Here is a 56,019-nt window from a genome sequence, read left to right as displayed (position 1 = left end):
CGTGCGCACGCTCCTGCGCAGCCTCGGCCAGATCGTCCTGCAGCGGCACGCCGGCACCGGCGTCTGCCTGCTCGCGGCGCTCGCGCTGTGCGACCCGTGGCTCGCCTGCGCGGCGCTGATTGGCGCGGCAACGGCCAATCTCTGCGCGCGGCGGGCCGGCCACCCGTGCGCGGAAGTCCGCGACGGCCTCGTGGGCTTCAATGGCGCGCTGGCCGGACTGGCAGCCGTCACCTTTGCCGGAGAAAACTTCACGGCGGCGGTGCTCGCCGTGCTCGCGGCGGCGGCCACCGCATGGATCGGCGCGCCGCTCGTGCGCTGGCTGCGCCGCGCGGGCCTCTGTGTCTATTCGGCGCCCTGCCTCCTCGCGACCTGGTCCTGGATGGCGCTGGGCTTCGGCAACCCGCGCACCACCGTGACCAGCGCAATCGCGCCGGCCCATCTGGCCCCGTCCTGGCTCGACGCGGCGGCGGGCGTCCTGAGCGGCGTCGCGCAAACCACCTTCGCCACCGGCGCGCTACCGGGCCTCGTGCTGCTCGCGGGGCTCGCCTGGTCGTCGCGCCGGGCCGCGGCCTATGCGCTCGGCGGCGCGGCGCTCGCGACCGTCATCGAATACGCCATCGGCGTGCCGCCCGCGAGTTTCGCGGCGGGCCTGTGCGGTTTCAACGGCGCGCTCGCGGCGCTCGCGGCCAGTTCGCTCGGCCCGCGCGCCGCAATTTGTGCGACGATGCTTGCCGCGGCGCTGCATCTGGCCGCCATGCGCCTGGGGCTACCCGGCATGACTGCGCCGTTCGCGCTCGCCGGATGGACTGTCCACAGCGCATGGCGCCTGATCGCGCCGTACCGGACGCGGCCGAGCCAGCAGCCCGCCCCGAATTCCGCCGATGTTCATTGAAGTCCACTGAAGTTCGCTGAAGGAGAGCCGTCCATGTCATTCGCCCATCGTCCGGCCAGCATCGCCGCCGACGCCGCGCCGCCCTCCGCTGCCGAGCAGCAGATGCGCGTGGACCTTGCCGCCGCCTATCGGCTCATCGCGCTCTACGGCTGGGACGACCTGATCTACACGCATGTCTCCGCCGCCGTGCCCGGCGAGCCCGGCCGCTTCCTGATCAACCCGTTCGGTCTAGCCTTCGACGAAGTGCGCGCCTCCAATCTCGTGAAGATCGACACCGAAGGGCGCATCGTCGGCAACAGCGAGCATCCGGTCAACGCAACCGGCTTCGCGCTGCACGCGGCCGTGCACCTCGCCCGCCCCGACGCCGTGTGCGTGATGCATCTGCACAATACGGCGGGGATCGCCGTCTCGATCCAGCGCGACGGCCTGTTGCCCGCCTCGCAGCATGCGCTGCGCTTTTATGGCCAGCTCGGCTGGCACGATTACGAAGGACTGTCGTTCTCGCCTGCCGAAGGTACACGCCTCACCGCGAGCCTGGGCGCGCATCCCGCGATGCTGTTGCGCAACCACGGCACCCTCACCACGGGCCGCACCGTCGCCGAGGCATTTGTGCTGATGGCGACGCTCATCAAGGCTTGCGAAATCCAGTTGCAGGCCCAGGCCGGCGGCGTGCCGCTCGTGCTGCCCACGCCAGAGGTCTGCGCGCACACGGCCGAGCAGCTGCGCGACGGCGGCGCGATCGAAGGCGTGCTCGAATGGCCCGCGCTGCTGCGCAAGCTCGACCGCATCGACACGTCATATCGTGACTGACTGCGGCTGGTCGCGACCCAACCCGTTTTATTACCCCCGCAAACAAGGAGATCCGTATGCCGACTTTCCACATCGAGATGTTCGAGGGCCGCAGCGTCGAGAAAAAGCGCGAGCTCGCCGCCGCGCTCACCGAGACCACCTGCAAGGTTCTGGGCGTGGATGCCCAATCGGTCGACATCATCTTCACCGACGTGAAGACCGAAAACTGGGCGACCGGCGGCAAGCTGTGGAGCGATCCGCGCTGAGCCCGCCCAATTAGATCGTCGTCCTGATGATCTGACGAGAGGCCGCGGCGCGGCCTCGCCAACTGCCCCCCGCCCACCCGATTCGAACATCTCGAATTCCCGCACCTGGACGAATTGACGCACCGCATACATCCACTACACGAATCGCGCCCAATTTGACGCAAATTGACGCAGTGCGCACTCCATGCGCCAAATCAATTCGCAGTGAACGTTTTAATCCAAACAGATTAACGTCAATGATTTAGCGCACAAACTAGTCGTTTGATGATTGACTACTGCGACACGCTGGCACATGTCGCAGCGCAGCAAGAACTCGCCTGTTCGCCTACGCTTACGTCCATTCGCACGCCGCATCACGCGCGCGAAAACGCTTTCCGCTACGCAAGCATCTAGCAGGCACGCACATGCAATCGTCACTCTCGGCATTCGATCTGGCCCGGCTGCAATTCGCCTTCACCGTCTCCTTTCATATCGTCTTTCCGGCGCTCTCCATCGGCCTCGCGAGCTTTATCGCAGTGCTCGAAGCCTGCTGGCTCAAGACCCGCAAACCGTTCTACAAGGACCTGTGCCTGTTTTGGTCGAAGATCTTCGCCGTGGCCTTCGGCATGGGCGTCGTCTCGGGCGTGGTCATGAGCTACCAGTTCGGCACCAACTGGTCCGGCTTCTCGTCGTTCGCGGGCCCGGTCACGGGGCCGCTCCTCATGTACGAGGTGATGACCGCGTTCTTTCTCGAAGCGGGCTTCCTCGGCATCATGCTGTTCGGCTGGAACCGCGTGAGCCCGCGCGCGCACTTTGGCGCGACGCTGATGGTCGCCATCGGCACGCTCATTTCCACCTTCTGGATTCTCGCTTCGAATAGCTGGATGCAGACGCCGCAAGGCTTCAAGGTGCTGGACGGCCACGTCGTCCCCACCGACTGGTTCAAGATCATCTTTAACCCGTCGTTTCCGTACCGCCTTGCGCACATGGCAATTGCCGCCTTCATCGTGGCCGCGCTCGTGGTAGCCGCAACCGGCGCGTGGCACCTGCTCAAGGGCCGGCGCGACGCGGCTGTGAAAAAGATGTTCGCGATGGCGCTGGGCCTGCTGCTCGTGCTCGCGCCGCTGCAGGCACTCGTGGGCGACGCCCACGGACTGAACACGCGCGAATACCAGCCCGCCAAGATCGCCGCGATCGAAGGCATCTGGGACACCGAGCAGGGCGGCACTGCGCTCAACCTGTTCGGCCTGCCCGACATGGAAGCGGAAACCACGCGCTACGCCGTGAAGATTCCGCATCTGGGCAGCCTGATCCTCACGCATAGCTGGGACGGCGAAATCAAGGGCCTCAAATCGTTCCCCGCCGAGGAGCGCCCGAACTCGACGCTGCTGTTCTGGACCTTCCGCGTGATGGTTGGCTTGGGCATCCTGATGATCGTGCTGGGCGTGGCCGGATGGTGGCTGCACCGGCGCGGCACGCTCTACGAATCGCGCGCGTTCCAGCGCTTCGCGCTGGCGATGGGCCCCACCGGTTTCGTCACGCTGCTCGCAGGCTGGATCACAACCGAAGCGGGCCGCCAGCCGTGGGTGGTCTATGGCGTGATGCGCACCTCGCAGGCCGTTTCGCCGCTCACGGCGCAGCAGGTCAGCGTCTCGCTGATGACCTTTGTCGTCGTGTACTTTCTCGTATTCGGCACGGGCATCTACTACATGCTCAAGCTCATGCGCGCCGGCCCCGCGCTGCCCGACGAGCGCGCGCGAAGCACGCCTGCGGCACCCGCCGCCCCCATCATTCCCGCCACGCGTGTCACGGGCCAACCCGCGCGCCGCCCGACGCGCGCCGCCGATCAGCTGATCGACGCGTGACACCGGAACCCGCACGAACTCCACGATCCGCAATCGAAACGAGGCAAAACAAGCATGGATGTCACCATCATCTGGGCCGCGATCATCGCGCTCGGCCTTTTACTCTACGTGGTGCTGGACGGTTTCGATCTGGGCATCGGCATCGTGTTTCCGCTGTTCCCCGACGAAGATGAGCGCGACCTCATGATGAACACGGTCGCGCCCGTCTGGGACGGCAACGAGACCTGGCTCGTGCTCGGCGGCGCGGGGCTGTTCGCCGTGTTCCCCATCGTCTATTCGACGGTGCTCTCCGCGCTCTATCTGCCGCTCGTGTTCATGCTCGTGTGCCTGATTTTCCGCGGCGTGGCCTTCGAGATTCGCGCGAAGGCCAAGCGCACGAAGCATCTTTGGGATCTCGCGTTCATCGGCGGCTCGACGGGCGCGGCATTCTTTCAGGGCATCGCACTGGGCGCCTTCCTGCAGGGCATTCCGATGAGCGATGGGCGCTTCGCCGGCGACGCTTTCGGCTGGCTCACGCCGTTCAGCCTCCTCTCGGGCTTCGGGCTCGTGGCGACCTACGCGCTGCTCGGCAGCTGCTGGCTCGTCGCCAAGACCGAGGGCGACCTGCAGCGCCGCCTGCACAAGCTAGTGTGGCCGCTCACGGTCATGCTGCTCGGCTTCATCGCGCTCGTGAGCGTATGGACGCCGCTGCAAGACCCGGTCATTGCGCAACGCTGGTTCGGCTCGGGTCTGTTCTGGCGGCTCGCGCCGGTGCCGCTGCTGGTGCTCGCGAGCGCCATCTGGATGCGCTGGGCCGTGCAGTCGCGCCGTCACAAGACGCCGTTCGCCGCCGCGCTCGCACTCGTTCTGCTCGGCTACCTGGGACTGCTCGTGAGCCTGTGGCCCTATGCGATTCCGCAGCAGCTCACGCTCTGGCAAGCGGCCGCGCCGCGCGAGAGCCAGACCTTCACGCTGATTGGCGCGTCGTTCATCCTGCCCATCATCGTCGCATACACGGCGATGAGCTACTGGGTCTTCCGAGGCAAGCTCCGTCATGGCGACATCCATCACTACCATTAAGGCGCGAACACGCGCGCTGCCCGGCTGGCTCTGGTTCGTGCTGCTCTGGTGCGGCGGCGTGGGCGCGGCGGTCTCGCTCGGCTTCGCGTTCAAGGTCTTCATGAACCTCACGCTCTTCGCCGTCAAATAGCGCACGCCGCGTCAGGGCATGCCCTAAACTGTTGGCCATCTGTAACTTCAACGATAAAAACCATGCAGCAGATGACCTTCATGGAATGCGTGAAACACGCGTGGGCAAGCGCACGGGAAGCGTTCACGCGCATGCCGGCGCTCGTGCTCGGCACCTTCGTCGCCTACGCGGTGCTCGGCGGGCTCGCACTGGCCGGCCGGCCCTTGCCGGGCGAAGGCGCGGGGCCGTCCACCGGCCTCGTGCTGCTCGCCAACCTGGCCTCGCTGCTCAATGCGCTCATCTATATCTGGTTCACGCTGAAGGTCTACCGCTTCGTGCTGCTCGGCGAGCCCGCCACGCCGCTCATCGCGTCCGGTGCGAAGCCGCTCTTGCGCATCGTGATGCTGGGCCTCGTCATGATGCTCGCGCTGGTGGGCATCGCGGCGGCCTTCTGGCTGGTGCTGCGCCCGCGCCACGAGGGCGGCGTGGCCTTTCTTTCGCTGGTCGTCGGCGCGATCTGGGTGTTCGTCGGCGTGCGGCTCAGCCTGCTCTATCCGTCACTCGCCATCGGCGGACGCTTCGCGCTGGGCGCCGCATGGCGCGACAGCCGTGGACACTTTTGGAGCGTGCTGGGCGTCTCGTGCGTCGCGGCGCTGCCGCTGCTCGTCTGCGGCGTGCTCGCGCTGATTGGCCTCGGCGTCGCCGGCGTCACGCCCGAGGACGTGGAAACGCCCGCGTGGATCACCGTGCTCGCCATCGGGCAAAGCGTCGTCAATGTCACCTTCGCACTACTCACGAGCACGGCGCTGGCCTGGCTTTATCGACGCTATGCGAACGAACTGGAGAGCGGCGACGGCGCGAATGACGTCCGCGGCCGCTGATGGTGCCGGGCGCGCCGCGCCCTGGCGGCGCTGACGCGCGCAGCCCGCGCGGCATTCACCAGACGCCGGGCACGAACCGGTACTTCACCCGCTCCAGATAGGCGCGATAGCCCGGCAGTTCCGTGGCGAGCACACGCTCCTCGCGCACCGCGCGCCAGCCGATCCCCGCCACCATCAACGGCACGCAAGCGAGGCCCCACCACGAGCCGAGCATGAGCGGCGTGCCCGCCAGCAGCGGGATCGCGAACGCATACATGGGATGGCGCACGTAGGCATAGGGGCCGCTATCGGTCACCGTGTGGCCGCGTTCGCGCTGAATCTTCACCACCGGCGCGGCGTAGCGGTTGGCCGCGAAGACCGCGCGCATGGCATACAGGCTGGCGAAGATCCCCAGCGCGCCGCATACGCCGAGCCAGAACGGCACATGCGACCAGCGAAAGCGCATGGCGTCGACGCCGATCAGGCACAGCCACGCACACCAGCCCACCGAGACCGCCATCATGAAGATGCGGTCCCAGCCCGCCTGCTCGCGCTGGGCGAAAGGCGCGAGGCGTTCCGCAAGCAGGCCGGGGTCGGTGCGCGCGAGCCACAGGCCGATCCACGAGCCCAGCGCGGCCCATTCGAGCAGCCAGAGCCATGCGGCGGCCCAGGCCAGCGTGCCAGCCGCGACGAACAGCAGCGCGCCCTGGAACACCAGCCAGACGAACGTCTGGACGAGCAGACGCTTGACGAGAGCGTTATCCAACGCGTCCTCCTGTGTCGTCCTGATGCGCCTCGACGCATACCTCAGCGAGCCGCACCCCGCCCTTGCACACGCGCGAACAGCGCGCTCGTGTCGAAGCCCGCAGTATCCAGGCCGAACTGCTCGTTCAGGCAGCCCGCGAGTTCCGCTGCATTCGCGATCGTACGCTCGATCGTGCGCTGCCCCTTCGCGTCGCGCTCCGTATAGCGGTCGTTGAAAAGAATCGCGCGGCTGTCTTCGCGCGCGATGCAGGCAATCAGACTCTCCGTAAAGAACGATTGTGGCGACGCCGAGGTGAACCAGTTCGCCATTTCGTAATCGACCCATTGCGCGGGCGCATCGTCGAAGCGATAGACGTCGATCCAGTCATTGCCGTCGTACTGCTCGAGCTTCCACTCGCGCTCGCCGAGCGGCGTGAGCCGCGCGGGCTCGAGCAGCGTCTCTTGTGCGCCGCGCTCAGCGAACGCCAGCGGCGCACACAGCGACGCGCTGCCGAAGCCCACATCGGCAAGCCAGGCCGCACCGTCCACATGCACGCGCAGCAGCATGTGCGTGCGCGGCGTGATCGTGCCGGGCGGACGGCCGAACAGCACGCGCGCGGCCAGCGGCTCGATGCGAAAGCCCAGTTGCATGAGCGCATGCGCGAGCACGGTGTTGTGCTCGAAACAATAGCCGCCGCGCCGCGACGCCACGAGCTTGGCGAACACGTCGGGCGGCGCGACCGACACGCGGCGCGCGGCAAACGGATCGAGGTTCTCGAATGCAATCGCACGCGGATGCAGGCGGTGCAGCGCGCGCAGCACGTCGAGCGACGCGCGTCGTTCTCCGTTGTAGCCGATGCGCGCGAAATAACGATCGAGGTCGAAATGGAAATCGTGGTCGGACATGGCGGCGACTCGCTATTCGAAGGAATCGAAATGGCTCGAAAAAATAGCCGGAAGTTGCGATGATATTATGCCCGTGGACGACGCACCGAAAGATCCTGAACCATCTGCTGTACGAAATAATCGCAGGTGGGCCGGTTCGATTTGACACTGCGCGCAACAACGATGTCGAGCGGCTCTATCTTGGGCAGCCCCTGCGCCTCGCCCAGAATGTCGAAGCGCGGCGGCACGCTGCAACGCGTGAGCGCCACTACCGCGATGCCCGCCTCCACGGTCGCCATCAACCCCATCAGGCTCGCGCTGCTATAGGCCGCGCGATAGCGGATATGCGCCGCATCGAGCGCGGCCACCGTATGCGCGCGCGCCACGCTGCCGTGCTCGTACAGGCCCACCGGCAGTGGCGACATCGCGAGCGGCGCGGGATCGTCGGGTGAGCCGACCCACACCATGTCCTCGCTGCGCACGAATTCGCCGCGCAGCTTTTTATCGCGCGTCACGAAGGCGATGTCGATCTTGTTGTCCGCCAGCATCGGGCCGAGCGCGACGCTCTGCGCGCACACGATCTCGATTTCCACATGCGGATAGAGCGTCGAAAAGCGCCTGAGCACCGGCGAGAGCAGTGCGGCCATGTAGTCGTCGGGCGCGCCCAGCACGACCCTTCCCGTCACCTCGGGCCGCACCAGCGCCGACCACGCCTCTTCCTGCAGATCGAGCGCGCGCCGCGCATATTCGAGCAGCGTATTGCCAGGCCGCGTGAGCGCGAGATTGCGCGTATCGCGCGTGAACAGCGTGGTGCCGAGCATCTGCTCCAGCCGCTTGATCTGCATGCTCACCGCCGCCTGCGAGCGATGCACGGTCACGGCCGCCTTCGTGAAGCTGCCGGCATCCGCGACGGCCGCAAAGGTGCGCAACAGGTCGAGATCAAACTCGGGATTCATGATTCATAAGTCCCGTTGATGGAATTCTTCAATTTAATTCGTTTGCCGACACCCCGCAACTGGCGAATACTGACCCGGTTTTCAACTCGCTTCCCATTTGCACGTTCCAGCCATGCAATCCGGACCCCACACCGGCCGCCGCGAAGGCATCGTCATGCTCGCGGGCGGCGGGCTCCTGATGGGCACGATCGGCATCTTCGTCGAAGAGGCGCACCTTGGCGCGCTCACACTCGTGTTCTTCCGCTGCTTCTTCGGCATGCTCGCGCTCGCCGCGTATTGCGCGTGCAAGGGCTGGCTGACCCGAGGCCAGATCAAGCGCCAGTTCACGCGCCGCATGTTCGCGCTCGCGTTCGCCTCCGGCGTGCTGATGGTCACGCAGTGGGTGGGCTTCTTCGATTCGATTCATCGCACGAGCATCGCGGTCGCGACGGTCGTGTTTCACGTGCAGCCATTCTGGGTCGTGCTGATGGGCGCGGCGCTTTTTCACGAGCGACTGGGCGCGGACCGGCTCGGCTGGATCGCGATTGCCTTCGCGGGACTCGTGCTCGCCTCGGGCGTGCTAGCGGAAAGCCAGGTCGCCGACCATCCGCGCTATCTGATTGGCCTCGCCGAAGCGCTGGGCGGCTCCGTGCTCTACGCGAGCGTCACGCTGATCGCGAAGAGCCTGCGCGAGCTCCGCCCGCATCTGCTCACGCTGATCCAATGCGCGGTAGGAACGATCTGCCTGCCGCTCATCGCGCCCTTCATCGCACCGCTCGAATTCGCGCATATCGCGCCCGCGCAATGGGGCTGGCTCATCGGCATGGGCGTGCTGCACACGGGGCTGTCCTATGTGCTGATCTACGGCGCGCTGCCCAAGCTCACCACGCCCGTGATCGCGGTGCTGCTGTTCGTCTATCCGCTCACGGCCATCGCCGTCGACGCCATCGTCTATGGCCGCGCGCTGAGCGCGCTGCAACTCGCGGGCATGGTGCTGATCGTGCTGGCGAGCCTCGGCGTGAATCTCGGTTGGCGCCTGCTGCCACCGGGGCTCGCGCTCAGGCGGCGCTGAAGCGCGCCGCCCTTGCGGGTCTAACGGCGATTCGCTGCCCGCTTCACGAGGGCAGCGTCTCGCCCTTCGTCTCCGGCGCGAACGGAATGATGAGCAGACCGAGCACGAACGCGAGCGCGGTGAGCGCGACCGGCACGCCCAGCGTGTGCATATGCAGCACCGCCGCGCCCAGCAGGAAATTCACGCCCGCCCCCACGAAACGCCCGAACGACGTGCAGAACGCAAACGCCGTGGCGCGCACACGCGTTTCGAACTGCTCGGGCAGCCACAGGCTGAACAGCGCGAAGTTGCCGCCGAAAAAGCCCAGCACGAACAGCAGCGCGATGAACGGCACGAGTCCGTTCTCGAGGTAATAGGCCCAGCCGAAGCTCGCCGCAACCGTCACGGCCATGCCCGAGAAATACACCGCGAGCGTCCACTTGCGGCCGATGCGCTCGGCCATCGGGGGCAGCGCGAGGCAACCGAGAATCGTGCCGATGGAGAGAATGCCGGTGGCGATGGACGCCGTGCGGATGGCCTCGGCCTTGTTCGCGCCCGCGCGCGTCGCGAGCTGGATCACGGCGGAAGGCTCGTACACGGCACCGGCCCACAAGCCGATGATCGCGATGGTCAGGAGCGCGCAAGCCACCACGGTACGCACGCGATAAGCACTGCCGAAGATCTCGCGCAGCGGGTGGCCGCGATGCACGTGGCTGGCTTCGGAGCGCTTCCATGTCTGCGGCTCTTCCACGCGCGTGAGCACGAGAATGGCGACCACCACGGGAAGCGCGCCAGTGAGGAACATCGCGCGCCAGCCGAAGTGCACGCCCACCGTGTAATTGAGCGCGGCAGCAATAAAGAAGCCCGCGTAATAGCCAGTCTGCAAATAACCCGCGCCCATCTTGCGACGATCCTCGGGCCACGACTCGGCCACATAAGTGCCAGCCAGCGCCCATTCGCCGCCGATGCCCACGCCCGCGAGAAAGCGGAAGATGCCGAGCGCCCAGACGCTTTGCGCAGTGGCCGAGAGTCCCGTGAAGATCGCGAACATGAAAATCGTGCCGGCCAGCACGCGCGTGCGGCCGAAGCGGTCCGCCATCGGTCCCCAAATGAACGAGAGGCCCCAACCCACCAGGAACAGCGCGAACAGGATCGAGCCCGCAAGGCCGATGTTTGCGGGTGTGGCCGCATAACCCGAGCGCGGCAGCAACTCGGTGAGCGCCGGCGTGAGCACCAACGCGTAGATGAAAGAGTCCATGCCATCGAGCGTCCAGCCTGCCCAGGCACCCCAGAAGCCCACGATCTGCGAGCGATTGAGGGGCGTTTTCCGGGCACGCTGCGCGGCCCCGGTTATCGAGTTCATACGCGTCTCTCTCCATGAGGTTTCTGCACGCGCCGCACTACCATGACGCATGCGCCAGCGACCCGCCTGGCTGCGGATTTCGGGTTTCCGAGACTTTCAAAGTCATCGTTTTATATATAATATTTGATCTCATGAGCCACGCAACGGATGGTTTTCCCTTGGAAGGTAGCGCCGAGGCTGCCCCACAGCCCCCCATGCAGCCCGCCCCGCAAGGATTGCCGGGCCTGCCGGGAGCAGCGGCGCCGCGCACCAGCACGTCGCGCATGATCGCGGATGCCTTGCGCACCGCCATCGTCGAGGGCACGCTCGCGCCCGACGCACCGCTGCGTCAGGACGCGATCGCGCGCCACTTTTCGGTGAGCGCCATTCCCGTGCGCGAGGCGCTGCGCCAACTCGCGAGCGAGGGCTGGGCAAGAATCGAGGTCAACAAGGGCGCATGCGTCGCCTCGCTCTCACGCGACGAAGCGCGCGAGATCTACGAGATCCGCTCGGCGCTCGAGAGCCTCGCGCTCGGGCTCGCGATTCCGCATCACACCGAGGCCACGCTGCGCGAAGTGAGCGCGCTGGCCGCCGCGGCCTCGCGCGAGCGCGATCCGTCGCTCTACGTGGCGCGCAACGAGGCCTTCCATATGAGCCTCTACGCGCCCGCCGGCCGCCCTCAACTGATGGAGATGCTCGCCACCCTGCATCGCCGCGGCGAGCGCTATTTACGCCTGAAATTCGGCTTTCCCGCCTACAAGGGCGAATCGGATGCCGAGCACACCGAGATCCTCGACGCCGTGCAGCGCCGCGACATCCCCGCCGCGCAGGCGCTGGTGGCCGCGCATCTGCTCGGCACGGGCGAATTGATCTACCGTTTCCTCACCGAGCGCGCAGCGGCGCAGCCGGCCGCCAAAAAACGGCGCGCCCGCGCTTCTTCTGCCTCTCCCGCAACACCCCGCTCACGGAGCCGAACTCCCGATGAAGCCTCAAGCTGAAACGCTCACATCGCCCGATCTTGCCAATGCGGCGCCGCGCTCGTGGACCACGCGCCGCGATGAAAAGGCTCGCCGCCTCGCCGCCATTGCGGGCTGGCTCGAAGACGGCATCCTGCCCGCCGCGCGAACGACCGAAGCGCTGGAACTGCTGATCCGCCCCGGCGACCGCGTCGCCCTCGAAGGCGATAACCAGAAGCAGGCCGACTTTCTCTCGCGCTCGTTCGCCAAAGCCGATCCCGAGAAACTCAACAACGTGCATCTGCTGATTTCGAGCATCAGCCGCCCGGAACACCTGACGCTGTTCGAGCGCGGCATCGCGCACCGCGTGGACTTCTCGTTCGCGGGTCCGCAGAGCCTGCGCGTCGCGCAGCTGCTCGAAGACGGCCGGCTCGAAGTGGGCGCGATCCATACCTACGTGGAGCTTTACGCGCGCATGTTCGTCGACCTGATTCCGCAGGTCGCGCTGCTGTGCGCGGAAAAGGCCGACCGCCACGGCAACCTGTACACGGGCCCGAACACCGAGGACACGCCCACGATTGCCGAGGCCGCCGCGTTCAGCCAGGGCATCGTGATCGTTCAGGTGAACGAAATCGTCGATGAGCTGCCGCGCGTGGACATTCCCGGCTCGTGGGTGGACGTGGTCGTGCAAGCCGACCGGCCCTTCGCGGTCGAGCCGCTGTTCACGCGCGATCCGCGCCATATCGGCGACTTGCAGGTGCTCACCGCGATGATGGCCATCAAGGGCATCTACGCGCCGTACAACATCACCTCGCTCAATCACGGCATTGGCTTCGACACTGCCGCGATCGAACTGCTGCTGCCCACCTATGGCGAGTCGCTGGGCCTGAAGGGCAAGATCTGCCGCAACTGGACGCTCAATCCGCATCCCACGCTGATTCCCGCCATCGAGTCGGGCTGGGTCGAGAGCATTCATTGCTTCGGCAGCGAGGTGGGCATGGAGGCGTACATCGCCGCGCGCCCCGACGTATTCTTCACCGGCAGCGACGGCAGCCTGCGCTCGAACCGCGTGCTGTGCCAGCTCGCGGGCCAGTATGGCGTCGACCTCTTCATCGGCTCGACGCTGCAGATCGACGCCGACGCGAACTCGTCCACCGTCACGCGCGGGCGGCTGGCCGGCTTCGGCGGCGCGCCGAACATGGGCCACGATCCGCGCGGGCGCCGCCACGCGAGCGACGCGTGGCTCAAGCTGCTCAAATCGGACGGCCCGCAGGCATCGATTGCGCGGGGCCACAAGCTGGTCGTGCAACTCGTGGAAACGTGGAAGAAAGGCGGCGAGCCGACCTTCGTGGACGAACTCGACGCCATCGCCGTGGGCGAGAAAAGCGGCATGCCGATCGCGCCCGTGATGATCTACGGCGACGACGTGAGCCATGTCGTGACCGAGGAAGGCATCGTGCATTTGCATCGCGCGGAAGGCATCGACGAGCGGCGCGCCGCGCTCGCGGCGGTTGCGGGCGTGACGCCCATCGGCCTGCGCGCGCAGCCGCAGAAGACCGAGGAACTGCGCCGCCGCGGCATCGTTCAGTTTCCCGAAGATCTCGGCATCCGTCGCGGCGACGCGAAACGCTCGCTGCTCGCGGCGCGCAGCATCGACGATCTCGTGACGTGGTCGGGTGGGCTCTATACGCCGCCCGCACGCTTTCGCAGCTGGTGAGCGCGATGCGCACGCTCTTACTGGACCGGCTGGCCGAAGGCGCTGCGGCCTCGTATGGCGCGACGCCGCGCAGCGCGTGCTCGGCCGCGCTCACGCCCGACGCGCAACTCGCGCGCTTCGCACGCGATGCGCTGATCGAGGAAGCGCGCCTCACGCCCAAGCCCGCGCTCGTGGACGCGCGCGGCAGCGGCGCACACATCGATCTCGATCTCGCGACGATGCTGCGTTCCGCGCATGCGCTCGAACCCACCTTCGAGGCGCTCGCGCGCGCTGCGCGCGGCGCGACGCCAGGCCACGCGCTGCGCACCGAACTCGCACGCATTGGCCGGGCCGGCGAAGCCGCAATGATGCGCGCGACCGGCGGCAGCAATGCGCATCGAGGCGCAATCTGGATCGTTGGCTTGCTGGTTGCTGGCGCAACTATTTCGCATACGCCGCAGAACGACATGGACGCGTTCGCACCGCATGCTGCGCAGATTGCCGAAGCGGCGGCACGCATCGCGCGTTTCGACGACCTGCTCGCGCCCACCGTGCGGCAGCCCACGCAAAGCAACGGCGAACGCGTGCGCCAGCGCTACCACGTAGGCGGCGCGCGGCGCGAGGCTCAAGACGGCTTTCCGCACGTGATTCGCGTGGGTCTGCCTGCGCTCCACGCGGCGCGCGCACAAGGGCGCGACGAAGCGGCGGCGCGCGTGGATGCCCTGCTCGCCATCATGGCTTCGCTCGACGACACCTGCGTGCTGCACCGCGCCGGCCTCGCGGGCCGTGAGGCCGCGCAGGCGGGCGCGCAGCGCGTGCGCGACGCGGGCGGCATCGCCACGCGCGCGGGCCGCGCCGCGTTCGACGCGCTCGAACGCGCGCTGCTCGCGCTCAATGCATCACCGGGCGGCGCGGCCGATCTGCTCGCCGCGACGCTCTTCATCGACAGACTGGTTCACCACCGCATCGGCGGGAGGACGGTTTCATGGAACAACTGACATTCGACTATCCGGCGCAGCGCGCCGTGACGACGCGCGCCCACGTGGGCGTGGTGGGCTCGGGCGATCTCGAAGTGTTGCTGCAGCCCGCCGGCGACATGCAGGCGCGCGTGGTCGTGCATACGAGCGTGGACGGCTACGGCCATATCTGGAAGAGCGTGCTCGATCGGTTCTTCACGCGCTACGACGGCGCGGCGCTCATCGAGATCAACGACTTCGGCGCGACGCCCGGCGTCGTGGCGCTGCGTCTCGCCGAAGCCGTGGAAGCCGCGCAGGACAGCACGCAAGGAGGCAAGGCATGAGCGCAGGCATCCAGACCCTGCTGCGCGAGAGCTTCATCGAACTCTCCGCGCGCGAGCGCGCCGCCGCCGTGCTCGACAAAGGCAGCTTCCGCGAACTGCTCGGCCCGTTCGACCGCATCGAGTCGCCCTGGCTCCCGCTGCAGGGCATCGTCTGCCAGGCCGACGATGGCGCCGTGATCGCGCGCGGCACGCTCGACGGCGAGCCCGCCGTGGTCTGCGCGATCGAATCGGCGTTCCAGGGCGGCAGCATCGGCGAGGTGTCGGGCAGCAAGATCGCCGCTGCGCTCGAGCTCGCACTCGCCGACTGCGAACGCGGCAAGATCGTGCGCCCCGTCGTGCTGTTCGAGACCGGCGGCGTGCGTTTGCAGGAGGCCAATCTCGGCCTCGCCGTGATCGCCGAGATCCAGTCGGCGATCGTCGCGCTGCGCCGCCATGTGCCCGTGGTCGGCGTGATCGCGGGCATGGTCGGCTGCTTCGGCGGCATGTCGCTCGCGGCGGCACTGTGCTCGTCTCTCGTGATGACGAAGCAAGGACGCCTCGGCATGAACGGCCCCGAAGTGATCGAGCAGGAAGCCGGCATCGAGGAACTCGATTCGAGCGATCGCCGCCACGTGTGGCAGTTGATCGGCGGCGAGCAGCGCGCGCGCACCGGTTATGCCGATGCGCTCGTGGACGACGCCGTCGACGACGTGCGCGCCGCCGTGCGCGCCGCGTTCGCACGCGGCATACCGCAAGCGCACCGCACCGTGCAGATCGACGCCACGCTCGCGAAGCTCGCGCGGATCGATCCCGCCAGCATCGCGCCCGACACCATGGGCGCGATGTTCGAAACGCCATCGTCCCAAACACATGGAGAGCCCGCATGAGCGATACGAACTTGAGCCGGGGCGCGCTGTGGCTGCGCGCACTCGCAGGTGCGCCGAACGATGCGAGTGCGCACTGCGTGCCCTATGCCGATGCACCGCTCGATGGCGAGACGGCGCGCTTCATCACCGTCGCGCCCGACCCCGACAACCGTTTTCCCCGCGCGCGCGACAACGTGGTGGGCCTCGAACAGGGCTGGCGTCTCGCACAGGCCGTGCGTGGCGCGATCGACGAAGACGCCGCCAGCGGTATGCGCCGCCCGATCGTCGCGATCGTCGATGTGAAGAGCCAGGCGTATGGCTATCGCGAAGAGATGCTCGGCATCCACCTCGCCTGCGCGGCCGCCGTGGACGCCTATGCGAGCGCGCGCCTCGCGGGGCATCCCGTGGTGGCGCTGATCGTCGGTCCCGCCATGTCGGGCGCGTTCCTCGCGCACGGCTATCAGGCCAATCGCATCGTCGCACTCGATGCGCCCGGCACGATGGTGCACGCGATGGGCAAGGAGGCCGCGGCGCGCGTCACGCGGCGCAGCGTCGAAGACCTCGACGCACTCGGCGAGAAGATCGTGCCGATGTCGTACTCGATGGCCTCGTTCGCGAAGCTCGGGCTACTGGACGAATTGATCGCGGGCGTCGACGCCAACGCGCCGGACGACGCCCAAATCGCGCGCGTGCGCGAAGTGCTTGCGCGCAGGGTGCGCGAAGCCCGCAACGACCGCAGTGGTCTCGCGCATCGTCTTCAGGGCGAAGCGGCGCAACGCACGCGCGCGGCATCGATCGAAGTGCGCAAGCGGCTCGCGCAACAGTGGGACGCCAGCTGATGCGACTGTGCGCCGCACCGCCGTTCGCGCCCGACACGCCATGCACGGACGAATCGCGCTGGCGCCCGCACGATCTGCTGCGGCTCGCGCGCCTCGCACCCGTGCCAGACGAGCCCACCTGGGTGCCGGAAGCCTTCGCGCGCGCGCCGTTCGCCGTCGTGCGCCGCGCTCGGGCGGCACCGGGCTTCGTGGCGGCGGGCTTGCGCGGCGGCACGCGTGCGGAGCGCTTCGGCACATGGGTCAATGCTGACGATATCGAATCGTCTGTATCGCCCGAATCGCTGCTCGCAATAGCCCCCTCGCCGGAACGCGCGGCGTTAGCGGCATTCGTGGCCCTTGCGTCGCTGCGCGAGGCCCCAGGCCCGCTGCGGGATTTCGTCTGGGGACCGACCGGCAGCGCGGGGTTCGAATTGGCCACGCAGGTCCACACACCTACGGAATCCAGCGATCTTGACCTGCTGATCCGCATGCCCCGACGCAGCGATGCAGCAACGATCGCAGCGCTCGCCGCTACACTCGCACGCGCCGCGCAGCACGCCGGCACACGCGTGGACGCTCAGCTGGAAACGCCGGCGGGTGGCGTCGCGCTCGCCGAACTCGCGCAGTGGACGTCTGGCAAGGCGCGCGTGCTCGCGCGCGCGAGCGACGGCGCGCGCCTCGTTGCCGATCCGTGGTAAACATCATGAGTCTCGCCTGCCTCTTTCCCGGCCAGGGCGCGCAAAGTCCCGGTTACCTGCACCGGCTGCCCGAGCACGAGGTCGTGCGCGCCACGCTCGACGAAGCCTCCGCGACGCTCGGCCTCGACATCCTCGCGCTCGATAGCGCGCAGGCCTTGCAATCCACGGTGGCGGTGCAAATCGGTCTCGTGGTGGCTGGCGTGGCGCACGCCCGCGCACTCGCCCAAGCGGGATTGACGCCGCAGTTCAGCGCCGGCCTCTCGGTGGGCGCGTATCCGGCTGCCGTGTGCTGCGGCGCGCTCGACTTCGCCGACGCGCTGCGCATGGTGCAAAAGCGCGCCGAGCTGATGGAGTCCGCCTGGCCGGCGGGCTATGGCCTTGCGGCAGTCTCGGGGCTCGGCGAGACGCAGGTGGAGGCGCTCGCTAACACAACCGCACCCACGCAGGACAGCGCCGCGCGGGCCAGCGACGCGCACGTCTATGTGGCCAACGTCAACGCGCCGCGCCAGATCGTCGTGGCCGGGGCCGACGCCGCGCTCGAAGCGTTCGCCACGCGCGCGCTCGCGGCGGGCGCACGCAAAGTTCAGCGGTTGGCCGTTTCCGTCCCTTCGCATTGCGAACTATTGGCCGACGCCACGGAACGGCTCGTGGCGTGGTCGCGCGACATTCCGGTTCGCTCGCCCGAAGGCGTCTACGTCGACAATCGCGGCGGCCGCCCGCTCCGGGACGGCGATGCGATTCGCACCGACCTCGCCACCAACATGCGTTATACGGTGCGCTGGTACGACGCGCTCACGGTCATGATCGAATCGGGGGCGACCGTGCTGGTCGAAGCGCCGCCCGGCCAGGTGCTCACCGACATCGCCCGTGAGCATTACCCGGAAGTTGCGGCATTGAGCGCGGCGACGCTACCGCTCGACCGGCTCGCGGCCACGGTGCGGCGGCGCCTGGGCGTGGATTGAGGATGTGCAGGCTATCGCTGTAAATCCGCGAATAATATGTTTATGCGCATAAAGTCGAATTTTATTTTTAGCGCGATATTTTCTGACAGCGCAAATTCCTGCCAAACCGCGCCGAATTCACGGCAACAGACATCAAATCCCCTACCTTTTAAGCAATTCCGGCATCACCACACGGAACGTCAGATTCACCCGCTCGCCGCCGATCGCAGGTTCCTTGGGCACCCGGTGACGCCACTGCGCCTGCGTCTTGCCGCGCATCACGAGCAGACTGCCGCCCGCAAGCTGGAACGAGCGTGTCACACCGGTCGCGTTGTGGCGCAAGTCGAAGCGCCGCGTTGCGCCGAGGCTCAGCGAGGCAATCACGGGCTGCGGGCCGAGCTCGGGTTCGTGGTCGGCGTGCCAGCCCATGCTGTCGGTGCCGCTGCGGTAGCGGTTGAGCAGCACGCTGTTGAAGCGCACGCCGCAAAGCTCGGCAATCGCGTCGCGCAGTTCGGCCACGGCCGGCGTCCACGGCTGCGGCACATTGCGGATTCCTGAATAGATATAGATGGCGCCGGGGTCGCCCTGCCATGCGGTCAAACGCGGCTGGTCGACCCAGCCGCCTGGCGTACGGATGCGCTCCTGGCGCCAATCCGTTTCGGCGACGACGCGCGCAAGCCACTCGGCCGCCGCCGTGGGCGCGAGCCACGCGGGATGCCAGTCGACGTCGGGTTGCGGGGTATCGTCGAAGAGATCGAACATCAGCCTCAGGTCAACAACGCGATATAGAACACCACCGCGCCAATGAGCGCGCCGGCGAAACAAAAGCCTTCGGGCGGTTCATCGGTCGTGCGCGAGCGCAACCACGCCCCCACCACGCCGAAGAACCCCGCGATGCCCAGCGCGACGAACACCATCACGATGTCGAATAGCGCGCTGCGGCCGAGTTCGAGGATGTCGACGCGCCGCACCGCGAAGTACAGCGCCACGGCCATGATCGACAGCACGACCATTGGCAGCATGACGTGGCTACCCTCGTAACTCACATGACGACCATGAAGCCCTTGCACGTTCGGCCTGGTAATTTTCATGACCCGTCTCCCCCAGAGCGCCCGAAACCGCACGGGCCTCGATTCGAGCATAGTCCATCGGCCAGGCCGCTTCAATGAACGTTTAATAGCGTTCACGGGCCCTCGAGAAAATAGTGCGACGGCGGCCCGAGGTTGGCAATCCAGGGTTATGCCGCAGCGCCACACTCGACTCGCCGGACCGCCGTGCGTACATGGGGCGTGCGTTGCTGCAATGCGCCGAAGCCGCGCCCCGCAACGCCCCGGCACGAACCCTTCACTGCCGGTAAAATGCGACGAATGCGCGAGCGGCGCATCCGCACAAACGGTGTAGCGGGCCATGCGGAGCGCGCGGCCAGTCGCGCACTGCGGCGCAGCCGGTTTCCGCGCTTCCCGCTCCGTGGGACTGAGTTGTCCAACCTCGTTACCTGCGCAGGTTATCTGCACCGGTTGCCTGCGCCACCCAGCGGCCCGACATGCCCCGACTTTCGTTTCTGCTCCGCTTCATTTCCATAGGCGTGCTATTGCACGTCTATGTCGGCTTCCGGCTGATTCCCGACCTGCCTGTGCCCGCCACGGGCAAGTGGCTCGCCACGCTGTGGCTCGTGCTCTCCGTGGCGGCGATTCCGCCCGGCATGCTCGCGCGCCGTTTCAAGCGTCAGCCGCTCGGCGACCGTCTCGCATGGACCGGCATGCTCGCGATGGGATTTTTCTCGTCGCTGCTCATGCTGACGATCGCGCGCGATCTCGTGCTCGCTTCGCTCATGACCATCGATTCGATCTGGCCTCACAGCATCGACCTCGCGCACTGGCGCACGGGCAGCGCCGCTGTTGTCGTCGCGCTCGCGTTCTGCTCGAGCGCATTTGGCTTTTTCAATGCGCGGCGTCGCGCGCGCGTGCGCGACGTCGAGGTGCCGATCCGCGGGCTGCCCGCCGCGCTCGACGGCTTCACGATCGTGCAGTTGAGCGACATCCACGTCGGGCCCACCATCAAGCACGACTATGTGGATGCAATCGTGCGCGCGGTGAACCAGCTCGACGCCGACGTGGTGGCCATCACGGGCGATGTCGTGGACGGCAGCGTGCAGCACCTCTCGAATCACACCGCGCCGCTCGGACGGCTTGTGGCGAATTACGGCGTCTATCTCGTCACGGGCAATCACGAGTACTACTCGGGAGCCGATGCGTGGGTCGCCGAGTTCCGGCGCATCGGCCTCACGGTGCTGATGAACCAGCACGTGGTGATCGAGCACGGCGGCGCGCAGCTCGTGCTCGCGGGCGTGACCGACTACACCGGAGGCAACTTCGATCCCGCGCATCGCAGCGATCCGCAGGGCGCCTTGCGCGGCGCGCCGGCCGACGTGAACACGCGCGTCCTGCTCGCCCATCAGCCGCGCACCGCGCATGCCGCCGCCGATGCGGGCTACACGCTGCAGTTGTCGGGCCATACGCACGGCGGGCAGATTTTCCCGTGGAATTTTCTCGTGCGGCTGCAGCAGCCATTCACGGCCGGCCTCGAAAAGCTCGGCGGCCTGTGGGTCTACACGAGCCGCGGCACGGGCTACTGGGGGCCGCCCAAGCGGCTCGGCGCACCTTCGGAAATCACGCGCGTGCGGCTCGTCGGCGTTCGCTGAGCCTGACCGGAACACAAAGGAATTCACTGCTCATGGATGGCAACAAGCACCTCCACCAGACCGCGTTCTACCTGCTGCTCTTCGTCGTCTCGATTGCGCTGTGCTTCGTGCTCGCGCCGTTTTTCAGCACCGTGCTGTGGGGCGCGATACTCGCGCTGATCTTCCAGCCCGTGCAGCGCCGCATCGTGGCGCGCCTCGGGCGGCGGCGCAATCTCGCCGCGCTCATCACGCTGACGATCTGTCTCGTCATCGTGATCTTCCCGCTCACGCTCGTGGCGGGCACGCTGATCCAGCAGGTGAGCTACGCCTATGCGCAGGTGCGCTCGGGCAATCTCGACTTCGGTGCGTACTTCAGCCAGATCGTGCATGCGCTGCCGCAGTCGCTGCAAGGGTTGCTCGCACGCTACGACCTGATGGATCTGCCTGGCCTTCAGCAGCGCCTTTCCGCGGGCGCCGCGCAAATCAGCCAGTTCATCGCCACGCGCGCGCTGAGCGTCGGGCAAATCACGGTGCAGTTCATGGTGAGCTTTTGCGTGATGCTCTACATGTTCTTCTTTCTCGTGCGTGACGGCCGCGAGATTTCCCGGCTCGTGCGCGACGCAATTCCGCTCGACGAATCGCACAAGCAGCATCTGATCCGCAAGTTCACGACCGTGATTCGCGCGACCGTGAAGGGCAATGTGGCCGTGGCGTTCGTGCAGGGCACGCTGGGCGGCATCGCCCTCTGGGTGCTGGGGATTCAGGGCGCGCTGCTGTGGGGCTTCGTGATGATGCTGCTGTCGCTGCTGCCGGCCGTAGGCGCGGCGCTCGTGTGGGTGCCCATTGCGCTCTACTTCATCTCGACCGGCGCGCTCGCCAAAGGCATCGGCCTCACGCTGTTCGGCGTGCTCGTGATCGGCACCGTGGACAATGTGCTGCGGCCGGTGCTGGTGGGCAAGGACACGCGCCTGCCCGACTGGGTCGTGCTGATTTCCACGCTGGGCGGCATCTCGCTCATGGGCATCAACGGCTTCGTGATCGGACCGCTGATTGCCGCGCTCTTCATCAGTTGCTGGGACCTGCTGCGCCGCGACCAGCACCACCACGACGGCGTTGTCAGCCAGCCGGCGGATGACGATCCGGTCTAGCGCCAGACGTCTAACATCTAACGTCTGGCGGCGCGAAGCGCACGCGCCGCTGGCTCACGAAGACACGTGCAACGGCACCCCCGCGCGCCCCTGGCGCGCGGCATCCGATGCATCGGATGCACTACCCGCCGCATCGCCCATCGCTGCGCCCGCATGCGCGGCCACCGAGAAACCAAACGTATTGACACCATTCGCACTGCGCACGAATACCGCGCCGCCGTGCATCTCGGCTACCGCCTTGACGATGGAAAGCCCGAGACCGTGGTTCTCGTGGCTATTCGAGCGCGCTTCCTGAATGCGATAGAAGCGGTCGAAAATATGTTCGCGCACTACCGGGTCGAGCGGCTCGCCAGGATTCGATACGGCGATTTCGACGTGACCGTCCTGCGGCGCGATAGTCGACTGCAGCACGGTTCCGCGCGGCGAGTGCTGGATCGCGTTCACGAACAGATTGCTCATTGCGCGGCCTATCAGCGAGGTATTGACCCACGCGCGCGCATCGCCCCTGACCTGCACGCTCAACTGCGCCTCTTCCAGCGGAATCTCCAGGAACTCCAGCATGCGCTCGACTTCGGCCCGCAGCGAAACCTCCGTGAGCTCGGTCGCGCGCTCGCCACGATCGCTGCGCGAAAGGAACAGCATGTCGTTGACGATCACACGCAATCGCTCGAATTCCTCAAGATTTGATTGCAGCGTATGCTGCAACTGCGCAACCGAGCGGTCGCGCGTGAGCGCCACCTGGGTCTGGCCAATCAGGATGCTCACGGGCGTGCGCAGTTCGTGTGCGACGTCGGCGTTGAACGATTCGAGTCGCTCGTAGGCCTTGTCGAGCCGCTCCAGCGCGCCATTGAACGAGGTGGCCAGTTCATGCAGTTCCTCGGGCAGCTCGCCGGCATGCAGCCGCTGGCGACGGTTCGAGGGACTCAGTTGCGCCGCCTCGTGGGAGAGCCGCGTAAGCGGCGCAAGACCGAAGCGCGTGACGGCGCGGCTCAACAGCGCCACCGCGATGGTCGAAAGCACGATCAGCACGCCGAGCGCCATGCCGAAGCGCCGCAACATGCTTTCCGTGCGCATGCAATCGCTCGCCACCACCAGTTTCACTTCGGGGCGCTCGCCGTTCGCGGGCACCGTCATGCTCGTGACGATCAGGTCGTAGTTGTAGCCCGCCGGCCGCACGAGCCGATAATCCGGACCGACATCTCCGGTGACTTTGCCCGCGATGGGTGCGCCGAAGCGAAAGCGCGGATCGGCGGCGTCTACGTAGTAGTGCATGCGACTGTCCACAGGCGAAAGGTCGTGCAGTTTCTCCTGCACAAACGCCCATTTCTTCACATCCGATGCGTGCGCAACGATCAGGCCCGCGATGCGCGCCCGCGCGTCTAGCGTTTCGCGCAACTCGTTGAAGAGCTGATGCTGCATCAGCAAAAACAGCCCCGTGCCGGTGAGCGTGAATACGATCAGCGAGACCGCCGCGAACATCGCCGAAAGCCGCAGCGAGATCGAGCGCTTCATGACACCGGGCCTCCGTCTTCGCGTGCCTCGCGCATTTCGAGCACGTAACCCATGCCGCGTATCGTATGCAGCAGCTTGGACGCGTGCGGGCCGTCGAGTTTTGCGCGCAACCGCTTGATGGCGGTTTCCACCACATTGGCATTGCTCTCGAAATTCACGTCCCACACGAGCTCGGTGATGAGCGTCTTCGAGAGAATCTCGCCGTGCCGCCGCGCGAGCACCGAGAGCAGTTGAAACTCCTTCGCGGTGAGATCGAGCCGCACACCGTCGCGCGTCGCGCGGCGGCTGATGAGGTCCACCTGAAGATCGCCCACGGCGACGAGCGTGGACTCCTGGACCCGCGCGCGGCGCGTGAGCGCGCGCAGACGCTCGACGAGTTCGAGAAACGAGAACGGCTTGGTCAGATAGTCGTCGGCGCCGTCGCGCAAACCATGCACACGGTCGTCCACGCGGTCGCGCGCGGTCAGCATGATCACCGGCGTGTCCTTCTTCGCGCGCACCGCGCGCAGCACGCCGAAACCGTCGAGCTTCGGCAGCATCACGTCGAGCACGATCACGTCGAAGTCGTACTCGGTCGCCATCCACGCGCCCTCTTCGCCATCCATCGCCACGTCGACAACCCAGCCCTGCTCGCTCAATCCGCTGCGCAGGTAATCCACGACCTTGCGCTCATCCTCGATCACCAATACTTTCATCGTCATCCTCCTCTTCGCGGCGCGCCGGACGGCGTTTCGCGGCAAGGGCCCGCGCTACAGGCGCCGCCGGGCACCCGCGCCAGATAAACCGTCGTAGCAGGCTGCAGACCATGAATCTGCGCCTCCTTGCGCTCGCTGGCAAGCGGATGCTGCTGCGTGAGGCTGGCCGGATGGCGCGCATTCATCACGTCGATCACGTTCGCGACGATCGTGCGTGTCGCGCCGACGCACAGCATCACGGCGACGACGATCGCCGCGACGCACGCACGCTCGCCGACCCGCGCACGCCCGGGTAGATCGATGTCGTGCCCGCTGCTCGCTGCTATGGCGGAAGACGATTGCTGCTCCGATTGGCTCATGTCTTCGATGGGTGACGCATGCTGCTCAGTTCACGAGCCGCAAGTGCTCGACTTCATGCATGTCGCGCGCCTGGCGCGCCTCGCGCAAACGCGCGCGCGCCGTAGCGCGCTGACGTTGCGGCACATCGCAGGCCGCAAGCGATGTTTCCTGCTCGGCCAGCACTGCCGGCACCTTCTCGCGCAGGAACTCTACGAACGTGCGGATCTTCGCGTCCAGATAGCGGCGCGAGGCATAGAGCGCGTAGATGTTGAGCTTTTGCAGACGATGCGTGGGCAGCACGCGCACGAGCGAGCCGTCGGCGAGACCCGGCAGCGCCACCGGCACCGGCAGCGGACCAATGCCCATGCCTTCGCGTATGGCAAGCGCGAGCGCTTCGGGATTGTTCACCTGGAAAGGCGTCACTCCGGTATGGCGGAACGTTTCTCCGTGCGGCCCCTCCGAGACCCATTGGCCCGCAGGCAGGCTCGCATCGGTCAGATGCAGGCAGGTGTGCGCGCCGAGATCGTCGAACGAGCGCGGCTCGCCGCGCATATCCAGATATGCAGGCGACGCGCACAGAATGGCCGCGGTGCTGCCCAGTTGCTGCGAAATCAGCGCCGAATCCCCGAGCTCGGCTGCCACCACCACCGCTACGTCGAAGCCTTCCTCGATGATATCGGGCATCTGCTGCGCGATGGTCAAATCAACGGCGACATCGGGCAAATGCTGCTGGTAGCGCGCGATCAACGGCATTACATAATGCTGACCGAAACTCGTGCCGCCATAGACGCGCAGCTTGCCCGCCGGATTCCCCTGCGCGTCCGCCGCTTCGGATTCCGCCTGTTCGATATCGGCGAGAATGCGCCTGCAACTTTGCAGATAGCGCTCACCCGCCTCGGTCAGCGACATGCGCCGCGTGGTGCGGTTCAACAGACGCGCGCGCAGCCGCGACTCCAGGTCCGTGACCGCGCGCGAAACCTGCGCGGTCGTCATCGACTCGCTCACTGCAGCACGCGTGAAGCTGCCCGATTCCACCACCCTCACGAAGACCCGCATATTGCGCAGCGTATCCATACGCGACTCCTGGCCCATTCCATCATCGATAGCGCCAGTCTCACTGCCAGGCCGTGACCCCATGCTGACCCGTACATGGCAGCCGCGCCAGCTTGGCAAGCCGCATTGTTCCACGCATGAGACATTCAGGGCCTAACGAGCGAAGACGTGCTCGCTTACGAACACATTTCGCTTTCGTTGCAATTTTTGAAACGCTCTGCCGCGGACGACAAGAACTGTCAATTCTGGCCACGTTTCATGGACTCGACCCCATCCATGAACTAAGCTCCACTTCGTTGTGTTTCATTCTTCACACCAACGAGAGAGGTCCTCCATATGCAACACGGCATCATCGCGTGGCTCGTCATCGGCGCAGTTGCTGGCTGGCTTGCCGGGCTGCTCGTCAAGGGCGGCGGCTTCGGTTTGATCGTCGATATCATTGTCGGGATCGTCGGGGCATTTATCGGCGGCTGGCTGGCGGGCCTGCTCGGGATCCACATCGGCGGCGGCATGATCAGCTCGATCATTACGGCCATTGTCGGCGCGGTCATCCTGCTCTTCATCATCAGGCTATTCCGAAGAGCATAGCAATTTGCGATCGCCAATAAAAAGCGGGAGCACCATCGCTGGTGCTCCCGCTATTTTTTTGCTTTGATGCTTATGCGCCGCTGGCGACGAGACCACCCGTTCGATCAGGAAGCATCGAACCGGTCTCGTTGAAGCGCAGGTGCATTTCATAGGCCCTGGCGAGATTGTGGGGCGTCTGGCCGCCGATCCTCAGCGCGTCGTCATGATAGTCGCGCAGCAGGTCGCGATAGAGCGGATGCGCGCAGCGATCGATAATCAGCTTCGCGCGCTCGCGCGGCGCGAGGCCACGCAAGTCCGCCAGGCCCTGCTCGGTGACGATCACATCCACATCGTGCTCGTTGTGGTCGACATGCGGCACCATCGGTACGATGCTGGAGATGCGGCCGTCCTTAGCAATGGCCTTGGTTGCGAAGATCGCGCACGAGGCATTGCGTGCGAAATCGCCCGAGCCGCCAATGCCGTTCATCATGTGCGTGCCGCCCACGTGCGTGGAATTCACGTTGCCATAGATGTCGCATTCGAGCGCCGTGTTCAGCGCGATGAGTCCGAGGCGCCGAATCACTTCCGGATGGTTGCTCACTTCCTGCGGACGCAGCACGAGCTTGTCGCGATAGCGGTCGAGATCGGCGAGCACCTGAGCCTGGCGCGGCGCCGAGAGCGTCATGGACGCCCCCGAGGCGAATACCATCTTGCCCGCATCGATGAGGTCGAAGGTGGAATCCTGAAGTACTTCGGAATACATCGTAAGCGCTTCGAATGGCGAATCCACGAAGCCCGAGAGCACCGCATTCGCGATCGTGCCGATGCCGGCCTGCAGCGGCGGCAACTGCGCACTCATGCGGCCGTGCTTCACTTCGTGTTGCAAAAACTCGATGAGGTGGCCCGCGATGCGAGCGGTTTCTTCGTCCGCCGGCAGCACAGTCGAAGGACTGTCTGCTTCGTTCGTGATGACGATGGCGGCGATCTTCTCCGCTGGAATATCGATGATGGACGTGCCCACGCGATCGTGCGGATGCAGGATTGGCAGCGGGTCGCGATGCGGACGGCGGCCCGGAATCCACACGTCGTGCAGGCCTTCGAGCGCAAGCGGCTGGGCGAGATTGAGCTCGACGATCACCTTCTCGGCGAGAATCGCGAAGCTCGCCGAGTTGCCCACCGAGGTCGTGGGGACGATGCCGCCCGTTTCCGTGATCGCAGCGGCCTCGATGATCGCGAGATCGAGCTTGCCGAGCAGGTTCGCGCGCAACATCTCGACGGTCTCGGAGAGGTGCTGATCGACGAACATGACTTCGCCGCGATTGATGGCGCGGCGCAGTGTGGTGTCCACCTGGAACGGCAAGCGGCGCTCGAGCACACCGGCTTCGGTCAGCATGCGGTCCACGTCATGACCGAGCGAGGCGCCCGTCATCAGCGTGATGCGCAGCGGCTCCTGCTCTTCGCGCGCGCGGCGCGCCAGTTCGATGGGCACGGCCTTCGTGTCGCCTGCGCGCGTGAAGCCGCTCGCGCCGACACGCATGCCGTTGCGCACGAGTTTTGCCGCCTCGGCAGCCGAAGTGATTTTCCCGCGCAACGCGGCACAACGAATACGGTCTTCGTACATCAAAGTCTCCACTAACTACCGGAAATGCCACGTGCCCTTCGCAGGTCTCGTTTCGGTGGCGTTGCTTTACGGCTTCTGCAATACCCTTTTGCAGCCACCATGCGCAAAGCCGCGGAGCCTCATGCGAAGGCGCCGCGGCAAGGAATTCAAGCTAGCGCCTCGCTCATTCATGGCGGGCAGTCACTCGATCTCAGCTACCGAAATAGAGGTTGCAAAAGCTGGCCGGACCGACGCATTCGTCTTTCTTTGCCGGCTTTGCGATCTGATTGACAGGCTGCGCTGCGCTTTGCGCGGCCTGTTGAGGGACGCTCGCGTCCGATGCTGCATTCTGTGCAAAGGCGGAGGCGGCGGCGAACAACGAACAGGCAACAACAGCGAACTTCAGGGACTTCATTTCACTCTCCAGTGCTAACGGTTACTGCGAAGCAGTGATGTGACTATATGACTCGGATCCGGAACGATTAAGAGGTCGAGATGGAAGGCATATTTCCAGACTGCAGCAAGATCGCGTACCTGCCGTCCAGATTGCTGGTTCAAGGTGTTTTCGTGTGGAATGAGCGACGGGAACGACGGCCGCGTGCCTGGCGCGCGAGCGCGGCCAATGGTGCATCGCGGTCGATGAGCGCGCTGTGAATGAAATGCAGATGGCTCAGGATCCGCTGCGCGTCGTGCCTGCGCTCACGATCATGGCGAACGCCCGGAAGCGCTTCCTGAGTGATCCGGGTGGCCGCTCGCACCGATGCAAGCGCACGCTTCAGCGGCGCGGCGCCCGGGTCCTCGAAAAGGCGCGCAATATCGTCGAGCACCTGGTCGAGGCCCGCTTGCCATCCGCGCCCGGCCATATCGAGCCACGTGGCGCGTTGCGCCTCGTGTCGCAAATCGATCACGGCATGCCCCACCTCGAGCGTGATCAGCATCCAGCGCAACGCGCGCCGGTGTGCCTGCTTGCGGCCATTGAGCAGCAGCCGCAACTGGTGCATCAGGTCGTGCGTGCCCGACTGGAACTGCTGGCCGAGGCCCTGCGGCTCGCCACGGCAGGCGAGCTGAACCTGAGCGCGCAACGCCACGCACATGCGCTCGACGAGCCAGCTCATGTGCGGCGGAAAAACCACGGCAAACGCAAGCGCGGCCACGATCATCGCCAGCACGACCGCGACCCCGTTATTGATCAGCAGATCGGGCGTATAGACGATGACGTTGTCGGGACCGGCGAGCAGACAGAGAAACACCGAGAATCCGACGCCGAAGCCAGCGATGCGCGGACGCGTCGCAAAGTACGCTCCCAGTGCTAGCAACGGCGCGAGCGCGACGCAAAGCAGTGGAAAGCCATCGATGTTTGGATACACGTAGCAGGTGAGCAGATAGCCGACGAGCGCGGCGCAGCCCGCGCCCGCCGCCATCTGAAATGCCATGCGCGTGGCGCGCGGCGCCGACGATGTGAGCGCGCAGGTGAGCGCGGCGGCGATCATCGCGAGGCCGCCACTCGGCCAGTCAGTCTCCACCCAGAACCAGCCGAGCGCCGCCACCACCACTGCCGTGCGCATGAAGGTGAATCCCACCACGTACCAGCTCGTACGCGGCACATAGCGCGTCATGCGCGGCTCGGGCGGCAGACCTGCCTGCGTGAGCGACGCCCACGTACTGCTATAACGGGCTATTTCAGCCGTGAAGCGGTAGATCAGCTCAGCGGAGGTGTCGAAGTCTTGCAGCGCATCGGGCGCGCCCGTTTCAAGCGGCCGCCGTGTTTCGCGCACGCGGCGCGGCAGTGTGCGCATGAACGACGCAAGGTCTTGCTCGATACGCAATGCGTATGCACGATCGGCTTCGCCCTGACGAGGACGTTGCGCAAGCAGCGCCGCAAGCTCGCTGAAATACGGCGTAAGTGGTGCGATGGCTTCGTTATTCTTGCGCAGACGCCGTTTCAACTGCCGCAGCGCGTGCAGGCGCGCGCAGACGTCCATGAACTCGCCGTTTAGACGCGCGAGCAACTGGCTGTGCGCGCGCATCGTCGGATCCTCAAAAAATGAGAAAGCGCGCGTGGCCTCGAAGCCAACGATCTCATCGACGAGTCTCGCGAATCGCCCTTCAAACACGCCTCTTTCCAGACTGCCGGACAACACAACCGCAGCGAACGCAGTAAAATTGATATAGCGAGCGCGTAAAGTGCGCTCGAGCAGCGAGCCCGATTGCCGGGGCACGATAACGGCGCTGACCACCCCCGAGCACAGGATTCCCACGGCCACTTCGGCTCCGCGCCCAAGCGCCGCGAGAAACAGCCCATTGGGCTGCGTCACGAGCGGAATGCCGATCAGCGCCGCGGTATAGCCTGCCAGCACGAAAGCGTACCAACGAAAATGACGATTACGCATCGCGGCTGCGGTACACGCGGCCACCCACCCTGTTATCCCGAGTATGTAGAGCTCGGGTTGCTGGATAAAGACGGCCCCCAGCACCACCGCTGCGACCATGCCTACCGCGGTGCCCACGATGCGGTAGACGCTCTTCGCGAACACCATGCCGGAAAGCGGTTGCATCAACACGAACACAGTCGTCATTGCAATGCGCGGTTGGGGCAAATCGAGCCGCATCGCAATGCCCAAGGCAAGCAATCCCGCCATGACTGTTTTCAGCAGATGCAGCCAGATCGCGCCATCGCTGCCCTGCCAGTCTCTCAGGCCGCGCCGTGCGGCTCGCCATATGATTTCGCCGCGGCGACGCCGGGCAATCGCTCGATGTATCGCTGGCTGGCGGTTCATTTAAAACAGCGCGCTACGCTCGGATTGTTACGAAGAATGCCGTCGCGAATCGGGTCGGCAGGCGCCGATTGTAGGAGCCTCAGTTGAGCGAATTAACGGGACGGGCGGGGAACATCCGTTCCAGATCACTCAACAATGCCGGCGTCCGCGAGGCGGACAATATCGTTTTCGTGTCAAACAAGAAGTTCTCGAAGAAGGTCTGATGGATACGCTACAAAATATGCGGGTGTTTGTCCGCGTTGTCGAAGCCGGCAGTTTCACCGCCGCGGCTCAGTCGCTCGATTCGACCACCGGTGCGATGTCGCGCGCGGTCTCGGAACTGGAAGCGCATTTGCGCACGCGCCTGCTGAACCGCTCGACGCGCCGGCTCGCACTCACGCCCGCCGGCGAACGCTATCTGAAACGCTGCTCGCAGATTCTCGCGGACGTGGACAGCGCCGAGGAAGAAGCCAGTTGCGCCCACGAGCGTCCTGCTGGCGCATTGCGTATGCACAGCTTCGCGAGCATCGGGCAACAGTACGTGCTGCCCGCGATCTCGCGCTATCGCGCCTTGCACCCTGAAGTGACGGTCGAGCTTACGCTTTCGCAGCGCATGCCCGATCTGTTCGAGGGCAGCAGTGATGTATCGGTGGTGACCGCAGCTTCGCTGCCGAACTCCGATCTCGTCTCGCACCAACTAGGTTCGTCGTGCAGCATCCTGTGTGCGTCGCCTGCTTATGTGCATACGCACGGTGCGCCGCGCACGCCTGCGGACCTCGCGCATCATGACTGCCTGATTCTCAAGACGCCGACCGCACCCGCGCATGAATGGGTGCTCGAAGGCCCGGAAGGCAGCGTCGAGATGCAGGTGGACGGACCTGTTCAGGTGAACATCGCCGAGTCGCTTGCAGTGGCGATCCGTGAGGGAATGGGCATTGGCATGTTGCCGGTGTATGCGGCAATAGAGGGATTGCGCAACGGCACGCTCGTGCGTGTGCTGCCCCAGCACATCCTGCAGAAGAACCACGTGTATGCGCTGTATCCGTCACGCAAATTCGTGGATGCAAAGACCAAGACTTGGGTGGAATTCCTGCGTGCGCACCTCCCGCAGGTGATCGCTCGCGATATGGCATTGCTCGAGGAACTCACGCGGGAACAGCTTGCCGATGCTGCCGCAACTTCGACCCCCGATGCGCAATCCGCAGCGCATCCGACTAAAGCGGTGCATTGAAGCGTCGTTTTCGGCATGGTGATTCGAATGCCGTATGCAAAACAGCCGTCCATGCGACGGCTGTTTTTCTATTTTCCACGCACGTAAACGCCAGAACCCCGGCGCTCATTCTGAGCCACCGGGGTTCTGGACATACTGCATAAGGAGCCTGACGATTACCTACTTTCACACGGGCAATCCGCACTATCATCGGCGTGGAGCTGTTTCACGGTCCTGTTCGGGATGGGAAGGGGTGGGACCAGCTCGCTATGGTCATCAGGCATGACGGGTTGCTGCGTCGCACGGGTTTGGGTCAACCTGGCGCCACAGCCAATCGGGAAGAAGCGTAAAGAGGTGCTGTTTCTTGGGGTTGTGTTGTTTCCGGCACAACACCGATCTCTCAACCGTGCGTCTGTTCTCAAGACACACCTGTTATAGGATCAAGCCTTACGGGCAATTAGTATCAGTTAGCTTAACGCATTACTGCGCTTCCACACCTGACCTATCAACGTCCTGGTCTCGAACGACCCTTCAAGGGGATCAAGTCCCCGGGGAAGTCTCATCTTGAGGCGAGTTTCCCGCTTAGATGCTTTCAGCGGTTATCTCTTCCGAACATAGCTACCCGGCAATGCCACTGGCGTGACAACCGGTACACCAGAGGTTCGTCCACTCCGGTCCTCTCGTACTAGGAGCAGGCCCCCTCAAACTTCCAGCGCCCACGGCAGATAGGGACCAAACTGTCTCACGACGTTTTAAACCCAGCTCACGTACCTCTTTAAATGGCGAACAGCCATACCCTTGGGACCGGCTACAGCCCCAGGATGAGATGAGCCGACATCGAGGTGCCAAACACCGCCGTCGATATGAACTCTTGGGCGGTATCAGCCTGTTATCCCCAGAGTACCTTTTATCCGTTGAGCGATGGCCCTTCCATACAGAACCACCGGATCACTATGACCTGCTTTCGCACCTGCTCGACTTGTCAGTCTCGCAGTCAAGCACGCTTATGCCATTGCACTATCAGCACGATTTCCGACCGTACCTAGCGTACCTTCGTACTCCTCCGTTACACTTTGGGAGGAGACCGCCCCAGTCAAACTGCCTACCATGCACTGTCCCCGACCCGGATCACGGGCCAAGGTTAGAACCTCAAACAGATCAGGGTGGTATTTCAAGGACGGCTCCATGCAGACTGGCGTCCACACTTCACAGCCTCCCACCTATCCTACACAAACCGGTTCAAAGTCCAATGCAAAGCTACAGTAAAGGTTCATGGGGTCTTTCCGTCTAGCCGCGGGGAGATTGCATCATCACAAACACTTCAACTTCGCTGAGTCTCGGGAGGAGACAGTGTGGCCATCGTTACGCCATTCGTGCAGGTCGGAACTTACCCGACAAGGAATTTCGCTACCTTAGGACCGTTATAGTTACGGCCGCCGTTTACCGGGACTTCAATCAAGAGCTTGCACCCCATCATTTAATCTTCCGGCACCGGGCAGGCGTCACACCCTATACGTCCACTTTCGTGTTTGCAGAGTGCTGTGTTTTTATTAAACAGTCGCAGCCACCAGTTTATTGCAACCCCTTCACCCTCGGAGCGCAGGCTCCTCAAGCTACCAGGGCGTACCTTATCCCGAAGTTACGGTACCAATTTGCCGAGTTCCTTCTCCCGAGTTCTCTCAAGCGCCTTAGAATACTCATCTCGCCCACCTGTGTCGGTTTGCGGTACGGTTAATGTTGAACTGAAGCTTAGAGGCTTTTCCTGGAACCCCTTCCAGTTGCTTCGCTTCCGAAGAAGCTCGCGCCACACCCTTGAATTGCGCGCCCGGATTTGCCAAAGCGCCTTCTCCAATGCAGCGACCGGGACTTCCAACACCCGGACAACCTTCCGCGATCCGTCCCCCCATCGCATTCAACACTAGTGCAGGAATATTGACCTGCTTCCCATCAGCTACGCATTTCTGCCTCGCCTTAGGGGCCGACTCACCCTACGCCGATGAACGTTGCGTAGGAAACCTTGGGCTTACGGCGAGGGGGCCTTTCACCCCCTTTATCGCTACTCATGTCAGCATTCGCACTTCCGATACCTCCAGCACACCTTCCGGTGCACCTTCGCAGGCTTACGGAACGCTCTCCTACCATGCACATAAATGTGCATCCGCAGCTTCGGTATATGGCTTAGCCCCGTTACATCTTCCGCGCAGGACGACTCGATCAGTGAGCTATTACGCTTTCTTTAAAGGGTGGCTGCTTCTAAGCCAACCTCCTGACTGTTTTAGCCTTCCCACTTCGTTTCCCACTTAGCCATATTTGGGGACCTTAGCTGGCGGTCTGGGTTGTTTCCCTCTTGACACCGGACGTTAGCACCCGATGTCTGTCTCCCGTGATTGCACTCTTCGGTATTCGGAGTTTGCTATGGCGACGTAATCCGCAATGGACCCATCAACCATGACAGTGCTCTACCCCCGAAGGTGATACACGAGGCACTACCTAAATAGTTTTCGGAGAGAACCAGCTATTTCCAGGTTTGTTTAGCCTTTCACCCCTATCCACAGCTCATCCCCTAACTTTTCAACGTTAGTGGGTTCGGTCCTCCAGCACGTGTTACCGTGCCTTCAACCTGGCCATGGATAGATCACCTGGTTTCGGGTCTACACCCAGCGACTGGACGCCCTGTTCGGACTCGCTTTCGCTACGCCTGCCCTATTCGGTTAAGCTTGCCACTGAATGTAAGTCGCTGACCCATTATACAAAAGGTACGCCGTCACCCCTCGCGAGGCTCCGACTGTTTGTATGCATGCGGTTTCAGGATCTGTTTCACTCCCCTCCCGGGGTTCTTTTCGCCTTTCCCTCACGGTACTGGTTCACTATCGGTCGATCACGAGTATTTAGCCTTGGAGGATGGTCCCCCCATCTTCAGACAGGATTTCACGTGTCCCGCCCTACTTGTCGCATCCCTAGTTCTTCCGTTCCGTTTTCGTCTACAGGGCTATCACCTGCTATGGCCGCACTTTCCAGAGCGTTCGACTAACGGTACAGATAAAGAATGCAGGCTGATCCCATTTCGCTCGCCACTACTCTGGGAATCTCGGTTGATTTCTTTTCCTGCGGCTACTTAGATGTTTCAGTTCGCCGCGTTCGCTTCACGTGACCTATGTATTCAGTCACGGATACTCCATTCGGAGTGGGTTTCCCCATTCGGACATCCCCGGATCAAAGCTTGTTTGCCAGCTCCCCGGGGCTTTTCGCAGGCTACCGCGTCCTTCATCGCCTGTGATCGCCAAGGCATCCACCACATGCACTTGTTCGCTTGACCCTATAACGGGTGTGTCTCGCCGCGGTTTCCCGCTCCGGACTCACTCGCTACAGGCTGAGTTTTCGCGTTGTGCCGTATTCCAAAGCCCTCTTTCGAGGAACTTAAAAATACATCGATACAATCACAACCCTGATTCACCTACTCCACACCCATCTCTAAGTGTGTTTCAGATAAATCTCTTTACTACTTCTTCCTGATTGTTAAAGAACGACAGCCGATATTTTCATACCGCTCTGACTGGCTCAATCGCCAATGCAAAAGGCTCTGCTGAACTTCAGCAGAACGCTGTGCATTAGGGATTGGTGGAGGATGACGGGATCGAACCGACGACCCCCTGCTTGCAAAGCAGGTGCTCTCCCAGCTGAGCTAATCCCCCAGTCACATACTCAAGGGATTGCCTCCGCCTCTGGCAGACAAAGTGGTGGGTCTGGATGGATTCGAACCATCGACCCCCGCCTTATCAAGACGGTGCTCTAACCGACTGAGCTACAGACCCCTGAGTCTGTCTTTTCTACAGCCGACAAGTGTGAGCGCTTCAATGTGCTTCGCAATGAGCTCTGGAAAGGAGGTGATCCAGCCGCACCTTCCGATACGGCTACCTTGTTACGACTTCACCCCAGTCATGAATCCTGCCGTGGTGACCGTCCTCCTTGCGGTTAGACTAGCCACTTCTGGCAAAACCCACTCCCATGGTGTGACGGGCGGTGTGTACAAGACCCGGGAACGTATTCACCGCGGCATGCTGATCCGCGATTACTAGCGATTCCAGCTTCACGCAGTCGAGTTGCAGACTGCGATCCGGACTACGATCGGTTTTCTGGGATTGGCTCCACCTCGCGGCTTGGCAACCCTCTGTTCCGACCATTGTATGACGTGTGAAGCCCTACCCATAAGGGCCATGAGGACTTGACGTCATCCCCACCTTCCTCCGGTTTGTCACCGGCAGTCTCCCCGGAGTGCTCTTGCGTAGCAACTGGGGACAAGGGTTGCGCTCGTTGCGGGACTTAACCCAACATCTCACGACACGAGCTGACGACAGCCATGCAGCACCTGTGTGACGGCTCCCTTTCGGGCACTCCCGGCTCTCACCAGGATTCCGTCCATGTCAAGGGTAGGTAAGGTTTTTCGCGTTGCATCGAATTAATCCACATCATCCACCGCTTGTGCGGGTCCCCGTCAATTCCTTTGAGTTTTAATCTTGCGACCGTACTCCCCAGGCGGTCAACTTCACGCGTTAGCTACGTTACCAAGCCAATGAAGGCCCGACAACCAGTTGACATCGTTTAGGGCGTGGACTACCAGGGTATCTAATCCTGTTTGCTCCCCACGCTTTCGTGCATGAGCGTCAGTATTGGCCCAGGGGGCTGCCTTCGCCATCGGTATTCCTCCACATCTCTACGCATTTCACTGCTACACGTGGAATTCTACCCCCCTCTGCCATACTCTAGCCTTGCAGTCACCAATGCAGTTCCCAGGTTAAGCCCGGGGATTTCACATCGGTCTTGCAAAACCGCCTGCGCACGCTTTACGCCCAGTAATTCCGATTAACGCTTGCACCCTACGTATTACCGCGGCTGCTGGCACGTAGTTAGCCGGTGCTTATTCTTCCGGTACCGTCATCCCCCCGGGGTATTAACCCAGAGGTTTTCTTTCCGGACAAAAGTGCTTTACAACCCGAAGGCCTTCTTCACACACGCGGCATTGCTGGATCAGGCTTGCGCCCATTGTCCAAAATTCCCCACTGCTGCCTCCCGTAGGAGTCTGGGCCGTGTCTCAGTCCCAGTGTGGCTGGTCGTCCTCTCAGACCAGCTACAGATCGTCGGCTTGGTAGGCCTTTACCCCACCAACTACCTAATCTGCCATCGGCCACCCCAATAGCGCGAGGTCTTGCGATCCCCCGCTTTCATCCACAGATCGTATGCGGTATTAATCCGGCTTTCGCCGGGCTATCCCCCACTACTGGACATGTTCCGATGTATTACTCACCCGTTCGCCACTCGCCACCAGGTGCAAGCACCCGTGCTGCCGTTCGACTTGCATGTGTAAGGCATGCCGCCAGCGTTCAATCTGAGCCAGGATCAAACTCTTCAGTTCAATACCTGTTACTGTTTTCTGTCCCTCTCGAGACAGGTCGCTCACTCAAAGCTGACAGGTTCTGAATAAATTCAAAAACCTGACTTACTTTTGTGTGAGACTCTTGATACTTTCGCTACTCCCGGCCATTCCCGAAAGAATCACCAGGTCACGAAACCCATCAAGCGCCCACACTTATCGGCTGTAAATTTTTAAAGATCGCGTCGCACAAGACACCGGAACCACTTCGAACTACCCGGCGTTTTCTGCGTTGCTGCATCAGCAGCAGAGAAACGAGATTATGCAGACTCTTTCGCGTTTCGTCAACATCTTTTTTAACGTCGCCGTTTAAAAACTGATGACTTCACGCCCCGCCGTTTCTCGCGGCAGGCTTCGCTGCCGGACTTCAGCTGGCGAAGGAGCGGAATTCTAGTCACGCGAATGCGATCTGGCAAGGGGTTTTTGAACCCCTCAAAAAAAGACGCGCAACCGCTTCACGCGTGGCGCTGCATCACGCGATCCACGATCTGCAGGTAGTGGTCGAGATCCGGCGTTTGCTTGCCAGCGACCTTCGCGAGGTCGTCCCAGCGACGCAGACGCACGGCGTCGTCTGCATGGGGGCGCTCGGCAAATTCGCGCGCGCCATCGGCGTCGAAAATGCCGCCCTGCAATTGCAGGCTGCGCACGGAATCGGCCGACAAGCGGCCGAAGTACGCTTCGTCGGTTGCGCACAAGTAGCGCTTCGCATCGACGTGCAGCTTGATCGGCTCCAGCACGCTTGCCGGCAGAATCGGCCGCAAGAACGGCAGCGCATAGTACTGGTGCAGGTCGTCGATGCCTCGCTCGGTCGGCGTTTCGCCCTGGCGATTCAGCAAATGCCCGAGGTCGTGCAGAAACGCCGCCGCCACGAGCTCCTCGCACGCGCCTTCCTCCTCGGCCAACGCACCGCTTTGCAGCGCATGCTCAAGCTGCGTCACCGGCTCGCCGCTATACGCCTGCCCGCCATGCTGCTCGAACAAGCCGCGAATGTCTTCCAGACTCAGTGCCATGCTTGCTACCCCCTGTATTCGATTTGCTCCGAAGCGTCGCTACTCCCCGTCACGACTCCTGTCGCTCATCAGGCGTCGCCGCCATCCAGTTCGCCCGGCGTTTGCTGCGCGCGCATCCGGGCGGCGGCTTCATTGGCATCGCGCGACGCTAGCGCATTCAAGACCGCCCGGAGCCGCGCATAGGTCGCCTGCCGCATCGCGTCGGTTTGCGGCAGGCGCGGCGCCAGCCGCCATTCGTTCACGGCGCGCCGATGCGCTTCGAACAGCTTGCCGTTGCCGGCCGCTTCGACGAGCGCGTCGCGAAACGCCTCGCGCGCGCGCGCAAACGCAGCGTCGTCGGCGAGCGCGCCGCGCATGGCATCGAGCCGGTCGCGCAGCGCGGCGACCTGCGCCGCGTCGATACGCGCCGCGAGCATCCGACAAGCCGCCTCCTCAAGCGCCGAGCACAGCAAAGCAAGCTCGCCCGCCTCGGTTTCCGACACGCTGCGCACGTACGCGCCGCGATGTTTCTCATTGCGCACGAGCCCTGCCTGCTCGAGGACGCGAAACGCTTCGCGCACCGGTCCGCGCGACACCCGCAATCGAGCTGCCCATTCGGACTCGACAAGCTTCGCGCCAGGCACCAGCCGTCCGTCCGCGATGCAGCGCTCGATCTCGTCGCGCACCAGGTCTGTCAGCGAGCGCTCGCGCACCAGCGCGAGCGGCGCCGCCGCATCACAATGCGCGGCGCTCCGTAGATCGACATCGCGCGTCAACGTTGCCACGCGCACTCCTTTCAGGTCGCGGCCCGCGTGCCGTCTGCCGCGTCGGCATCGCCGCTGGACCATCCCGCGAGGCGGCGCTGCGCGTCAGCACGCGTGCTGGCCATGGTTTCAATCCGCACGGCGACGCGGCGCACGCGCCGCAATCAGCGACAGCGCCGCCAGCGACACGATCAGCAAGATTAGCGAGAGCGCCGACGCCGGCAGGTAGTACCCGCGCTCGACCGCACCGACCACGACGATCGGCACCGTCGCGAATCCCGGCGGATAAACCGTGAGCGTCGCGCCAAGTTCGCCGAGCGAGATTGCGAAGCCCAGCGCGAGACTCGCGCGGATAGCCGGCACCAGCTGCGGCAGCACCACGCGGCGCAGCACCATCGAGGGCGGCGCGCCGAGGCTCGCGGCCGCTTCGCGCAGCACCCTCAACTCGGGACGCAGCCCCGCCGCCGCGCAGCGATAGCAAAACGGCAACACCAGCGCGAGCTGCACGAACACGACGATCGCCGCCGAACTCGACAGATCGACGGGCGCCTTGTGATAGGCGATCAGCACCGCGAGACCGAGCACGACGCTCGGCACGCCGTTGGGAACCATCGCGAGCGCGTCGGCGATGGCGCCGAGGCCGCGCCGGTCGCGCCCTTCGAGCGCCAGCGCAAGCCACAGCCCCAGCGCCGTGCCGAGCACCGCCACGCCGAAGCCGATTTCGAGGCTCGTGACGACCGCGTCGAAGTCGCTCGAGCCGAGGCGCTCGAACCAGCGCGTACTGAAGCCGTCGGGAAGGATCGTGCCCGACCAGTGCGAGGCCACGCTCGAGAGCGCGACCACGATCACCGGCAGAACGAAGAGCCAGAAACACAGCAGCGCCGCGAGCGCGAGCAGCACGCCGCTGCCGATGCGCGCGAACGCGCTGCGCTCGACGGGCCGCGCCCGCAGATGCTTGGGCGGCAGCGCGATGTGATCCGACGACGCCGCAACCGGATTGGTTGCCGGATTATTTGCCATTGCGCGCGCCCCCATGACTGCGGCGATTCACGCGCCGATACAGCGCATACAAAGAAAGCGACATCGCCAGCATGACGACCGCGCCCGCAGCGGCGGTCGGCAGATCGAGGTCGACGGTCGCCGAGCTATAGATTGCCACCGGCAGCGTGACCAGATGCGCGCTGCCGAGCACGAGCAGAATGCCGAACTCGTTGAACGTCAGCAGAAAGCACAGGATCGTGCCCGCGGCGATGCCCGGCCACGCGAGCGGCAGAATCACGCGCGCGGCGACCATGCGGTTGTTCGCGCCCAGGCTGCGCGCGGCCTCGATCAGGCGCATGTCGAGCAGCGCGAACGCGGCGAGCGTCGGGCGCACCACGAAGGGCGCATAGAACACCACTTCCGCGAGCACCACGCCGCCGATGCCGAACAGAAAATCGAGCGGCGGCGCCTGCAGATGGAAGAGCCGCTGCAGGCCGATGCTCACCGAGCCTTGCGAGCCATAAAGAAAGATCAGCGTGAAGGCGACGAGAAACGACGGAAACGCCACGAACAGTTCGAGAAAGCGCGTGACGAGGCGAGCGCCCGGAAACGGCTTGAAGAACAGGATTGCGGCGATCGCCACACCCAGCAACGAGGCGATGCCCGCACTGAGGAACAGAATCCACAGCGTCGTGCCGATCACGCCGCGCGAATCGGGATTGCCGAAGAACGCCGCATAGGCGTGCAAGCTCAGGCCGTGGGCGCCGGTCAAGCTGAGCAGCACGAGCCGCACGAGCGGATAGACCACGAGCGGCCCCAGCACGAACACGAGCAAGAAAGCGATGTGCCATTGCGCGCGCCGTTCGCGGCGGCGCTGGGCGGCCGCATGCGCTTCGGCGCCGGGAAGCGGCGCGCCCGGGAAAGCAGAATCAGGGGTTGATAAGGACGACATCGTCAGCCTCGTAATGCAGGGAGACGCGCATGCCTTTTTCCGGCGTCATGCCGTGGCCGCGCTGCATGGTGACGAGCACCGGTTCGTTCGGCATCGCGTCGAGCAGCACCGGCACTGAAAGCACCGAGCCATACCATTCGACGGATTCGATCGTGCCATGCAGGCCGCCTTCGCCGAGCGGCACGATGCGCAGGCTTTCGGGACGCAGGCACGCGAGCTTGTCGCGCACGCCGTAACGCGCGTCGCCCACCGGAAACGCCACGCTCGGCGGCAACAGGTTCGCCGCGCCGAGATAGCGCGCGACGTAGGCATCGTTGGGCGTGTCGTAGAGTTGCTGCGGCGTGCCGAGCTGCGCGATGTGGCCATCGCGCATCAGGAGCGTGCGATCGGAAAGCACCAGCGCGTCGTCCTGATCGTGCGTCACGCAAACAATCGTGAGATCGGGCAGGCGCTCGTGCAGCGCCTTGAGTTCGGAGCGCACCGACGCGCGCAGATTGGCGTCGAGCGCCGAAAGCGGCTCATCGAGCAGCAGCACGTCCGGCTCGATTACGAGCGCGCGCGCCAGCGCCACGCGCTGCTGCATGCCGCCCGAGAGCTGCGCGGGCATCACGTGGCCCGCGTCGCCGAGCTGCACGAGCTTGAGCGCATCCGCCACGCGCCGCGCGATGTCGCGCGCCGGCACGCGGCGCGCCTTGAGCCCGAACGCGACATTCTCGAACACCGAGAGATGCGGAAACAGCGCATAGCTCTGAAACAGCAGCCCCAGGTTGCGCTGATGCGGCGGCACGTGAGTCAGGTCGCGTCCCGCGACGGTGAGCGAGCCCGCCAGCGCGTCGGCTTCGATAAACCCGGCGATGAAACGCAGCAAGGTGGTCTTGCCGCAACCGCTGCGGCCCAGCACGGTCAGCAATTCGCCACGGCGGATGGTGAGCGACAGGTCGTCGAGCACCGTGCGCGTGCCGAAGCGCACGCTCAGGCGCTCGATCTGCACGCCCGCGGCGCCGCCCAGCCGGCCCGTATCGGCGGCATCAGCGACATCGGTCAAGCCGGACACATCCGGCAGTGCGCGGGCCATCTGGGCCGGCGCAAGGCTTGCGGTATTCACCGGGTTCATCTCCTCTCGATGAGACCCGGCGCTTCGCTCCAGCGCCGGATCTCATCCCATACACCGTACTCAGGTAGTGCTCAGTTTCCTGCTGCAACCACTTATTTTGGCTTCACGACTTCGATCTGCTTGCCCGACGAGCCGATCACTTCGTTCTTCCAGCGTGCGGTCCAGCCGGCCTTCTTCTCCATCACCTGGTTCCAGTCGACCGGAATCAGCTTCACGCCTTCGATCGCCTGCTTGACCGCCGCGCCGTTCTTGCCCGAGAGCGCCACGTCCGTGCGGCCCGGAATGCCGAAGATGTCCGGCACCTTCGACTGCACTTCCGTCGACATCAGGTAGTCGATCAGCTTCTTGCCCGCCGCCTGGTTCGGACCGTTCTTGATCAGGCCGATGGCGTACGGCAGCTGGAACGTGGTGGGATGGCCGCCTGCTTCGGCAGCGAGGAAGATCGGCTTGAGCGACAGACCGCCGTTGGCCGCATCGTCGAGATCCATCTGCAGGTCGCCGTTGGCCACTGCGATCTCGTTGCGCGAGAGCAGCACGTCGAGGTAGCCCGTGCCCTTGGTGTGGAACTTGGCGCTTTGCTCGAGCTTCTTCAGATATTCGAACGCCTTGTCTTCACCCATCAGCGAGGTCGTGAGGATGATCACGGCCATGCCGTCGCCGGCCGTGGCCGGGTTCGAGTACGCCACCTTGCCCGAGTAGTCCGGATGCAGCAGGTCGGCGAAAGTCTTCGGCTGGTTCTTCACGACTTCGGGGTTGATCGCGAACGAGAAGTAGTTGTTCACGAAGGTCGCCCACGAGCCGTCTGCGGACTTCGCAATCGCCGGCACGTTCTTGTAGTTCACGCTCTGGTACGGCTGCAGCAGGCCGCTTTGCTGCGCCTGCTGGATGAACGGCGGCAGCGTGATGAGAACGTCGGCCTTGGGCGCGTCTTTTTCGACGTTGGCGCGATTCACGACTTCGCCGCTGCCCGCGGTCACGATATTGACCTTCACGCCTTCCTTCTTCTCGAAGGCGGGCAGCACGTCCTTGTAGAGATTTTCGAGGCCGTCAGCCGTGTACAGCACAACCGAGCCAGCGGCGTGGGCGCTCAGGGCCGCACCTTGCAGCAGCGCGGCGGCGGCCATCATGGGCAACAGCTTGCGTGCGAAACCCGCGCGAGTGGAATTCCTGTGGTTCATGTCGCTCTCCGAAGGCAAAAAACCTATGCTCGGGGATACCCGATGCGTGTTTAGTCGAATGTCGAACGTCGACGGACTGCGCCGCCTTTCGTACCCGTCCGGTGCGGCAAACAAATTGTAGATCGTCTGCAATTTGTCATTGCCACCCGCAAGTCACCGGACCCACTGCACACCAGGAGTTGCCTCGTCAAGCGCGCCGGCCCCGTCTGAACGGGCCCGGCAAGAATCACAGGTTTTCGTGACAAGGCCATGACGATTGTGGCGAATGTCAAAAAACTCCACAATTCGCCAAAAATCAGCATACGACATTGGCCGCAGAAACGCTCGCGGCAGTGCACAAGCGCAGATCGGCGGATCGGCCCGGGAGGCGGGGGACGAGGGAAACAAAGCAGGCCGCGCCGCGCGCGCGTGCGCCATAGCGGCGGGAAACCCGGGCGAGAAAATCAGGCGACGAGGAGCTCGGGCCCCCGCGCGGCGATGGCGCGGGCAATGCTCTTTTCGGGTGCGAGTTCGGTGATCACATAACGAGCGCGCTCGAAGCCGTTGATGCGCACCGGCGTGACGCGACCGAACTTCGAGTTGTCGGCCACGACGATCGCGCAGGTCGCGGCCGTGAGCATGTGGCTGCGCACCTCGGCGACCATGCGCGTGTAGTCGGTGAGCCAGCCGTCGGCGGTGATGCCGCCCGCACCCACGAACGCGTAATCGACGTGATATTGCGCGAGTTGCTGCACCGTATCGAGGCCAAAGGTGGCCTCTTCCTGATCCGACAGCTCGCCGCCCAGCATCGTCACGCGATTCTCGTTGCGCCGGCCGAGCAGCAGCGCGATGCGCCAGTCGTTGGTGTAGACCGTGAGGCGATGGCGGTCGATGAGCGCGCGCGCGAGCGCGTGCGTCGTGCTGCCCGAATCGATGATGATGGAGGCGCCGTCGGGCACGAACTCTGCGGCGCGCTCGCCGATGGCGCGCTTGGCGTTCGCGTTGGCGGCCTCGCGCACGTCGAGGTCCGGCTCGCTGCGGTCGCTGGACAGCGCGCCGCCGTGAGTCGTCACGAGCAGCCCGCGCCCCGCGAGCGTGTTGAGGTCGCGCCGGATCGTCTCGCGCGAGACCCGCAACTCGCGCACGAGATCTGCCACGGAAAGCGCGCCGGTCCGGGTCACTTGCGAAAGGATGTACTGATGGCGTTGTTCTGCGAGCATCTCGGTGAGCGCGATTGCGCGGCGTGTTATCGAAAGAGCCGCCGTATTGTATTACGCGTGCCGGATTGCGCGTGCCGTGACGGAGCGAATCGAAACGGCTGCCAGCGCGCGGTCATCCCTGTTAATCTGATGTTGGCCGTCCGGGAACTGGGCGGCTTCCCGTTTTGTCGATTTGTCGTTCCGTCGACGGCCGCTCCCCATGCGCTCACAACTTCGCCAACTGCGTCTTCTGTTCTGCGCGCTGCGTTACGGCATGCGGCTGATCTGGCTCGCAGCGCCCGAGCATCACAAGCTGCACTGGATCGTCTCGCTCGCCGCGCGCATGCGCGATGACGAGCGCCTCGCCACGCATCTGTCGAGCGCCCTGCCGCGCCTCGCGCCGCTCGCGGGCGCCTTCGCGCAGACGCTCGTCACCAGGCCCGAACTCGCCGCGGCCACGCTGCACGACGCCATCGACGCCATCGATCACTTCGAAGCGCCGCTCTCGCCGCCGCAACTCGATGCCGCCCTGCACGCCGCGTTCGGCAAGCCGCCGCAAACGATCTTTTCGTGGATCGATCCCGCGCCCTGTCATAACGGCTGGTGCGAGCAAACCCACGTCGCGCGCCTCGCGCTGCCGGTAAATGGCCATCAGATGGTGACGGTGCGCGTACTGCGCGCGAAACAGGCACAGGAAGTCGACGACGATGCCGCGTTGCTGTGCGCCGTCGCGCGCTGGCTCGAGCGCTTCTCGGGCGCGGCGCGCAAGCTCGGCCTGCGCGCGCTCGCGCAAACGCTGCGCGAGGACCTGCAACGCCGTTTCGATCTGCGCGCGCAGGCCGCGAACCTGAGCCAGACCGGACACCATCTCGCCAACGACACGCGCGTCCTCGTGCCCGACGTGATCTGGGACTGCTGCACCGCACAGACGCTCACGGTCGAGCACCTCGACACCGTGCATGTGACCGACCTCGCCGGCCTCGCGGAGCATCACATCAACGTGACGCGCGTGGCTGCGCATCTGATCGAAGTCGTCACGCAGCAGGCATTCGAGCACGGCTTTTTCCACACGGCCATCGACGCGCGGCGCGTGGCCGTGAGCATCGAGCCGCAAACGCGCGGCCGCCTCGTGTTCGCGAGCGCGGCGCTGATGACGAGCCTGTCTTCGCCGGAGCGCGAATTCTTCGTGCACGGCGCAACGGCGCTGTTCGAACAGGACTACGCGCGCCTCGCCGCGCTGCATCACGTTGCGGGCCACGTGCCCGGGCACGCGCGCGCCGAGCAGATCGAAGCCGAGTTGCGCACGCACAGCGAAGCGCATTTCGCCAGCGATGCCAGCACACGCAGTGCGGGGGCGCTGTTTCATCATCTGCTGCACTCGGTGCAGCCGTTCGGCGGCGAGGTGTCGCCGCGGCTCGCCGCAGCGCAGCGCGCATTCGGCAAAGCCGAGACGCTCGCACGCACGATTCATCCGGGCGTGGACGCCTGGGGCATTGCAAGCGCGACGCTCAGGGATATCGCGAAGCGCGATCTCGGCGCGCAAGGATGGATCAAGCGGCTGTCCCAGGAGTTGCCGCATCTCGCACAGATCGCGCCGCGCGTGCCGCAACTCATCTACCACTTCATGCAGCATCACACGCACGCGGAGCACGGCCCGAACGCGGCGCAAGCCCAGGCCGCGGTGCTCGCGGCGCTGCGCCGCGAGCACCGCCGCACGCGCGCACTGCTGATCGCCTGCGCCTTGACCGGCGCGCTGATCGGCGTGGCCGCGACGCTCTTCGCCACGCCGCCCGTCAGCCAGGCGAGCCGCGAGAGCGCGCCGCATCCCGGACCTTCCTACCCCGCCTCAGTGCAGTCCTGAACAAGACCGGCACGGTTCGCCCCGGCGATACTCCCGGTCTTCCGCACGTTGCCCGCGCGATGGCCATGGTTCGTTCGCCGTTCGTTCGCGACAAACTCCCGTATTGGCGCCGCGCCACCTTTACCAGAACCGATGCTTGACTCGCTCGCTCCCGCCCTCTTCGTCGTCCTGTGGTCGACGGGCTTCGTGGTCGCCCGCGCGATCGCCCCGTATGCCGATCCCAACCTGTTCCTGCTCGCGCGCTTCGGCGGGACCGCGCTGCTGTTCGCCTGCGTCGCGCTCGCGCTGCGCGCGCCATGGCCGCGCGGGCGCGAGTTCGGCAAGCACCTCTTCGCGGGCGCGCTGCTGCAAGGCGTGTATTTGGGGGCGAGCTACTGGGCCGTTGCGCAGGGCCTGAGCGCGGGCGTGATGGCGCTGCTCGGTGCGTTGCAGCCGCTGCTGACCTCCGCACTTGCCGCGCCGCTGTTCGGCGAGCGGCTCACGATGCGGCGCTGGCAAGGCTTGTCGCTCGGGCTCGCGGGCGTGGTGCTCGTGCTGATGCCGAAACTGCGCGCCGCCGCTGCGGGCGTCCCGGCTGCAGCTGCGGCCGATGCCTCGGGCACGCATGCGAGCCCGCTCCTGGTCGTGCTCGTCGCGGTGCTCGCGGTCGGGGCGATCACCGCAGGCACGCTTTATCAAAAGACCTCGCTGGCCAAGGCCGACATCCGCAGCGCGAGCGCGGTCCAGAATGTGGGCGCGACGGTGGTTGCAGCGCTGCTGGCGCTCGCGCTGGGCGAGCATCGCTGGATTGCCTCGACGACACTCTGGATCTCGCTTGCATGGGGCATCGCGATGCTCTCCGGCGTGGGCGTGACGTTGCTTGTCTGGATGGTGCGCCACGGCGATGCGGCCCGCGCCACGGCGCTGCTCTTTCTCGCGCCGCCGCTCGCCGCGCTCGAAAGCTGGCTGCTGTTCGGCGAAACGCTCGCGCCGGTGCAGATGGCGGGCTTCGGCGTGGCGCTCGCAGGCGTGGTGCTCGCGCGGCGCGGGTGACGTGATCCGCCATCAATCGGCCGTGTCGCCGCCCTTGGGTATGTTCGCGCGCGCCTTGCTGCCCGGCGCCGGCGCCCACGCGGGCCGCGTCTTGCGCTGCGAATCGATTACGACGATGAAGCGCCCCGCCCACGGCGTGACCTCGCGGCCGGGGTGCAGGACCCACAGCGACTTGCCCGAATCGACGAGCGCCTGATACTCGGCATCGACGATTCCGTAGTGATCGATGAAAGCGTTCAACGACGCGGGAATGCGCACACAGCCCTTCGAATGGCGGATGCCGAGCAGCGGCTCGAGACGGTCAGGGTCGGTGGCGTGCATCTGGAAACGCATCGGCGAGAAACCGCCCTTGCCCCAGCCGCGCTCGCCGTCGACCCAGCCGAGATCGTAGATGCGCATGTCGCGCGCGCCGTAGCCGCGAATGCCGTTCTCGTTCATCGTGCCCTCCGCGCGAAAGTCCATGTTCGAGGGCGTGTGCTCGAACACGCCGAGCGGCGTGAGGAAGTGATCGAACTCGCCGGGCCGGCCCGTCGCGACCGGCGAAGCGCCGATCATCTGCCACGGCTCGTGCGGCATCGCGCGGAAGTAGATAAAGAGCGCCTGGACGGTCGCGGCGCGATCCACGAGGATGACGAACTCGCCCGCCAGCGCACCGAGATTCTTTTCGTCGAGCGCGGCCTGCAGGCGTTGACCGTAAGCGCGCTGATCGGCGGGCGGCACGCGCAGACGGCGCTTCACGCTGCTCGCGAAGGTCTGGCGCATGGCCAGCGCACGGTGCGTTTCCTCGGCGGCCTGCTCGGGCGTGAGATCCGGGTGCTCGGGCAAGACGAGCGGCGCAGGCACGGACGCGGGCTGCGCCGGCGCCGGCGCCGCGGCGGACGATGCGGACGATGCGGACGATGCCGATGCCGCTGAAGCCGCTGATGCAGCCGGCGAAGCCGCCGCTGCGCTCGACGCCGATGAAGCCGGCCTCGCTGGCGAAGCCGCCGCCGATGCCGCCCCACCAGCCGATGCCGCCGCCGGATGGGACGCTGCCCGAGCCGCTTGCACGGCCCCCGACGTCGCATGCGGGCCCGACGCAGCCCCGGCGACACCCGCAGCCCAGGCGCTGGCAGCCCACCACGCGCAGAAAGCTGCGCCCAGCATGCGGCGAATCCGCCATGGCGCACGCAACGCCCCTCTGGAATGGGCGTTCGTGGTGTCGCCCCGGACACCACCGTTCACGCGCGCAAGAGCGCAGCGCGAAAAGTCTTCGTTCATTGTGAATCCGGCTGATTTCTGTTTTGTCTGGAATAGATTGCCACGACGCCGACCGGTGCGCGTGCACGCCATGACGCGCACACCGTGCCAGTGTCCCGGCAGGACCACCCGCCATTAAACCAGACAAAACGCGCAAATCGCAGCATAAGGCGACAGGCACGCGAGTCACGCTGCACGCAAGCGGTCTGCGCACGACAATGCATGGGCGGCGATGGGATGGATATGAAAACGGTCAGCCGGCTCGCGCAGTTGGCGGCCGTTGCGACCGGACAGGAAGCTCAATTCGCCGACGAAAACACGGCGAAGAAGCAAACCAGGCGGGAAAAGCCATCGCGCCGATACGAGAAGGGCACGATCGTCGAGGCATCTCTGAGAATCAGCGCACGGACGCTGGCCGTGCATCCTGCTGCGCCTCGCCGTCGAACGGCGCGGCACTCACGCGCAGCGCGACACCGGCAAGGCGCCGGCTCTGCAACTCGCGCGCAACTGCTTCGCCCACGTAGGGCACATCGGAATCGAGTTCGATGTCTGCGTGTGCGTTCGACGTGCCCACGTCGTACACCGTGACACCCTTGGCGTAATGCCCGAGCTCACGTTTGACGAAGTCGCGCACTTCTTCTTCGCTACAGGTTTCGGGGACGTTCCAGACGGTCAGGTGCATGTCGAACTACCGTTGGCGGCGCGCTCGGTCGGCTCGCACCCGCACGGGCTGAAGACTCGCGCGCGCCTTTGCGCGGGCTCCAACCGCCTGTCCGAGCAGGACCACGGTTACAAGCAGGAAAAGAGTCGACGGTAGCATTTCGCTCACTCCACTTTTATTGATGATAGTCAGGATATGCCTAATCTCCAGCCAGCGCGCTGCGTCATATTGTCAAACACTCGCCGTTCAGCACCGTCGATTCTGGAGCGTGCGCAATCAACGTGCCGGCAATGGCCACGACCGCGCGCGAGCTATTGACCTTCGTCGCTGCTCGCTGAAGTGGTATCGCCCATATCCGTGCCACATTGCATGCGCGTGAGTTGATCGTACCGGTGCGCCCAGTTGCCGGAGATGGCCGCCTGCGCCTGGGCGAGCGATATCCTCCCGGCGCAGACGCAACGCTTGAGCCGCACCGTAAGGAGCGACTTGCGCCGTTCGCCGGCGTGGCCGCCCCACGGCAGCAAGTCGAAGTTCGCGGCCGCATCCGGCGAACCGCCGAGCAGGATTGGCACGCGCCGGTCGAGCGCGTAAGCGACACCCTCATCGGAATCGATCCCGCGTGCCGCGAGCAGACGGCTCTTTTGCGCCATCGTCTCGTCGAACGGGGGCGCCACGGTATCGGCATACCCGGGCCGGCAAATCGTCTCCGCCACCGACTCCTGGGTAACGCGCGCATCGAGTAGCTGCGCCTCCTGCGCCATGGCGGGCGCACCGCGCGCCACGCCCCCGACGGCAAGCGCCAGCAGCACGCCATGCAGCGTGCAACCGAGCGAGCGCCAGCCGCGCAAGCCCCTCCGGTATGCCCTGCCCTCTGCCATGCGACGCCCGGCGCGACGTTTTTCTGCCAATTCTGCGTTCATGGATCGGCGCATCGTACGCTGCCGTACGACGCGAAATGGATGGTCAATGCCGGACAATTAAAACACATCCAAATTTCACGTGGTGAATATGCAGCATCAGGCCACGCCCGTCAGACAGCACCCGGCATTCGCCACTACCTGAGCGCCGCCAGACAAGCGCACCAGACCATGAACAAACCATGCGCGAACTACGCGATCCATAACGGAATTTTTACTTCGTCATGCAGATCAATTCGACGGGCGAGCGCCGGAACTCGCGCGCCACCGCAAGATCGGCCGTTCAGGCAATGGCAGCGGCAAATCCGATGGCGCATAATGATCCGCCCGCCCATCTCCGCCCCGGAGTCCGGCGTGCACATTCAAGGAAACGAGGAATTCCCATGTCCATCACCATGTATCACGCCTCGGTGCCCGTGCTCGTGCGCGGCCTCGCCAACCTGCAGAACATCATCGGCAAGGCGCAGGCGCACGCAGCTGAAAAGCAGATCGACCCCTCGGTGCTGACCGGCGCACGGCTATTCCCCGACATGCTGCCGCTCGCGCGCCAGATCCACATTGCCACGGACACGGCGAAGGGCTGCGCCGCGCGCCTCGCAGGCGTAGACGCACCGAAATTCGAAGACGTGGAAGTCAGCTTCGACGACCTGCACGCGCGCATTCAGAAGACGATCGACTACCTGAACACGTTCAAGCCCGAGCAAATCGATGGTTCCGAGGGCAAGACCATCACGCTGAAGATGCGCTCGGGTCCGATCGAGTTCACGGGCCAGAACTACCTGCTGGCGTTCGTGCTGCCCAACTTCTATTTCCATGTCACGACGGCGTACGACATCCTGCGTCACAACGGCGTCGAACTTGGCAAGCTCGACTATCTGGGCAACAAGCCGAACGCCTGAGGCACACGGGCGCGCGGCTTTCGCGCATCAATCGAGCGAAAGCCGCACCGCGAAACCAATGAGCGCCGAAGAGAAGGCCCATTTCTGCACGGTCTGCGCCAGCGGATGCCGGCGCAGCCACACGGCGATCCGCGACGCGCCCAGCACATAGATCACGTCGAAGAGCGCACACACGATCACGAGCAGGATGCCCAACTCAGTCACCTGCAGCCAGACCGACCCCGCCTCGGGGCGAATGAACTGCGGCAGCAGCACCGAGCAGAACAGCAGCGCCTTCGGATTCAGCAGGTTGGTGAGCAGGCCCTTGAAGAAGTCCGCTCGCAGCGGGCGCTCGGCCATCGCAGCGGCCTGATCCGGCAAGGCAAAACCCGGCGCGCGGAAAATCTGCACGGCAATCCAGGTCAGGTAGAGCGCGCCGGCATAGCGCACGATCTCATAGAGCCACGGTGCGTTATGGAGCAGCGCCGCCAGACCACAGGCGGAAAGCGTGACATGCGTGGCGCGCGCGAGCCCGAGGCCGCAAGCGGCCGCGAAACCACGCCGCGCGCCGCGGCTCATGCTGGTCTGCATCACCAGTGCCATGTCCGCCCCCGGCAATGCACAGACCACCACCAGAGCGGCAATGAACATCAAAAGCAGGTGAGCGGAAATCATGTTGGCCTCGTTTGGAAGAGGCTCTATGTTGCCGCCAATGCCGGAGCGATTTCTGACGTTTTTTGTGGATAACTCTTCAATATGAAGCGGAATACCCTACAATTTCGTCATCGAAATCAGGAAAGCACCCCGCGCCATGAGCGATCTGGACAAACTCGACCGCGCGATCCTCGGCGCCCTGCAGGCGGACGGCAGAATGCCGATCGCGCGGCTCGCCGAAACCGTCGGCTTGAGCGAAACGCCCTGCGCACGCCGCCTCAAGCGGCTCGAGCAGGAAGGCTATATCGAACGCTATCGGGCCATGCTCTCGCGGCGCACGCTCGGCTACGGCGTGCTCGCCTATGTCTCGGTGCGCTTCGCCGTGCACGACCGGGCGCTGGCCGACCGCTTCGAGCGCGAAGTCTGTGCAATCGAGCGGATTCTTTCGTGCCACAACGTGGCCGGCACGGCGGACTATATTCTGATGATCGTGGCACGCGACCTCGACGACTACGGCACATTCATGCGCGACGAATTGCGCAGTCTGCCGGGTGTCACATCGGTCGAATCGGCGCTCTCGCTGCGCGCCGTGAAGTCCGAGGGCCGGCTGCCTTTGCCGTGAGCGCCCCACATTTTCTCTTCTCATAACGGAGCTTTCGATGAACCCAGAACAGGCGCGAGCTGAAGAAGCCGCCGCAATGGACCGCGTGCTGAACGCCACGCAACGCGTCAAGACGGCATTCGCCGCGTTGCAGACGCAATTCCCGCCGCAAGGCGAAGGCCGGCCGTCGCAGTTCGCATTACAGACGTTCGACGCCGCGCTGCAGGAGCTGGAAGACGCCCAGGCGGCCTTCGACGAAATGCTCAACGACCTGTTCGATGGCAATCGTTGACGGACTTGCTTCAGGCGCGGACCGCCAGCGCGCCTGAGTTTCGACGAACGCTAGCGCCCCTTCCCGGGCAGTTGCCGGACAAAGGCCGCAATCCGCTCGCAGGCCTCGACGAGCCGCTCATCGTCGACCACGAAGCCGAACCGGACATAGCCGCTTGCCGTTTCGCCGAATGCGCTCGCGTCGAGCAGCGACACTTTTTGCGCCTCGAATAGTTGCCACGTGAACGCGTGCGGATCGAGGCCGGTGCCGCGCACGTCGATCATCATGAACATGCCGGCTTCCGGCAGCAGGCAACGCAGCCCCGGCACGCCGCTCAGGCGCGCATGAACAAGGTCGCGCCTGCGCCGGTAAATCGCGCGCATTTGCGCGACGATCGGCTCGCGCTGCTCCAGCGCCGTGAGCGCGGCCTCCTGGATGAAGCCGGGCAAGCCATAGAACATGCATAAGGCAAGCCGCCCCAGATGGCCAATCAACGTTTCGGGCCCAATCACCCAGCCAAACCGCCAACCCGGCATCGCATGCGATTTCGAAAGGCTGCCGATCGTCACGGTGCGTGGCGCCATGCCGTCGAGCGTCGCAATGCTCACGTGCTCGCGCTCGAACGTGAGATCGGCATAGACCTCGTCGGAAACCACCCAGAGATCGTGACGCTGCGCGAGTTGCGCGATGCGCGCGAGATGCTCACGCGGCATCACCGCGCCGGTCGGGTTGCACGGCGTGGCGAAGAAGATCGCCCGCGTGCGTGGCGTAAGCGCCGCTTCGAGGGCATCGCAATCGAGATGAAAGCCGTTGTCCGGGTCGACGGGTACCGGCACGAGCGTCGCGCCCGACGAGCGAATCGCAGCTTCGTAGGTCAGATACATCGGCTCCGGCACGAGCACGTCGTCGCCGGCTTCGCACAGGCATAGCGACGCGGCGAAAACACCATTCTGCGCACCGGCGCACAGAATCACGTTCTGCGCGCTCACGTCCGGCGCGCCCGCCGCCGCGTGCTGCCGGGCAATGGCTTCGCGCAGCGGCTCGCGCCCCATGATCGCCGTGTAATGCGTATCGCCCGCGCGCAATGCCGCCACGGCCCGCTCGACGACAGGCTCCGGAGTTGCGAAATCCGGGTCGCCCACGCTCAACACGATCACGTCTTCGCCCCGCGCCGCCGCCTGAATCGCGGCGTGATGGATCTCCCACGCCGACGTGCGCCGCCCCTGCAAGCGCTCCACCAGATTCGAATATTTCATCGTCAGCGAGTCTCCTTGCGACGCCGCCTGCGTCGATTCATGTTCAATCCGTGCGCATGGCGTGATGCGCGTTCGCACGGCGCGAGCATCACGATACCAAGGAACGCGATCGTGGAAAAATAGCGGGAAGGTTTCTGTGCCCCCGGCACCGCGCGAGCGCGCCGGCGCACACCGGAGCACAATGCACGCTGGCCGGCCTTGCCGCACCGGCTCTCGCTCACCACGCTCGATGCGGGCGCGGCCGCGCCATATCGTCGGCTCGCCGCCCAGTCCTCTGCCACTCCTGGAGACACGCCATGCCCTCTTCGCCACGCAGCGTCGCGGAAAAACGCGCCGCATTCCGAGCCTTGCATACTTCCGGCTGCTTCCTCTTGCCCAACCCCTGGGATCCGGGCAGCGCGCGCTATCTCGAGAGCGTCGGCTTCAAAGCGCTCGCCACGACCAGTTCGGGTTTTGCGTGGTCGCGCGCCCGCGCCGACAATTCACTGCCTCGCGAGGCGATCCTCGCGCATCTGCGCGAGATGGTCGCGGCCACTGATTTGCCCCTCAACGCGGACTTCGAAAATGGCTTTGGCGCCGATGCCGCCGACGTTGCGCAGAGCGTGGGTCTCGCCGTCGACACGGGTGTCGCTGGGCTCTCGATAGAGGATTCGACTGGCGACCCCGCCGCGCCGCTGTTCCCGCTGGAGATCGCCGTGGAGCGCGTGAAGGCCGCGCGACGCGCCATCGACGAACGCGGCGGCGACACCTTGCTGGTCGCGCGCGCGGAAAACTTCTTCACTGGCGAACCCGATTTCGAAGATGCGCTCGCGCGCATCAAGGCCTATGCGGCGGCGGGCGCGGACTGCCTTTACATGCCGGGCATCCACGCACGCGAGCACATCGCTGCGGTGGTTGCGGCCGTTGCGCCCAAGCCCGTCAACGTGCTGATCGGCTCGGCTTCGGTATTCACGCTCCAGGATCTAGCGGCGTTGGGCGTGCGGCGCGTGAGCGTGGGCGGCGCACTGGCACGTTCCGCATGGGGTGGCTTCATGCGTGCCGCCCAGACGCTCGTGCAGGGTCGCTTCGACGGTTTCGTCGATGCTGCGCAGGGCAATCAGCTCAACGATTTATTCAGGGATCCTTCCTGATTTTTTTCGACGCTGCCGTTCCGTCACTCACGGCACGACGAAGCGCTTCACGAGCGTCAGCTCACCAGGCTTGCGCATTGGTGCGCGTATGGTCTCGCTCTTTTCGTTCGGCGTGCCTTCGTCGGTGATGATGGTGATCTGCGCCACAGTCATGTCGCTGCCGCTGTGGCCACTGCCGTAGTAGTTCACGTAGACAAGATACGTGCCGTGCAGTGGGGCAGCGCTCGAGTAGATCTCGGGGCCGTAGCCCGTCGTCACATCTACGTCGAGCGCACCGCCGTTCGGCGCCACGCGGTCGGCGTAGAACGTGTGCACACCGTCGGGCGACACCACGTGCAGGTCGAGGTCGGTGCCGTCTGTGTCCCACGCGAGCACGATCCGCAGGCGCGCCTGGGTCTTGCCCGTGTAGGCGTCGTAGAACTGCACGCGTTTGCGCGTGCCGTCCGCCGTGCGCAGCTCCACGCTGTTGCTGCCCGCGCCGAACGCAAACGGCCGCGAGAACTCGCCGTCTTCCTCGATGCGCTGAGGCATGGGCGTGCCGTTCACCACGAGCGTGCCCACCGAGGTACCCGGCTTGGCCTTGGGCGCCGCCTTGATGTGCCCCGCGATCAACGCGTTAGCCGATTGGCCCTCGGGCGTGCTCACGGCGACGGCGGGATAGTGGACGTCCTGCGTATAGCGCGCTTCGTCGCCGGCCGAATTGCGCCAGCCGTTCAGCGGCGCGGCGAAATCGATGGTGTCGGCATGCGCGGCGTTCGTGAACGCACCGAGCGCAAGCGCGGCGCCCGCGAGCCCGTGGCGCGAGAAATGACCAGAGAAGCGACGAGAGAGCTGGATCGGATGCATGCGGGTTCGCCTGGTTGTCGTGTCGCGATCATGCGCGGAGGGGGCAAAGATATTGAACGCTTTCATGTTCATTCAACTTCCAGTGAGGATCAGCTTGCGCGCGGTCTGTTCGATAAATGCCTCGTCCTGCCCGTGCGGATGGTGCGCAAACGCGAGATGCAGATACTCGTGCGCGAGCGCAATGCGGTCGTCATCGGAGCGCAGGCGGCGGATATAGACGCGATTACGCGCGGCATCGGCATAGGGGCGGCCCGTCGTCACCTCGCAGACGGCCGGCAGCTCGGGGGCTTCGTAGCCCGCCTCGCCCGCGAGACGCTGCGCCCAGACCGGCGCCTCGCGGCTCAGCCAGTCGCGCGCGCCCGCCACCGGTTCGCAGTCGCCCGCGAGCGGGCTCGCGAACGAGGTGAGCGTAGCCTGCGGCCAGGTGCGCGCGAGAATCGCATCGAACGCGAGGCCCCGTTGCGCCGCGGCCTTCGTGTCGAGCCAGCTCATCTGGCCG

At 64.8% G+C, this 56,019-nt stretch carries 53 protein-coding genes, 2 tRNA genes and 3 rRNA genes (2 of these 58 running past the window's edge); 26 read left to right on the top strand and 32 right to left on the bottom strand.

From position 1 onward, the window contains the following. From PWP93_RS19730 to PWP93_RS19700, 7 genes are all read left to right on the top strand, one after another. A protein-coding gene (locus PWP93_RS19730; protein WP_421045614.1) for an urea transporter crosses the window boundary here: on the top strand, nt 1-892 show its 3' portion. The gene continues 101 nt to the left of window position 1, outside the view; only the last 892 of its 993 coding nucleotides appear in the window; its start codon lies beyond the left edge, outside the window; its stop codon occupies nt 890-892. A gap of 33 nt (nt 893-925) precedes the next feature. Then, nucleotides 926-1,702, top strand: a complete 777-nt coding sequence (locus PWP93_RS19725) for a class II aldolase/adducin family protein (protein ID WP_421045613.1) — start codon at nt 926-928, stop codon at nt 1,700-1,702. Between the two features lie 29 nt (nt 1,703-1,731). Further along, a complete protein-coding gene (locus PWP93_RS19720; protein WP_421046124.1) occupies nt 1,732-1,947 on the top strand; it encodes a 4-oxalocrotonate tautomerase in 216 nt (71 codons plus the stop codon). 404 nt (nt 1,948-2,351) lie between these two features. Next, entirely contained in the window at nt 2,352-3,791 is a 1,440-nt protein-coding gene (locus tag PWP93_RS19715) for a cytochrome ubiquinol oxidase subunit I (RefSeq protein WP_421045612.1), read from the top strand. A 54-nt stretch (nt 3,792-3,845) separates the two neighbouring features. Then, the gene (gene cydB / locus PWP93_RS19710; RefSeq protein ID WP_421026506.1) at nt 3,846-4,850 is read left to right on the top strand and encodes a cytochrome d ubiquinol oxidase subunit II; all 1,005 of its coding nucleotides are present in this window, start codon (nt 3,846-3,848) and stop codon (nt 4,848-4,850) included. Further along, nucleotides 4,825-4,980 (top strand): hypothetical protein, encoded by a 156-nt coding sequence (locus tag PWP93_RS19705; RefSeq protein WP_167556513.1) that lies wholly within the window; start codon nt 4,825-4,827, stop codon nt 4,978-4,980. The genes cydB and PWP93_RS19705 overlap by 26 nt, the downstream gene beginning before the upstream one ends. Nucleotides 4,981-5,042: 62 nt before the next feature. After that, nucleotides 5,043-5,840, top strand: coding sequence for a hypothetical protein (locus PWP93_RS19700; protein ID WP_421045611.1), 798 nt, complete (start codon nt 5,043-5,045; stop codon nt 5,838-5,840). Nucleotides 5,841-5,895: 55 nt separating this feature from the next. Here the strand turns inward: PWP93_RS19700 and PWP93_RS19695 are convergent, their stop codons facing one another. From PWP93_RS19695 to PWP93_RS19685, 3 genes are all read right to left on the bottom strand, one after another. After that, on the bottom strand, nt 5,896-6,585 hold the full coding sequence (locus PWP93_RS19695) for a methyltransferase family protein (protein WP_421045610.1): 690 nt from the start codon (nt 6,583-6,585) through the stop codon (nt 5,896-5,898). Nucleotides 6,586-6,626: 41 nt separating this feature from the next. After that, on the bottom strand, nt 6,627-7,469 hold the full coding sequence (locus PWP93_RS19690) for an arylamine N-acetyltransferase family protein (RefSeq protein ID WP_421045609.1): 843 nt from the start codon (nt 7,467-7,469) through the stop codon (nt 6,627-6,629). Between the two features lie 65 nt (nt 7,470-7,534). Continuing rightward, the gene (locus PWP93_RS19685; protein ID WP_421045608.1) at nt 7,535-8,404 is read right to left on the bottom strand and encodes a LysR family transcriptional regulator; all 870 of its coding nucleotides are present in this window, start codon (nt 8,402-8,404) and stop codon (nt 7,535-7,537) included. Between the two features lie 112 nt (nt 8,405-8,516). On the opposite strand from PWP93_RS19685, the gene PWP93_RS19680 reads away from it, so the two are divergent. Continuing rightward, nucleotides 8,517-9,455 (top strand): DMT family transporter, encoded by a 939-nt coding sequence (locus PWP93_RS19680; protein WP_421045607.1) that lies wholly within the window; start codon nt 8,517-8,519, stop codon nt 9,453-9,455. A 43-nt stretch (nt 9,456-9,498) separates the two neighbouring features. Here the strand turns inward: PWP93_RS19680 and PWP93_RS19675 are convergent, their stop codons facing one another. After that, on the bottom strand, nt 9,499-10,797 hold the full coding sequence (locus PWP93_RS19675) for an MFS transporter (protein WP_421045606.1): 1,299 nt from the start codon (nt 10,795-10,797) through the stop codon (nt 9,499-9,501). Nucleotides 10,798-10,928: 131 nt separating this feature from the next. Between PWP93_RS19675 and PWP93_RS19670 the strand changes: the two genes are divergently transcribed. The 8 genes from PWP93_RS19670 to mdcH are packed head-to-tail and all read left to right on the top strand — an operon-like array spanning nt 10,929 to nt 18,051. Then, nucleotides 10,929-11,774, top strand: coding sequence for a GntR family transcriptional regulator (locus PWP93_RS19670; RefSeq protein WP_421046123.1), 846 nt, complete (start codon nt 10,929-10,931; stop codon nt 11,772-11,774). Continuing rightward, nucleotides 11,758-13,449, top strand: a complete 1,692-nt coding sequence (gene mdcA / locus PWP93_RS19665; protein WP_421045605.1) for a malonate decarboxylase subunit alpha — start codon at nt 11,758-11,760, stop codon at nt 13,447-13,449. The genes PWP93_RS19670 and mdcA overlap by 17 nt, the downstream gene beginning before the upstream one ends. 5 nt (nt 13,450-13,454) lie before the next feature. After that, the gene (locus PWP93_RS19660) at nt 13,455-14,426 is read left to right on the top strand and encodes a triphosphoribosyl-dephospho-CoA synthase (protein ID WP_421045604.1); all 972 of its coding nucleotides are present in this window, start codon (nt 13,455-13,457) and stop codon (nt 14,424-14,426) included. Next, the gene (locus tag PWP93_RS19655; RefSeq protein ID WP_421045603.1) at nt 14,414-14,728 is read left to right on the top strand and encodes a malonate decarboxylase subunit delta; all 315 of its coding nucleotides are present in this window, start codon (nt 14,414-14,416) and stop codon (nt 14,726-14,728) included. Before PWP93_RS19660 ends, PWP93_RS19655 begins: the two co-directional genes overlap by 13 nt. Then, a complete protein-coding gene (locus PWP93_RS19650) occupies nt 14,725-15,594 on the top strand; it encodes a biotin-independent malonate decarboxylase subunit beta (protein WP_421045602.1) in 870 nt (289 codons plus the stop codon). Before PWP93_RS19655 ends, PWP93_RS19650 begins: the two co-directional genes overlap by 4 nt. Beyond that, the gene (gene mdcE, locus PWP93_RS19645) at nt 15,591-16,412 is read left to right on the top strand and encodes a biotin-independent malonate decarboxylase subunit gamma (RefSeq protein ID WP_421045601.1); all 822 of its coding nucleotides are present in this window, start codon (nt 15,591-15,593) and stop codon (nt 16,410-16,412) included. The genes PWP93_RS19650 and mdcE overlap by 4 nt, the downstream gene beginning before the upstream one ends. Then, complete coding sequence (locus tag PWP93_RS19640) at nt 16,412-17,089, top strand: malonate decarboxylase holo-ACP synthase (RefSeq protein WP_421045600.1); 678 nt, start codon at nt 16,412-16,414, stop codon at nt 17,087-17,089. Before mdcE ends, PWP93_RS19640 begins: the two co-directional genes overlap by 1 nt. Nucleotides 17,090-17,094: 5 nt before the next feature. Then, complete coding sequence (gene mdcH / locus PWP93_RS19635) at nt 17,095-18,051, top strand: malonate decarboxylase subunit epsilon (RefSeq protein WP_421045599.1); 957 nt, start codon at nt 17,095-17,097, stop codon at nt 18,049-18,051. 141 nt (nt 18,052-18,192) lie between these two features. On the opposite strand, the gene PWP93_RS19630 is transcribed toward mdcH, so the two are convergent. Together PWP93_RS19630 and PWP93_RS19625 are read right to left on the bottom strand one after the other, a co-directional pair. After that, entirely contained in the window at nt 18,193-18,792 is a 600-nt protein-coding gene (locus PWP93_RS19630) for an alpha-ketoglutarate-dependent dioxygenase AlkB family protein (RefSeq protein WP_421045598.1), read from the bottom strand. A 5-nt stretch (nt 18,793-18,797) separates the two neighbouring features. Beyond that, complete coding sequence (locus tag PWP93_RS19625) at nt 18,798-19,121, bottom strand: hypothetical protein (RefSeq protein ID WP_421045597.1); 324 nt, start codon at nt 19,119-19,121, stop codon at nt 18,798-18,800. Between the two features lie 452 nt (nt 19,122-19,573). On the opposite strand from PWP93_RS19625, the gene PWP93_RS19620 reads away from it, so the two are divergent. Further along, a complete protein-coding gene (locus tag PWP93_RS19620; protein ID WP_421026488.1) occupies nt 19,574-20,731 on the top strand; it encodes a metallophosphoesterase in 1,158 nt (385 codons plus the stop codon). Between the two features lie 32 nt (nt 20,732-20,763). After that, the gene (locus tag PWP93_RS19615; protein ID WP_421026487.1) at nt 20,764-21,858 is read left to right on the top strand and encodes an AI-2E family transporter; all 1,095 of its coding nucleotides are present in this window, start codon (nt 20,764-20,766) and stop codon (nt 21,856-21,858) included. Between the two features lie 54 nt (nt 21,859-21,912). On the opposite strand, the gene PWP93_RS19610 is transcribed toward PWP93_RS19615, so the two are convergent. Genes PWP93_RS19610 through PWP93_RS19595 form a run of 4 tightly spaced genes read right to left on the bottom strand, consistent with a single transcriptional unit; the run spans nt 21,913 to nt 25,478 of the window. Then, entirely contained in the window at nt 21,913-23,370 is a 1,458-nt protein-coding gene (locus tag PWP93_RS19610; RefSeq protein ID WP_421045596.1) for a heavy metal sensor histidine kinase, read from the bottom strand. Further along, nucleotides 23,367-24,065 (bottom strand): heavy metal response regulator transcription factor, encoded by a 699-nt coding sequence (locus PWP93_RS19605; RefSeq protein WP_421045595.1) that lies wholly within the window; start codon nt 24,063-24,065, stop codon nt 23,367-23,369. The genes PWP93_RS19610 and PWP93_RS19605 overlap by 4 nt, the downstream gene beginning before the upstream one ends. 2 nt (nt 24,066-24,067) lie before the next feature. Further along, the gene (locus PWP93_RS19600) at nt 24,068-24,424 is read right to left on the bottom strand and encodes a hypothetical protein (RefSeq protein WP_421045594.1); all 357 of its coding nucleotides are present in this window, start codon (nt 24,422-24,424) and stop codon (nt 24,068-24,070) included. 25 nt (nt 24,425-24,449) lie between these two features. Beyond that, the gene (locus PWP93_RS19595) at nt 24,450-25,478 is read right to left on the bottom strand and encodes a LysR family transcriptional regulator (protein ID WP_421045593.1); all 1,029 of its coding nucleotides are present in this window, start codon (nt 25,476-25,478) and stop codon (nt 24,450-24,452) included. A gap of 315 nt (nt 25,479-25,793) precedes the next feature. On the opposite strand from PWP93_RS19595, the gene PWP93_RS19590 reads away from it, so the two are divergent. Further along, the gene (locus PWP93_RS19590) at nt 25,794-26,045 is read left to right on the top strand and encodes a GlsB/YeaQ/YmgE family stress response membrane protein (protein WP_421045592.1); all 252 of its coding nucleotides are present in this window, start codon (nt 25,794-25,796) and stop codon (nt 26,043-26,045) included. 70 nt (nt 26,046-26,115) lie between these two features. Here PWP93_RS19590 and PWP93_RS19585 read toward each other — a convergent pair whose 3' ends face one another. The 3 genes from PWP93_RS19585 to PWP93_RS19575 all read right to left on the bottom strand — a co-directional run bounded on the left by PWP93_RS19585 (nt 26,116) and on the right by PWP93_RS19575 (nt 30,401). Further along, nucleotides 26,116-27,645, bottom strand: a complete 1,530-nt coding sequence (locus PWP93_RS19585; RefSeq protein ID WP_421045591.1) for an acetyl-CoA hydrolase/transferase family protein — start codon at nt 27,643-27,645, stop codon at nt 26,116-26,118. A 190-nt stretch (nt 27,646-27,835) separates the two neighbouring features. Next, the gene (locus PWP93_RS19580; RefSeq protein WP_421026481.1) at nt 27,836-28,039 is read right to left on the bottom strand and encodes a hypothetical protein; all 204 of its coding nucleotides are present in this window, start codon (nt 28,037-28,039) and stop codon (nt 27,836-27,838) included. A 139-nt stretch (nt 28,040-28,178) separates the two neighbouring features. After that, entirely contained in the window at nt 28,179-30,401 is a 2,223-nt protein-coding gene (locus PWP93_RS19575; RefSeq protein WP_421045590.1) for an FUSC family protein, read from the bottom strand. A gap of 202 nt (nt 30,402-30,603) precedes the next feature. On the opposite strand from PWP93_RS19575, the gene PWP93_RS19570 reads away from it, so the two are divergent. Then, nucleotides 30,604-31,611 carry a LysR family transcriptional regulator gene (locus PWP93_RS19570; protein WP_421045589.1) on the top strand — a complete coding sequence of 336 codons (1,008 nt, stop codon included), beginning with the start codon at nt 30,604-30,606 and terminating at the stop codon, nt 31,609-31,611. A 146-nt stretch (nt 31,612-31,757) separates the two neighbouring features. Here PWP93_RS19570 and rrf read toward each other — a convergent pair. The 12 genes from rrf to PWP93_RS19510 form a co-directional block, all read right to left on the bottom strand. Beyond that, a 5S ribosomal RNA gene (gene rrf / locus PWP93_RS19565) occupies nt 31,758-31,871 on the bottom strand. A 155-nt stretch (nt 31,872-32,026) separates the two neighbouring features. Continuing rightward, nucleotides 32,027-34,906, bottom strand: a 23S ribosomal RNA gene (locus tag PWP93_RS19560). Nucleotides 34,907-35,206: 300 nt separating this feature from the next. After that, nucleotides 35,207-35,282: transfer RNA gene (locus tag PWP93_RS19555), tRNA-Ala, on the bottom strand. 43 nt (nt 35,283-35,325) lie between these two features. Then, nucleotides 35,326-35,402: transfer RNA gene (locus tag PWP93_RS19550), tRNA-Ile, on the bottom strand. Between the two features lie 65 nt (nt 35,403-35,467). Beyond that, nucleotides 35,468-37,000, bottom strand: a 16S ribosomal RNA gene (locus tag PWP93_RS19545). The 16S, 23S and 5S rRNA genes sit together here with 2 tRNA genes alongside, the layout of an rRNA operon. Nucleotides 37,001-37,473: 473 nt before the next feature. Beyond that, complete coding sequence (locus PWP93_RS19540; protein ID WP_421045588.1) at nt 37,474-38,028, bottom strand: phosphonate degradation HD-domain oxygenase; 555 nt, start codon at nt 38,026-38,028, stop codon at nt 37,474-37,476. A gap of 68 nt (nt 38,029-38,096) precedes the next feature. Then, nucleotides 38,097-38,720, bottom strand: a complete 624-nt coding sequence (locus tag PWP93_RS19535; RefSeq protein WP_421045587.1) for a GntR family transcriptional regulator — start codon at nt 38,718-38,720, stop codon at nt 38,097-38,099. 180 nt (nt 38,721-38,900) lie between these two features. Further along, complete coding sequence (phnV, locus tag PWP93_RS19530) at nt 38,901-39,791, bottom strand: 2-aminoethylphosphonate ABC transport system, membrane component PhnV (RefSeq protein ID WP_421026476.1); 891 nt, start codon at nt 39,789-39,791, stop codon at nt 38,901-38,903. After that, complete coding sequence (locus tag PWP93_RS19525; RefSeq protein WP_421045586.1) at nt 39,781-40,704, bottom strand: 2-aminoethylphosphonate ABC transporter permease subunit; 924 nt, start codon at nt 40,702-40,704, stop codon at nt 39,781-39,783. Before PWP93_RS19525 ends, phnV begins: the two co-directional genes overlap by 11 nt. After that, nucleotides 40,682-41,809: a 2-aminoethylphosphonate ABC transport system ATP-binding subunit PhnT gene (gene phnT / locus PWP93_RS19520; protein WP_421026474.1), complete on the bottom strand. Its 1,128-nt coding sequence runs from the start codon at nt 41,807-41,809 to the stop codon at nt 40,682-40,684. The genes PWP93_RS19525 and phnT overlap by 23 nt, the downstream gene beginning before the upstream one ends. 101 nt (nt 41,810-41,910) lie before the next feature. Further along, nucleotides 41,911-42,996 (bottom strand): 2-aminoethylphosphonate ABC transporter substrate-binding protein, encoded by a 1,086-nt coding sequence (gene phnS, locus PWP93_RS19515; RefSeq protein WP_421026473.1) that lies wholly within the window; start codon nt 42,994-42,996, stop codon nt 41,911-41,913. 443 nt (nt 42,997-43,439) lie between these two features. Next, a complete protein-coding gene (locus PWP93_RS19510) occupies nt 43,440-44,195 on the bottom strand; it encodes a DeoR/GlpR family DNA-binding transcription regulator (protein WP_421026472.1) in 756 nt (251 codons plus the stop codon). A 199-nt stretch (nt 44,196-44,394) separates the two neighbouring features. Here PWP93_RS19510 and PWP93_RS19505 point away from each other — a divergent pair, with 199 nt between their 5' ends. After that, nucleotides 44,395-46,035 (top strand): ABC1 kinase family protein, encoded by a 1,641-nt coding sequence (locus PWP93_RS19505; RefSeq protein ID WP_421045585.1) that lies wholly within the window; start codon nt 44,395-44,397, stop codon nt 46,033-46,035. Between the two features lie 132 nt (nt 46,036-46,167). After that, nucleotides 46,168-47,067: a DMT family transporter gene (locus PWP93_RS19500; RefSeq protein WP_421045583.1), complete on the top strand. Its 900-nt coding sequence runs from the start codon at nt 46,168-46,170 to the stop codon at nt 47,065-47,067. A gap of 12 nt (nt 47,068-47,079) precedes the next feature. Here PWP93_RS19500 and PWP93_RS19495 read toward each other — a convergent pair whose 3' ends face one another. From PWP93_RS19495 to PWP93_RS19485, 3 genes are all read right to left on the bottom strand, one after another. Beyond that, the gene (locus tag PWP93_RS19495) at nt 47,080-48,213 is read right to left on the bottom strand and encodes a L,D-transpeptidase (RefSeq protein ID WP_421046122.1); all 1,134 of its coding nucleotides are present in this window, start codon (nt 48,211-48,213) and stop codon (nt 47,080-47,082) included. Between the two features lie 490 nt (nt 48,214-48,703). Beyond that, complete coding sequence (locus PWP93_RS19490) at nt 48,704-48,988, bottom strand: RNA-binding protein (RefSeq protein ID WP_421026468.1); 285 nt, start codon at nt 48,986-48,988, stop codon at nt 48,704-48,706. A gap of 290 nt (nt 48,989-49,278) precedes the next feature. Next, nucleotides 49,279-49,887: a hypothetical protein gene (locus PWP93_RS19485; RefSeq protein WP_421045582.1), complete on the bottom strand. Its 609-nt coding sequence runs from the start codon at nt 49,885-49,887 to the stop codon at nt 49,279-49,281. A gap of 380 nt (nt 49,888-50,267) precedes the next feature. Here PWP93_RS19485 and PWP93_RS19480 point away from each other — a divergent pair, with 380 nt between their 5' ends. Further along, nucleotides 50,268-50,783, top strand: coding sequence for a DUF1993 domain-containing protein (locus tag PWP93_RS19480; RefSeq protein ID WP_421026466.1), 516 nt, complete (start codon nt 50,268-50,270; stop codon nt 50,781-50,783). 27 nt (nt 50,784-50,810) lie between these two features. Here PWP93_RS19480 and PWP93_RS19475 read toward each other — a convergent pair whose 3' ends face one another. Next, nucleotides 50,811-51,437: a LysE family translocator gene (locus PWP93_RS19475; RefSeq protein WP_421045581.1), complete on the bottom strand. Its 627-nt coding sequence runs from the start codon at nt 51,435-51,437 to the stop codon at nt 50,811-50,813. Nucleotides 51,438-51,573: 136 nt separating this feature from the next. Between PWP93_RS19475 and PWP93_RS19470 the strand changes: the two genes are divergently transcribed. Together PWP93_RS19470 and PWP93_RS19465 are read left to right on the top strand one after the other, a co-directional pair. Further along, the gene (locus tag PWP93_RS19470) at nt 51,574-52,038 is read left to right on the top strand and encodes an Lrp/AsnC family transcriptional regulator (protein WP_035534757.1); all 465 of its coding nucleotides are present in this window, start codon (nt 51,574-51,576) and stop codon (nt 52,036-52,038) included. A 37-nt stretch (nt 52,039-52,075) separates the two neighbouring features. Continuing rightward, on the top strand, nt 52,076-52,309 hold the full coding sequence (locus PWP93_RS19465; protein WP_028222124.1) for a hypothetical protein: 234 nt from the start codon (nt 52,076-52,078) through the stop codon (nt 52,307-52,309). Nucleotides 52,310-52,359: 50 nt separating this feature from the next. Here PWP93_RS19465 and PWP93_RS19460 read toward each other — a convergent pair whose 3' ends face one another. Further along, a complete protein-coding gene (locus PWP93_RS19460; RefSeq protein ID WP_421045579.1) occupies nt 52,360-53,544 on the bottom strand; it encodes a pyridoxal phosphate-dependent aminotransferase in 1,185 nt (394 codons plus the stop codon). 296 nt (nt 53,545-53,840) lie between these two features. Here PWP93_RS19460 and PWP93_RS19455 point away from each other — a divergent pair, with 296 nt between their 5' ends. Beyond that, entirely contained in the window at nt 53,841-54,674 is an 834-nt protein-coding gene (locus PWP93_RS19455; protein ID WP_421045578.1) for an isocitrate lyase/PEP mutase family protein, read from the top strand. Between the two features lie 27 nt (nt 54,675-54,701). On the opposite strand, the gene PWP93_RS19450 is transcribed toward PWP93_RS19455, so the two are convergent. Both PWP93_RS19450 and PWP93_RS19445 read right to left on the bottom strand, forming a co-directional pair. After that, nucleotides 54,702-55,520, bottom strand: coding sequence for a YfaP family protein (locus PWP93_RS19450; RefSeq protein ID WP_421045577.1), 819 nt, complete (start codon nt 55,518-55,520; stop codon nt 54,702-54,704). Nucleotides 55,521-55,592: 72 nt separating this feature from the next. Further along, nucleotides 55,593-56,019: the final stretch of a DUF2300 domain-containing protein gene (locus PWP93_RS19445; RefSeq protein WP_421046121.1), read on the bottom strand. 1,283 nt of this gene lie beyond the right edge of the window; the window shows 427 of its 1,710 coding nt (coding positions 1,284-1,710); its start codon lies off the right edge, out of view — the gene reads right to left on this strand; the stop codon is at nt 55,593-55,595.

It is taken from the genome of Paraburkholderia sp. A1RI-2L (genome assembly GCF_048957375.1).
GTDB lineage: Bacteria > Pseudomonadota > Gammaproteobacteria > Burkholderiales > Burkholderiaceae > Paraburkholderia.
The sequence above is the reverse complement of the archived record's forward strand: the minus strand, read 5'-3'. Positions and strand labels throughout refer to the sequence as shown.

Bases quoted from the DNA above. Each gene is read 5' to 3' on its own strand.
- PWP93_RS19725 (WP_421045613.1), top strand. From the start codon at position 926: ATGTCATTCGCCCATCGTCCGGCCAGCATCGCCGCCGACGCCGCGCCG.
- PWP93_RS19715 (WP_421045612.1), top strand. From the start codon at position 2,352: ATGCAATCGTCACTCTCGGCATTCGATCTGGCCCGGCTGCAATTCGCC.
- cydB (WP_421026506.1), top strand. From the start codon at position 3,846: ATGGATGTCACCATCATCTGGGCCGCGATCATCGCGCTCGGCCTTTTA.
- PWP93_RS19705 (WP_167556513.1), top strand. From the start codon at position 4,825: ATGGCGACATCCATCACTACCATTAAGGCGCGAACACGCGCGCTGCCC.
- PWP93_RS19700 (WP_421045611.1), top strand. From the start codon at position 5,043: ATGCAGCAGATGACCTTCATGGAATGCGTGAAACACGCGTGGGCAAGC.
- PWP93_RS19690 (WP_421045609.1), bottom strand. From the start codon at position 7,469: ATGTCCGACCACGATTTCCATTTCGACCTCGATCGTTATTTCGCGCGC.
- PWP93_RS19685 (WP_421045608.1), bottom strand. From the start codon at position 8,404: ATGAATCCCGAGTTTGATCTCGACCTGTTGCGCACCTTTGCGGCCGTC.
- PWP93_RS19680 (WP_421045607.1), top strand. From the start codon at position 8,517: ATGCAATCCGGACCCCACACCGGCCGCCGCGAAGGCATCGTCATGCTC.
- PWP93_RS19675 (WP_421045606.1), bottom strand. From the start codon at position 10,797: ATGAACTCGATAACCGGGGCCGCGCAGCGTGCCCGGAAAACGCCCCTC.
- PWP93_RS19670 (WP_421046123.1), top strand. From the start codon at position 10,929: ATGAGCCACGCAACGGATGGTTTTCCCTTGGAAGGTAGCGCCGAGGCT.
- mdcA (WP_421045605.1), top strand. From the start codon at position 11,758: ATGAAGCCTCAAGCTGAAACGCTCACATCGCCCGATCTTGCCAATGCG.
- PWP93_RS19660 (WP_421045604.1), top strand. From the start codon at position 13,455: ATGCGCACGCTCTTACTGGACCGGCTGGCCGAAGGCGCTGCGGCCTCG.
- PWP93_RS19655 (WP_421045603.1), top strand. From the start codon at position 14,414: ATGGAACAACTGACATTCGACTATCCGGCGCAGCGCGCCGTGACGACG.
- PWP93_RS19650 (WP_421045602.1), top strand. From the start codon at position 14,725: ATGAGCGCAGGCATCCAGACCCTGCTGCGCGAGAGCTTCATCGAACTC.
- mdcE (WP_421045601.1), top strand. From the start codon at position 15,591: ATGAGCGATACGAACTTGAGCCGGGGCGCGCTGTGGCTGCGCGCACTC.
- PWP93_RS19640 (WP_421045600.1), top strand. From the start codon at position 16,412: ATGCGACTGTGCGCCGCACCGCCGTTCGCGCCCGACACGCCATGCACG.
- mdcH (WP_421045599.1), top strand. From the start codon at position 17,095: ATGAGTCTCGCCTGCCTCTTTCCCGGCCAGGGCGCGCAAAGTCCCGGT.
- PWP93_RS19630 (WP_421045598.1), bottom strand. From the start codon at position 18,792: ATGTTCGATCTCTTCGACGATACCCCGCAACCCGACGTCGACTGGCAT.
- PWP93_RS19625 (WP_421045597.1), bottom strand. From the start codon at position 19,121: ATGAAAATTACCAGGCCGAACGTGCAAGGGCTTCATGGTCGTCATGTG.
- PWP93_RS19620 (WP_421026488.1), top strand. From the start codon at position 19,574: ATGCCCCGACTTTCGTTTCTGCTCCGCTTCATTTCCATAGGCGTGCTA.
- PWP93_RS19615 (WP_421026487.1), top strand. From the start codon at position 20,764: ATGGATGGCAACAAGCACCTCCACCAGACCGCGTTCTACCTGCTGCTC.
- PWP93_RS19610 (WP_421045596.1), bottom strand. From the start codon at position 23,370: ATGAAGCGCTCGATCTCGCTGCGGCTTTCGGCGATGTTCGCGGCGGTC.
- PWP93_RS19605 (WP_421045595.1), bottom strand. From the start codon at position 24,065: ATGAAAGTATTGGTGATCGAGGATGAGCGCAAGGTCGTGGATTACCTG.
- PWP93_RS19600 (WP_421045594.1), bottom strand. From the start codon at position 24,424: ATGAGCCAATCGGAGCAGCAATCGTCTTCCGCCATAGCAGCGAGCAGC.
- PWP93_RS19595 (WP_421045593.1), bottom strand. From the start codon at position 25,478: ATGGATACGCTGCGCAATATGCGGGTCTTCGTGAGGGTGGTGGAATCG.
- PWP93_RS19590 (WP_421045592.1), top strand. From the start codon at position 25,794: ATGCAACACGGCATCATCGCGTGGCTCGTCATCGGCGCAGTTGCTGGC.
- PWP93_RS19585 (WP_421045591.1), bottom strand. From the start codon at position 27,645: ATGTACGAAGACCGTATTCGTTGTGCCGCGTTGCGCGGGAAAATCACT.
- PWP93_RS19580 (WP_421026481.1), bottom strand. From the start codon at position 28,039: ATGAAGTCCCTGAAGTTCGCTGTTGTTGCCTGTTCGTTGTTCGCCGCC.
- PWP93_RS19575 (WP_421045590.1), bottom strand. From the start codon at position 30,401: ATGAACCGCCAGCCAGCGATACATCGAGCGATTGCCCGGCGTCGCCGC.
- PWP93_RS19570 (WP_421045589.1), top strand. From the start codon at position 30,604: ATGGATACGCTACAAAATATGCGGGTGTTTGTCCGCGTTGTCGAAGCC.
- PWP93_RS19540 (WP_421045588.1), bottom strand. From the start codon at position 38,028: ATGGCACTGAGTCTGGAAGACATTCGCGGCTTGTTCGAGCAGCATGGC.
- phnV (WP_421026476.1), bottom strand. From the start codon at position 39,791: ATGGCAAATAATCCGGCAACCAATCCGGTTGCGGCGTCGTCGGATCAC.
- PWP93_RS19525 (WP_421045586.1), bottom strand. From the start codon at position 40,704: ATGTCGTCCTTATCAACCCCTGATTCTGCTTTCCCGGGCGCGCCGCTT.
- phnS (WP_421026473.1), bottom strand. From the start codon at position 42,996: ATGAACCACAGGAATTCCACTCGCGCGGGTTTCGCACGCAAGCTGTTG.
- PWP93_RS19510 (WP_421026472.1), bottom strand. From the start codon at position 44,195: ATGCTCGCAGAACAACGCCATCAGTACATCCTTTCGCAAGTGACCCGG.
- PWP93_RS19505 (WP_421045585.1), top strand. From the start codon at position 44,395: ATGCGCTCACAACTTCGCCAACTGCGTCTTCTGTTCTGCGCGCTGCGT.
- PWP93_RS19500 (WP_421045583.1), top strand. From the start codon at position 46,168: ATGCTTGACTCGCTCGCTCCCGCCCTCTTCGTCGTCCTGTGGTCGACG.
- PWP93_RS19495 (WP_421046122.1), bottom strand. From the start codon at position 48,213: ATGCTGGGCGCAGCTTTCTGCGCGTGGTGGGCTGCCAGCGCCTGGGCT.
- PWP93_RS19490 (WP_421026468.1), bottom strand. From the start codon at position 48,988: ATGCACCTGACCGTCTGGAACGTCCCCGAAACCTGTAGCGAAGAAGAA.
- PWP93_RS19485 (WP_421045582.1), bottom strand. From the start codon at position 49,887: ATGAACGCAGAATTGGCAGAAAAACGTCGCGCCGGGCGTCGCATGGCA.
- PWP93_RS19480 (WP_421026466.1), top strand. From the start codon at position 50,268: ATGTCCATCACCATGTATCACGCCTCGGTGCCCGTGCTCGTGCGCGGC.
- PWP93_RS19475 (WP_421045581.1), bottom strand. From the start codon at position 51,437: ATGATTTCCGCTCACCTGCTTTTGATGTTCATTGCCGCTCTGGTGGTG.
- PWP93_RS19470 (WP_035534757.1), top strand. From the start codon at position 51,574: ATGAGCGATCTGGACAAACTCGACCGCGCGATCCTCGGCGCCCTGCAG.
- PWP93_RS19465 (WP_028222124.1), top strand. From the start codon at position 52,076: ATGAACCCAGAACAGGCGCGAGCTGAAGAAGCCGCCGCAATGGACCGC.
- PWP93_RS19460 (WP_421045579.1), bottom strand. From the start codon at position 53,544: ATGAAATATTCGAATCTGGTGGAGCGCTTGCAGGGGCGGCGCACGTCG.
- PWP93_RS19455 (WP_421045578.1), top strand. From the start codon at position 53,841: ATGCCCTCTTCGCCACGCAGCGTCGCGGAAAAACGCGCCGCATTCCGA.
- PWP93_RS19450 (WP_421045577.1), bottom strand. From the start codon at position 55,520: ATGCATCCGATCCAGCTCTCTCGTCGCTTCTCTGGTCATTTCTCGCGC.